Source organism: Streptomyces vulcanius (assembly GCF_042653945.1).
Lineage (GTDB): Bacteria > Actinomycetota > Actinomycetes > Streptomycetales > Streptomycetaceae > Streptomyces > Streptomyces mangrovi.
In genome coordinates, this window is the sequence record NZ_JBHSFK010000010.1 from 227920 (window position 1) to 284457 (window position 56538).

Below are 56538 nucleotides of genomic sequence, written 5' to 3' on the forward strand. Positions count from 1 at the left end.
GAGGACCCTGCCGCTGACGTCGAGCTCGGTCCGCCCGTCGGCCAGGGCCACCCGGTAGTGGTTGCGCAGCAGCGACAGCCGCTTGCGCCGGACGGTGGCCAGCGGCTCACCCTCCCGCTCGATCACCATCGTGTCGCGCAGGGCGAGCATCTTCTGGTGGATGTCGATCAGGACCCGACCCTGGGTGTCCTTCAGCTCGAAGGTGTCCCGCAGCCGGATGGCCTTGCCGTCGACGAGGTACACCCTGTTGCCGTGGTCGTCCTCGATCCAGTAGTCGTCACCGAAGGCGAGGAGTCGGTCGCGTACGAGGAATCTCATGTCCTCACCGGTTCCCCGCCCGCCGGTCCGAAACGCCGTCGATAGGCCGACGGGCTGAGTCCGGTCTCGCGCCGCACACGCGCGCGTAGGTTCGCGGCCGTCCCCAGCCCGCTCCTGGCCGCCACCACGTCCAGCCGCTCCTCGCCCCGCTCGATCAGCAGACAGGCCAGCGCCACGCGCTCACCGTTCAGCCAGGCGAGCGGTGTCGTACCGAGCTGGGCCCGGAACCGCCGGTGGAGGGTGGCGGGGGAGACGGCCGCGCGCGCCGCGAGCCCCGTGACGGTCAGCGGCTCCCCCAGCCGTTCTCCGGCCCACGCCAGCAGCGGCGCCAGCGACTCGTCCGGCACGTCCGGCACCGGCCGCTCCACGAACTGCCGCTGCCCGCCGTCCCGGTGCGCGGCGAACACCAGCCGCCGCGACACCGCGTTCGCGATCTCGGTGCCGTGGTCACGCCGCACGACATACAGCGCGAGGTCGAGCGCGGCGGCGCTGCCGGCGGCGGTCAGGATGTCGCCCTCGTCGACGAAGAGCACGTCGGGTTCGAGCCGTACGCGCGGGTGCAGTTTCTGGAAGGCCTCGGCCCACATCCAGTGCGTGGTGGCACGGCGGCCGTCGAGGATCCCCGCCTCGGCGAGCGCGAAGGCCCCGGTGCAGAGGCTCATGACACGCGCCCCGCGCGCGTGGGTGCGCCGGATCGCGTCGAGGACGTCGTCCCCGCGCGGTACGACATTGTCGGGCCGGCCCGGCACGACGAGCGTGTCGGCACCGTCCACGGCCGCCAGCCCCGGTACCTCGGTCAGGGTGAAGAACCCGTTGTTCATCCGCACGACGGGCGTGGGCGCGCAGAGCGTGACGGTGTACAGCGGCCCCGGCAGCCCGAGCTCGGGCCGAGGCAGCCCGAACAGCTCGGTGGCGACCCCGACCTCGAAGGGATTGGTCCCTTCGTCGACGATGACGGCGACCCGGTGCGGACGCTGCGAGGATTCTTGCGGCATATGCGATTACTAGCACTCGTACGGCGGGTGCACCACGGCCGACGATGAGCGCATGGAACCCATGGAACCCATCGCGCTCTCCGCCGCCCTCGCGTCCTTCACCCAGCAGTGGAGCCCACGCATCGTCACGACCGTCAACGACTACGACGTCCGCGTGGCCAAGGTCGAGGGCGAACACCTCTGGCACGTCCACGACGACACGGACGAGTTCTTCCTGGTGCTGGAGGGAGAGCTGCACATCGCGCTCCGCGAGCCGGCCGGGGAGCGGACGGTGGTCCTGCCCAGGGGCAGCGTCTTCACGGTCCCGCGCGGCACAGAGCACAAGCCGTACGCCCCGGTCCCCACGGAGATCCTCCTCCTCGAACCGTCCGGCACCTCAACGGTCGGCGACCGTCACGAGGCCGTCCCGGCCCATGTGGACGCGACGACGGGTCACGCGTTGGGCTGACCCTTCACGGCCGCGAGCAGGGGGCGTTCCGGTCCGCCTCACCGAGGGCGGGGCGGACCGGCCGCCGTCGGTGCCGGCGGGGGTGGACGACGACGGGTCGGTCGTCCGACGCGGGGTCAGGCGCCGTATCCGTTGCTGTAGCCGTCGCCGCTGCGTCGCGTCCGGTCCTCCTCGATCACTGTCGTGGAGGGCGGCATCAGTACCCGCCGGCGCCGCGCGATGCTGCTGAACGTGGTGACGCCGATCAGGCCGACGATCATGAGGATGACGCCCACCAGGTCGAGGTTCACCCCCTGCATGTCCCAGTCGGTCGCGAACGTGAGGATGGCTCCCACGGCGATGAGGATGATGCATCCGCCCAGGCCCATGGCGTCGCCTCCCTGTCGGTGAGCCGGACGTTCCGGCTACCGCCTGCGGGTACCCCACACTTCCCGAACTAGCCCTGGACTAGCCCTCCAGGAAGGCGACCAACGCGTTGGCGAGCAGGTACGGGTCGGCGTCGCCGCACAGTTCGCGGGCGCTGTGCATGGACAGGATGGCCACGCCGATGTCGACCGTGCGGATGCCGTGCCGGGCCGCGGTGATGGGGCCGATGGTGGTGCCGCAGGGCATGGAGTTGTTGGAGACGAAGGACTGGAAGGGGACGCCCGCCTTCTCACAGGCGGCGGCGAACACCGCGCGGCCCGAACCGTCCGTCGCGTAGCGGTTGTTGACGTTGACCTTGAGGATCGGGCCGCCGTTGACGCGCGGGTGGTGCGTCGGGTCGTGCCGCTCCGCGTAGTTGGGGTGCACGGCGTGGCCGGTGTCGGAGGAGAGACAGACCGTTCCGGCGAAGGCCCGCGCCCGGTCCTCGTACGATCCGCCGCGCGCGAAGACGGAACGTTCCAGCACGCTGCCCAGCAGCGGCCCGTCCGCGCCGGTGTCGGACTGCGAGCCGTTCTCCTCGTGGTCGAAGGCGGCGAGCACCGGGATGTACGGCAGGCCGGCGCCGCTGGTCGCCACGCCCGCGAGGGCCGCCGTCGCGGCGTGCACGGACAGCAGATTGTCCATGCGCGGACCGGCAAGGAGCTCCTGGTCGCGGCCGAGGTAGGCGGACGGTTCGACGGAGTGCGTCATCAGGTCCCAGCCGCTGACCTCCCCGGCGGGCAGCCCGCACTCCTCCTCCAGGAAGGCGATCAGGTCGCCGTCGCGGACATCGGAGCCGAGGCCCCAGATGGGCTGGACGTGCCGCTGCTTGTCGAGCTTGAGCCCGTCGGTGTTGACCGCGCGGTCGAGGTGGATGGCGAGCTGGGGGACTCGCAGCAGCGGGCGGCCGACGTTCACCAGGCGTGTCGAGCCGTCCCGCAGGGTCAGCCGGCCGGCGATGCCCAGGTCGCGGTCGAGCCAGGAGTTGAGCAGCGGCCCGCCGTAGATCTCCACGGCGATCTGGCGCCAGCCGTGCGCGCCGGTGTCGGGCAGCGGCTTGACCCGCAGGTTCGGGGAGTCGGTGTGGGCGCCGACGATCCGGAAGGGGGTGTGGGGTTCGGCGCCCTCGGGGACGTACCAGGCCACGATCGCGCCCCCGCGCAGTACGTACCGGCCACCGGTCGTCCCCTCCCAGGCGTCCGTCTCCGCGACCTGCCGGAAGCCTGCCTTCTCCAGCCGTTCGGCGGCCGTGGCCACCGCGTGGTACGGCGACGGACTCGCCGCCAGGAAGGAGACGAGGTCGTCGGTGTGGCCGCGGTCGAAGCGGGGGGATTGGCTCATGGGGTTCACCTTAACGACGTGCAAGGGCCCGCTTCCCAGCGATGGGAACGGGCCCTTGTGAAGGATCTGAGGACGCCAGGCGGTCGGCTAGAAGGCGGCCTCGTCCAGTTCCATCAGGTCCAGCTCGACGCCCTCGGCGATCTTGCGGGCCAGGGTGACGCCGGGCAGGACGTTGGCGGCGAAGAACTTCGCCGCCGCGATCTTGCCGGTGTAGAAGGGCTTGTCCTTGGCGGAGGCGGTCTCCAGCTTCTCGGCGGCGACCGCGGCACCCTTGAGGAGCAGGTAGCCGACGATCACGTCACCGGAGGTGAGCAGCAGGCGGGTGGTGTTGAGGCCCACCTTGTAGATGTTCTTGACGTCCTGCTCGGTGGCGGCCAGGTCGGTCAGCATCAGGCCGACGATCGCCTCCAGCTCCACGGCCGCCTTCGCGAGGTGCTCGCGGGCGCCCGCCAGCTCCTCGCCGCCGGTGCCGAGCGCGAGGAACTTCTTGATGTCCTCGGCGAGGGAGTTCAGGGCCGCGCCCTGGTTGCGGACGATCTTCCGGAAGAAGTAGTCCTGGCCCTGGATCGCGGTGGTGCCCTCGTACAGGGTGTCGATCTTGGCGTCGCGGATGTACTGCTCGATCGGGTACTCCTGGAGGAAGCCGGAGCCGCCGAAGGTCTGCAGCGACTGCGCGAGCTGCTCGTAGCCCTTCTCGGAGCCGTAGCCCTTGACGATCGGCAGGAGCAGGTCGTTCAGCGCGTGCTCGGTCTTCGCGTCCTCGCCGTTCGTCTCCTTGACGGCGATCGCGTCCTGGATGCTGGCGGTGTACAGCACCAGCGCCCGCATGCCCTCCGCGTACGCCTTCTGCGTGATCAGCGAGCGGCGCACGTCGGGGTGGTGGGTGATGGTGACCTTGGGCGCGGTCTTGTCCATGAAGTTCGCCAGGTCGGGGCCCTGGACGCGCTCCTTGGCGTACTCCAGCGCGTTCAGGTAGCCCGTCGAGAGCGTGGAGATGGCCTTCGTGCCGACCATCATGCGGGCGAACTCGATGATCCGGAACATCTGGCGGATGCCGTCGTGCTTGTCGCCGATCAGCCAGCCCTTGGCGGGGTGCCGGTCGCCGAAGGTCATCTCGCAGGTGTTGGACGCCTTGAGGCCCATCTTGTGCTCGACGTTCGTCGCGTACGCGCCGTTGCGCTCGCCCAGCTCGCCGGTCTCCCAGTCGAACAGGTACTTCGGCACGAGGAAGAGGGAGAGGCCCTTGGTGCCCGGACCGGCGCCCTCCGGCCGCGCGAGGACGTAGTGGAGGATGTTCTCCTCCATGTCGTGCTCACCGGACGTGATGAAGCGCTTGACGCCCTCGATGTGCCAGGAGCCGTCCTCCTGCTGGACCGCCTTGGTGCGGCCGGCGCCCACGTCGGAGCCCGCGTCGGGCTCGGTGAGCACCATGGTCGAGCCCCACCGCTTCTCCACGGCGACCGAGGCGAGCTTCTGCTGCTCCTCGGTGCCCTCCTCGAAGAGGATGCGGGCGAACGCCGGCCCGGAGGAGTACATCCAGATCGCCGGGTTCGCGCCGAGGATCAGCTCCGCGTACGACCAGATCAGCGACGGCGGGGCGGTGGTGCCGCCGATCTCCTCGGGCAGGCCGAGCCGCCAGTACTCCGAGTCCATGAACGCCTTGTAGCTCTTCTTGAAGGACGCGGGGACCGGGGCGGTGTTCGTGGTGGGGTCGAAGACCGGGGGGTTGCGGTCGGCGTCGGTGAAGGACTCGGCCAGCTCGTTCTCGGAGAGGCGGGTCAGCTCCTCGAGGATGCTCTTCGCGGTCTCGGTGTCCATCTCCTCGAACGGGCCGGTGCCGTACAGCTTGTCGCGTCCCAGTACTTCGAAGAGGTTGAACTCGATGTCGCGGAGATTCGACTTGTAGTGCCCCATGGCGATGGCTCCGTAGAGAGAGATCGGCGAGGCACTTTGGATCCTCGCGCCAGTTCACATACCAACTAGTAGCTCCGATGATGCTACCCGTCGGTAATAAGGCGCAACCCCGACTCCCCCCGATCCGGCCATCTGTGACGGTTCACACCGGGACGGTCAGCGTGGCCGTGTACCCCTTCTCGACGCTTCCGTCCACGGCCGCGAGTTGCTGGTCGTAACCGTCGCTGAAGATGTTGTCCGTCTCGAGGGAGAGCTGGGCGAGGTTCGTCACGCTCCGGCTGTAGCCGTCCGTCGCGTACACGGTGTCGCAGACGTCCTTCGGCAGCGCGAGCTGCGAGGTGCTGGTGATGGAGGTGGCCGCGGTGGCGTCCTCCAGGCTGCCGTAGACCTCGAAGTGGATGTGCGGCCAGCGGCCGGTGTAGCACGCCGGGAAGATGCTCTTGAAGGTGACCTGACCCTTGTCGTCCGCCTCCTGGACGCCCCGCAGGTAGTTCTCGTCGGTGACGCCCTCGGAGTACAGGGAGTAGTTGCCCTCCCGGTCGCAGTGCCAGAGGTAGACGGCGGCGCCCGCCTTCGGCGTCCCGCAGCCCGAGGCGGCGTCCACGACCGTGAGCGTGACGGTCAGCGGCACGCCCTCGGCGGTGCCGCCCGCGGAGTCGCCGAAGCTCGAGGTGATGTCGCCGCGCACGACACCGCTCTCCTTCAGCACGTTCACCCCGTTCGAGCCGTCGCCGGGGTAGGGGCCGGCCGTCTCGTTGGGGATGGTCGCGCATTCGGTGGAGGCGGATGAGGCTGTGGAAGCGGATGTGGCGGACGAGGACTTCTCCTCGGTACCGGCGCAGCCCACCAGCGGCACCAGGCTCGCTCCCGCGAACAGCCGGATCATCCGGCGGCGGGCGAGGACGGGAAGATCGTAGGAGAGCCCTCTGTCGTGCTCGTGGTCCTCGTGGTCGTGGTGTGCCATGGCGGTGCCCCTTGCCGTATTGATGTGCTCTTTGCTGTTCCCTGGTGTGCTCTTTGATATCGGGGACGCTATGGGCGTCCGCTGTGGGACGCCAGGGGCTCATCTGTGAAGTGCCCATGGGGAGCGCGGGTCGGTACTCTTGCGCCCATGTACGGCTACGACCAGAACCTGGGTGCCCAGCAGCAGTACGCCGCGCCGCCCCAGCAGCCGATGGGCGGCGGCTACGGGCAGCAGCCGCCCCTGTATCCCGAGCCGTCCCCGCCCTCCCTCGCCGACGCGGTGCGGGCCTTCACCACGGGGCAGCTGGCCGCCGAGGACTTCCAGCAGGTCTTCGCGACCTCCAAGGTCTACTGCCCGCGCGGTGACAACCCCGGCTTCCTGGCCCTGCACAACACCCAGCAGCCGGTGATCCCGATGTTCACCTCCCTCAAGGAGCTGCGCCGGTACGCGGGCAAAGAGTCCAAGTACTTCGTCATCACCGGCGCCGAGGTGATCGACCTGCTGCCCACCGGCTACGGCTTCGTCCTCGACATGGAGGGCGAGCACCGGATGGTGTTCGACGCGAAGGCGGTCGAGCAGATGGTCGACTTCGCGATGCGCCGGATGTACGGCTGACCGCCGCCCTTCTGGGAAATAGGCCGCTTATTGTCACAGGCATGCCATAGGCTGACTCCTGGCAGCCGCGCCCCGCACGAAACCGATCTCCAACGGTCACGTCCGGGTGCCGCGCGGCGCTCTCGATCTCCCGGCGACCCCGGGACTCTTGTGGGGGGTTTATCTCTGTGCGTAAGCGCAGCACGTCTGCCGCGACGACTCTCGCGGTTCTCTTCAGCTCCGTCGCGCTGAGCGTCGCCGGAGCCGGTACCGCCTCGGCCGCGACGGCCACGCTCACCACGCCTGTCGGTCTCGTCGCGGACGGCGCGCTGCAGCGCGTCTTCGTGGCCGACCAGGCCAACGGCCGCATCCTGGCCACCGACTACAACGGCACCCTCGTCGGTCTGAACGTCGGCTTCGGCGACGTCAGCGACCTGGCGGTGTCGGACGACGGCGCCACCCTGTACGCGGCGCTGCCCGCCACCCACGAGATCGTGGCCCTCAACGCGGCCAACCTCCAGGTCAAGGCCCGCTACGACATCGGCACCGGAGCGGAGCCGCACGAGGTCGCGTTCGCGGGCGGCCGGATCTGGTTCTCGTACCGGACCACCGAGTCGGACGGCTTCCACGGCAACCTGGGCTCCGTCGACCCGGCCGCCACCGACCCGGCGACCGCGGTGACCCTGGGGCAGCTCCCGGAGACGGTCTCCCCGTACTACAACTCGGGGCTCCTCGACGCGAACCCGTCCGCCCCCGGCCTGCTGTCCTACGCCGACAGCGGGACCAGCCCGGGCGCGATCAACGTCCTCGACGTCTCCGGCGCCACCCCGCAGGTGGTCGCCAAGACCGACAGCGGACGCTACTCCAGCGACATCGACCTCGTGCCCGGCGGCTCCCAGGTGCTGTGGAACGGCTCCCGGAAGCTGTCGTACGCCGACGGCGGCTTCACCGAGGGCACGCCCCTCACCGAGACCGGCTGGCTCGGCGACGTCTCGCCGAGCGGTCTGATCGCCCAGGCCTACGACCGTCATGTGAACGTCTACAAGGCGGGCGCCGACAAGCCGGTACGCCGCTTCGACGCCGGGAACTCCAGCATGGGCGACGTGGCCTGGGCTCCCGACTCCTCCCGGGTGTTCGCCCTGGCCGGCAACTCGGACAACACCTACACCCTGAAGGCGTTCACGGGCCCGGCGCTCAGCGTGCCGACGCTCACGGTCAACGCGCCCACGTCCGCGGCCCGCGCCAAGAAGCTCACGGTCACCGGGAAGATCACGGCGAACGTCGCGTTCCCGGCCGGCACGAAGCTCGCGGTCACCCGTACCGACCTGGAGAGCCCGAGCGGCAAGAAGCTCGCGGCCGTCACGGTCAAGTCGAACGGCACGTACTCCTTCACGGACACCCCGCCGGCCGGCGGCACGGTGACCTACAAGGTGACCTACGCGGGCGACGCCACGCACACGTCGGCGACCGCCTCCGACAAGGTCGCGGTGTCCCGGGCGGCCACCGCCCTGTCCCTGAACAACAACGGCAAGCTGTACAACTACGGCACCGACGTCAAGTTCACGGCGCACCTGGGGAAGACGTACAAGAACCGCTCGGTCCAGATCTACGCGGACCCCTTCGGCGCCGACAAGCCGAAGAAGCTGATCAAGACGGGCAAGGTCAACTCCGCCGGCAACCTCGCCGCCTGGGTGGACATGACCCGCGACACGACCGTCACCGCGGTCTTCTCGGGCGACGCCCGGTACGCGCCGAAGACCGTGAAGGTCACCGGGTACGCCCGGGTCAAGGTCTCCACCGCCGTCTCCCACCACTACCGGACGGCGAAGATCGGCTCGACGTCCTACTACTGGTTCCACAAGAACACCGACCCGCTGCTCACCACGAGCATGACCTACTACCCGGGTCGCCAGGCGCGCTTCGACCTTCAGGTCTACTACCAGGGTTCGTGGTACTCCGCGGACTCCGAGTACTTCCCGGTCGCTTCGAACGGCAAGTCGCCCGTGACCCTGGAGGCGCCCGGTGAGGCCGGCATCCGGGCCCGGATGCGCTCGGTGTACGTCAACGGCTCGTCCGGCGACAACGTGAACTCGACGACGTACGGCGCGTGGAAGTACCTGTACTTCAGCAACTGATCCACTGGCTGAACCCCCCTCGTGGGGGGACGGTCCGGCCCGGAGGGAATGTCCTCCGGGCCTCCGTCGTTGGGGGTGGCAGAAAGTTCAATGCTCAACTAAAGTGGGATGCACGTCGCCCGCCCGAGGAGGTAACGACCATGCCCGCAGTGACCGTCGAGAACCCGTTGACGCTGCCCCGCGTCGCCGCGCCCGCAGACGCCGTGGCGCGTCCCGTGCTCGGTGTCACGACCGCGCCGAGCGGGTTCGAGGGCGAGGGCTTCCCGGTGCGCCGCGCCTTCGCCGGCATCCACTACCGTCACCTCGACCCGTTCATCATGATGGACCAGATGGGTGAGGTGGAGTACCAGCCCGGGGAGCCGAAGGGCACCCCCTGGCACCCGCACCGCGGCTTCGAGACCGTCACCTACATCATCGACGGCATCTTCGACCACCAGGACAGCCAGGGCGGCGGCGGCACGATCACGAACGGCGACACCCAGTGGATGACGGCCGGTTCCGGTCTGCTCCACATCGAGGCGCCGCCGGAGCACCTCGTCGTGTCCGGCGGTCTCTTCCACGGCCTCCAGCTGTGGGTGAACCTCCCGGCGAAGGACAAGATGATGGCGCCGCGCTACCAGGACATCAGGGGCGGCAGTGTCCAGCTCCTGGCGTCCCCGGACGGCGGCGCGCTGCTCCGGGTCATCGCGGGCGAGCTGGACGGCAACGCGGGCCCCGGCATCACCCACACCCCCATCACGATGATCCACGCGACGCTGGCTCCCGGCGCGGAGCTCACGCTCCCCTGGCGGGAGGACTTCAACGGCCTCGCGTACGTCCTCGCGGGCAAGGGCTCGGTCGGTGCCGAGCAGCGCCCGATCCGCCTCGGCCAGACGGCGGTCTTCGGCGCCGGCTCCTCGCTGACCGTCCGCGCGGACGAGCAGCAGGACTCCAACACGCCGGACATGGAGGTCGTACTCCTCGGCGGACAGCCGATCCGGGAGCCCATGGCCCACTACGGCCCGTTCGTCATGAACACCAAGGACGAGCTCCAGCAGGCGTTCGAGGACTTCCAGAAGGGCCGCCTGGGGACGATCCCGGCGGTGCACGGGATGTCCGAAGGCGGACCGCAGGGCTGACCGCAACGGCATGCGGACGAGCCCTGCCGTCTCCAGGAGACGGCCGGGCTCGTCAAGAGCCACCTGCGTACGCTGCCCGGCTGCGCGGGAACAGATGGTGGGCGGGCCTATCTGGCGAGTTCAGCCAGTTCGTCGAGGCGGGTCAGCTTCCGTGGGTTTCTCACGACGTAGATCCGGGTGACCCGCCCGTTCTCCACCGCGAGGCTCACCGCGGCCGGCTCACCGTCGATCTCGATCCGGCCCGCGGGCGCGCCGTTGAGCCATACGGTCGCCGTCTCGAAGCCGGCCACCACCCGGTTCGCGCGAGCGAGCAACGGCGCCACCAGTTCGGCTCCATGGACCGGAGCCAGAGCGGCGGCCACCAGCCCGCCGCCATCGGCGATCAGGACCACGTCGGGAGCCAGGACCTCCATCAGTTCCTGCAACTGCCCGGTGCGCAAGGCCACCAGGAACCGCGCCACGACGACATGCTGCTCCGCCCGGTTCACCCGCACTCGTGGCTGCCGAGCCGCCACATGTTCGCGGGCCCGCCGCGCGATCTGGCGCACCGCGGCCGTGGACTTTCCGACAGCCTCGGCGATCTCGCGGTACGGCAGCTCGAAAACCTCGCGGAGCACGAACACCGCCCGCTCGACGGGCCCGAGCGTTTCGAGGACGGTCAGCATCGCGATCGAGACGCTCTCCGCGAGTTCGACGTCCTCGGCGACATCGGGGCTGGTCAGCAGCGGCTCCGGCAGCCACTCGCCGACGTACTCCTCGCGGCTGCGCGACAGCGTGCGCAGGCGGTTGAGCGCCTGCCGTGTGACGATCCGGACGAGATACGCCCGCACGTCGCCCACCCGTGACCGGTCGACGTCGGCCCACCTCAGCCAGGACTCCTGTAGCACGTCCTCCGCGTCGGCCGCCGACCCGAGCATCTCGTAGGCGACCGTGAACAGCAGGCTGCGATGGGCGACGAAGGGGTCCTCGGTCATGCCGTCGACGCCACGCCGGAGTTCTCGGAACGCGTGGCCAGCGGAGTCTCGCAGGCATCGGAGAATCCCTGCGACGTGACCCCGTTGGCGTTGTTGTTCCTGGTCGCCATGTTGACGAAGGCGATGTACGCGGTGAGCTCGACCATCGCCGCCGGGCCGAGTCGGTCGAGCAGGCCGGCGTACTGCTCGTCGGTGACGGTCGGAGGCGTGTTCGTCATGGCCTCGGCGTACTCGAGGACGTCCCGCTCCAGCGGGGTGAACACCTCCGACTCCCGCCAGCGTGGCACCTGGCTCGCCTTGGCCAGGTCCAGGTTCGCGTTCTGCGCCTGGAAGTAACCGACATCGAGACACCAGCCGCAGCCGACCTGCGTGGCGACGGCCATGTGAGCGAACGACTTGAGACTCGCGTCGGCCGCATCCCACGTGGCCACCTTGCTGCCGAACTCCAGGTTGGACGTGGCGACTTCGGGGCTGTGCCACCCCACCTCGACGGGCTCGGCCACGGCACCGAGCTCTTTGATCATGTTCTCGCTCAGTTCGGTCGGGAGTTCGGCTCTCGGGACGCGTAACGCCATGGTGTTCTCCTTGTGCGTTCGGCTGGTTGGTCTTCATGAAGACACCGCCCGGATCGCGAATGTGACAACGGCCGCGCTCGGTGCGACGGAGAGCGCGCGACAGACACGCCGAAGGGCCCTGTCCGGTCGCCCGGACAGGGCCCTCCGCGATTCTGTCTGTGATTTGTCTGTCCTATGGCCGGAGGAACACGACCGACCGCAGCAACAGCCGGTCCGTGGCGGGGCGGCCGTGCGGGCGCAGGGTCCAGGAGGCCCCCGTGCAGTCCGGCTCGGTGAACACGATGGCGAACTCGTCGGTGTCGTTGTGCGGCGCGAAGGCGGGCGCGGAGGCGTCCGGGTCGGCGACCTCCGCGAGCGTGACGCACTCACCGCTCGGCGGGTCGTGCAGGGTGACCGAGATCGGCTGCCCGTCCAGCCCGACGACCTTGTATCCGAAGTCGCCGGTGGCGGCGTGGGCGGGGGCGGCGAGGAGGGCGGTGAGGGCGAGGGCGCCGATAACCGAGGTGACAGTGTGCCGAAGGCGCACGAGGATGCTCGTTTCATGAGGAGGAGGGAGCAGGGTCATCGGCTCCCTTGCCGTCGGTTACGGCTCGTATGCGAGTCGTGACGGCGGGAAGGTTTCTCCCTCACCCGATCGGATCAGCAGGGGGAATGGCTGCGATGAGTGCCGCACACGGCAGGAGAAGCCTGGAGGGGCTCGTCCTGGGCGATGCCTTCGGCGACGGCTGGTTCACGCGCTCCGACGAGGACGTGGAGGCGCTGTGGGCCGCGCGGGAGTCACGTCCGGCGCCCTGGCTGTGGACGGACGACTCGGCGATGGCGTTCGTGCTGTTCGCACACCTGACGGAACACGGCGAGGTCCGCCCGGACGCCCTGGCGCGCGAGTTCGCCGCCGAGTACGCGCGCGACCCGAACCGGGGCTACGGCCCCTCGATGCACGGGCTGCTGCTGCGCGTCGCGGAGGGCGAGGACTGGCGCACACTGACGAGAAGCCGGTTCGGCGGCCAGGGCTCCCACGGCAACGGCGCGGCGATGCGGGTCGCTCCGCTGGGGGCGTGGTTCTACGACGACCTCGGCGCCGCCGTCGAGCAGGCGCGCCTTTCCGCGCTGACCACGCACGCGCACCCGGAGGCGGTGGCGGGCGCGGTCGCGGTGGCCGTCGCGGCGGGGCTGGCGGCGGGCGGGGAGACCTTCGACCGCCCCGGTCTCCTACGGGCGACCGCGTCCCACGTCCCCGAGAGCGACGTACGCTCGGGCCTCCTGCGAGCCGCCGGCTTCCCCGCCCGCACCTCGGTGCGGCACGCCGCGTCCGTACTGGGCTCGGGGACGCTGCTCTCGGCGCAGGACACGGTGCCGTTCGCCCTGTGGTCCGCGGCGGGTCACCTGGACGACCTCCCCGAGGCCCTGTGGCAGACGGTCGGGGGGTGGGGCGACCGCGACACGACGTGCGCGATAGCGGGCGGGGTGGTCGCGGCCCGGACGGGGGTGGCGGGCGTCCCGGAGACGTGGCGACGGGCGTGCGAGCCGATACCGGCGGCGCTGCGGTGAGCGCGTGTCAGCGCAGGCGCCGGAGCAACTCGGCGAGGGTGTCGGGGGTGAGGGTGAGTATTCGGGTGGGGTCGTCGCTCTCGCGGAGGAGGAGTTCGGATTCGGCGGAGGCGAGTTCGAGGCAGTCGTCTCCGTCGCCGCCGCCGGAGAACGACGACTTCTGCCACTGGGTCACGCCTTACAGCTCCTTCGCCAGGCGGTGAATGAAGTCACGCGACCGCGCCGGGTCCAGCGAGGCCGACTCCACCTTACGGAAGAGAGTTCGAAACCGGAGCAGTTGGGATGCCGCATCCAGGAAGGGGCCTCCCTGCGGGGCATCCCGTTTGGCGGTGTCCAGTTGAGGCACGGAGCCGCCCGCGTACACCATGGCGGAGTTGGCTCCGGCGAATCCGTCCACGTCGAACGGGATCACCCGGACCGTGACGTTCGGACGCTCCGACTGCCCCAGGATCTCCTCCAGTTGGGCCCGCGCAGTTCGTCGGTCGGCGACCCGCGTACGCAGCACGCCCTCGTGTATGACGGCTTCGTACTCGACTGCCCCGTCCCGTTCGACGACCACCCGGCGGCGCATCCGGTGGGCGACCCTCGACTCCAGGTCGCCAGGGGGTAGTTCCGGTACCACGTAGGCGAAGACGGCCCGCGCGTAATCCTCGGTCTGCAACAGCCCCGGCACGTGCGCGGTGGAGACCACACGTAGGAACCGTGCGTGGTGCTCCAGTTCCGCGAGGTCGAGGAAGCCCGGTGGCAGGACGGCTCGGTACTCTTCCCACCAGCCACGGGTCCGGTCCGTCGCCATTTCGACGAGCGCATCGATCAACTTGGCGTCGGCGCAGGCGTATTGGGTCGCCATTCGCCGTATCCGGGCCTCGCTGACGCCCATCAGGCCCGACTCGATCCTGCTCATCGTCACCGAGATCGTGCCCAGCGCATGAGCGGCTTCCCGGGCCGTCAGTCCTGCGGCCTCGCGCAGCCTGCGCAGTTCGCGGCCCAGCCGTTCCTGTCGCACAGTCGCGTGTTTCCGTGGCACCCGGCCTCCCCGCTTCCACCACTTCGAGTGACCAGAGTACGACAATGAGTTGCGGAAGGCTAAATTTTCCCTCTACCGTCGGTGACGCGAACGGCACCCTGCGAAACCGGTACCGGAAGCGCACCGCCCCGTCATGCCATGTCGGCGGCGACGGAGCCACCGGTGTCCCAACTCCCCCCATCCCGCCAGGAGTCAGTCATGCCCGAATCCGAAGAGGCCCCCACCACCTGGGAGTACATCCTCTACATCCCCAACGACCCCCGAGCCGTCCGCATCTGCCGCCAGACCCTGCGCGCGGTCCTCGCCGGTCACGGGTTCCCCCAACTCACCGAGGCCGCCGAGCTGCTGGCCACCGAGCTGGTGACGAACGCGGTACGGCACACCAAGGGCCCCGCCGCCATGAAGCTCCGCGCGGAACACCGCGCTCTCCGCATCGGCGTGTGGGACAACGACCCCGCACCGCCTCGTCCGTCCCGCTCGACGCCGTGGGACGCGGAGACCGGCCGGGGCCTCGCGCTCGTACGGGACTGCTCGGAGCGGTGGGGCTGGGTGCAGCAGCGGGACCACAGGAACATCGTCGGCGCCGGCAAGTACATCTGGTGCGACCTGACCGGCCCGGCGGCCTGAACGTTCCTTCCTACCTCGAATGAGTGAACGCATCGGAATCGGCCGGACAACCGGACCCTTGATCCATCAGGTTGCGCACATGGTCACACCCACCCACGAGGCATCCCACCGGCTGTTCCAGGACCATCCGGAGGCCCTCTCACTCGTCTTCCAGGCACTGGGAATTCCGCCGCCCTCGAAATCGGACTTCGGTACAGTCTCGCCCGACGCCACGGAGATCCGGCCCCTGGAGCGCCGCGTCGACACGGTGCGCAAGTTCGAGCCGGAGATGGGCGAGAGCTTCCTGATCGCCATCGAGGCGCAGACCAAGAAACACCCGGAGAAGCCGAAAAGCTGGGCGTACTACGTCGCCTACTTGCGGGCGAAGTACGACATGCCGGTGCTGCTGGTGGCGGTCTGCAGAGACCGCCCTACAGCGACCTGGGCGGCCGGGCCCTTCGAATGCGCGGTGGGGCCGTGGACGACCCAGGTGACACACCCGTTCGTCCTGGGCCCGACCACCGTCCCCGAGATCACCGACGAGTCGATGGTCACCCGGAACCCGGCGCTCGCGGCACTCTCGGCCATCGTTCACAGCCAGAGCCGTAGAGCGCCCGCCATACTGGAAGCCGTGGTCCGCGGGCTCCTGCCCTTCGCCCCACTTACCGCGGGGTACTGGCTCGAGGTGTTGGAAGTCGGCCTGGAGAACACTCCGGTCAGGGAGAATTGGAGATCGCTGATGAAGACGCACTTCCCGGGCCATGGGACGCTGTTCGAGGAGACGTACCTGGAGGGCGAGGCCGAGGGCAAGCTCAAAGATCGCGCCGCGCTCGTCCTCCGTCTGCTGGACAAGCGCGGCATCGACATCCCCGAGGAAATCCGAGAGCGCGTCACCTCCTGCGACGACCTCGACACCCTCACCCTCTGGTTCGACCGCGCCCTGACGGCCACCGTGGCGGAGGACCTGTTCACCGAGTCGCCCGAGGACGGGGCCGCTAGCGGGACGTAGCCGCGAGGGCTGTCGGGGGCGAGTCGGTGTCCAGGCCCGTTCGAGCCGCTCGGAGGTGGTCCAGGCCCTCCCTCGCCACCCGTGTCACCTCTTCGTACTCCGCTGCCGTGCGTGCCGAGACGAGGAGGGTCCGGGCCTTGTGGTGGCATTCCGCCGCTCTGGTCAGCGACTGGCCCGTCTCCTTGCCCGCGCCCGACCAACTCCGCGTGTTCGGGGGGACCAGGCCGCCCGTCAGGTGGACGAGGGCGTGATTGGCTTCCGCCTCCGCGTCCAGGTCGGACGGGGGGCGGTGGTGGGAGTAGCGGCGCTGGGCCACCACCCCGACCACCGCGCCGGCGATCAGCAGCACCGAGAGCGTGATCGTGAATCCCATGCCTGCCATGGTCTGGCTCCTCCCTTGCCCGCCGATCTGTGTCGGCTCCCTCCTCTCCTATGAGACGGCAGGCCGCTGTGGGCGCCCATCGGGATTCCTGTGCGGCTCCGGTGAGGTTCCCAAGAAGGGAGGGATTACGTGGCGGAGGGCGAAGGGGACGCCTGCGGCGGGGCGCCCTGGCCGTCGTTGGTCGCGGTCGGGTCCACGCCGACCGTCAGGGAGCCTCGTACGCCCCTGGTGATGTCGCGGTGGTCGTAGCGCAGCTTCAGCAGGCCGCCCGCCGCGCCGCTCTGGTCGTAGATCGTGTCCTCGGTCAGGAGGGTGCGTTCGGCGGTGTTCGAGACGTACGGCTCCACGGTCTCCGTGGCCACGACCGCCTCCTCGTCGAAGAAGAACTGGCCGGTGTGGCAGGTGTGTCCGCCCTCGTAGCCCGCGTCGGTCCACTCCCCGTCCACATGGACCTTGGTGTGGATGTGGATGCAGCGGCCCCGGTACCAGCCGGGGAAGACCGTCTTGAAGGTGACATGGCCGTGGCGGTCCGTGCGCCAGGTGCCGCGCAGGTAGCGGGTGTCGTCGGTGGGCTCCTGGTGGCCGCCTCCGCCACCGGGGGGAGGGCCGGTCGGGGCGCCGGTCGGGGCGTCCGTCGGGGGCTCGCCCGTCGGAGCGGGGCCGCCGCCCCCGCCGCCGCTGCCCATGTCCTCGTAGCCGGAGTACACGCCCACCGCGTCGCAGTGCCAGATGTCCACGGCGGCGTTACGGATCGGCCGGCATGTCTCCGCGTCGATCACCTTGAGCGCGAGGGTCAGCGGGATGCCCGGGCGGTCCTCCGTGACGTCCCGGCGGATCTTGTCGGCGTCGATGTAGTAGGGGCCCTCGACCGATTCGGAGGTGAGGACGTAGCAGTCCTCGGGGAGGGGTTTCCGGCCCGGTTTTCCGGTCGGGTTCCGCTCGCCCGCCGCCGCGTCGACCGCGAGCGCGCCGCCGCCGAGTCCCGCCGCGGCGATCGCACCCGCGCCCACGGCGACCACCCGACGGCGGGTCAGGTCACGGTCCTGTGCCTGTGACTGTGACTGTGCCTGTTCCAGTACCTGTTCCGGTGCCTGTTCCTGTGGCTCGTATGTCATGGACATGTAAAGTAGACAGGGATCCTGTCAACGAGCTGAGGAAACGGCGAGTTCAGGTCAGGTGCCGTCGTTCGTCTCGTCCGGGGAGACGCCCATCGTGATGGACGCGGTCACGCCCTTCGCGATGTTCTTCTTGTTGTACTTCAGCTTGAGCAGACCGCCCGTCGTGCCGCTCTGGTCGTAGATGGTGTCCTCGGTGAGCGTGGTGCGGGTCGTCGTGCTCGTCGAGTACGGCTCCACCTCCGCGGAGAGCAGGACCGACTCCTCGTCGAAGAAGAACTGGCCGGTGTGGCAGGCGTGCCCGCCCTCGTAGCCGGCGTCGGTCCACTCGCCGTCCACATGGACCTTGGTGTGGATGTGGACGGTGCGGCCCTGGTACCAGCCGGGGAAGACGGAGGTGAAGGTGACGCAGCCCTTCTTGTCCGTCTTCCAGGTGCCGCGCAGATAGCGGGTGTCGCTGGTGGGCTCCTCGTGCCCACCGCCACCGCCGCCGGCCGGGGGCTCACCGGTCGGCGGCTCGCCGGTCGGGGTGCCTGTGGGCGCGTCCGTGGGGGCCGTGCCGCCGCCCTGGGAGAAGGACTCGTAGCCCGAGTAGAGGCCGAGGGCATCGCAGTGCCAGACGTCCACGGCCGCGTTCGCGAGCGGCTTGCAGGTCTCGGCGTCTATCACCTTGAGCTGGAGGGTCAGCGGAATGCCCTCGTTGTCCTCGGTGATGTCCTGGCGGAGCTTGTCCGCGTCGATGTAGTACGGCCCCTCGGTGGTCTCCGAGGTGAGCTTGTAACAGGTCTCCGCCGTGCTGGAGGCGGAAGCGGACGCGGCGGCGGTGTCAGCCGCCTCGTCCGCCGACGCGGTCATGGCGAGGGCGCCCGCCCCGCCGACGGCGACCACCGCCGCGCCGCCCGCGACGACCACCTTTCGCCGCGTCATGTTCCTTTTGTGCTGGGGGCCTTCAGGCTTCGTGCTTTCGTTTCCCGTCATGCCCTGGACGCTAGGTAAGGAACCTGTTCTTACCATGGGCAACGACTGTGCGTTCCTGAGAAACCTGAAGTCCCCAGCGGCGGCTGTTACTTCGGCTGCGGCTTCCGCACGTTCAGGTGCAGCTCACGCAGCCGCGACTCCTCCAGCTCCGTCGGCGCGCCCATCATCAGATCCTGGGCGTTGCCGTTGAGCGGGAAGGCGATGGTCTCGCGGATGTTCGGCTCGTCCGCGAGGAGCATCACGATGCGGTCGACACCGGGGGCGATGCCGCCGTGCGGCGGGGCGCCGAAGCGGAACGCGCGCAGCATGCCCGCGAACTTGTCCTCGACGGTCTCACGGTCGTAGCCCGCGATCTCGAACGCCTTGAGCATGATCTCCGGCTCGTGGTTCCGGATCGCGCCGGAGGACAGCTCGACGCCGTTGCAGACGATGTCGTACTGCCAGCCCAGGATGTCCAGCGGGTCCTGGGTCTCCAGGGCCTCCAGACCGCCCTGCGGCATGGAGAACGGGTTGTGCGAGAAGTCGATCGCGCCGGTCTCCTCGTCCTTCTCGTACATCGGGAAGTCGACGATCCAGCAGAAGCGGAAGACACCGTCCTCGAAGTGGCCGGCCCGCTTGGCCGCCTCCACCCGCACGGCGCCCATGATCTTCGAGACCTCGTCGAACTCGCCCGCGCCGAAGAACACCGCGTGACCGGCGGCCAGCGACAGCCGCTTGGTCAGCTCGGCGACGTTCTCCTCGGTGAGGAACTTCGCGATCGGGCCGGAGAGGGAGCCGTCCTCGGTGACCCGCACCCAGGCCAGACCCTTCGCGCCCAGCGAGACGGCGAAGTCACCCAGCTGGTCGAAGAACTTGCGGGGCTGGGCGGAGACGTCCGGCACCGCCAGGGCACGCACGTGCTTGCCCGCGAACGCCTTGAACCCCGAGCCGTCGAAGACATCGGTGATGTCCACCAGCTCCAGCTTGGCCCGCAGGTCCGGCTTGTCGGAGCCGTACTTCAGCATGGCCTCGCGGAACGGGATCCGCGGGAAGGGGGACGTGACGTGACGGCCACCGCCGAACTCCTCGAACAGCTCGGTCATCAGCTTCTCGATCGGCTGGAAGACGTCCTCCTGCTCGACGAAGCTCATCTCCACGTCGAGCTGGTAGAACTCGCCCGGCGAGCGGTCCGCGCGGGCGTCCTCGTCGCGGAAACAGGGCGCGATCTGGAAGTAGCGGTCGAAGCCCGAGATCATCAGCAGCTGCTTGAACTGCTGCGGGGCCTGGGGGAGGGCGTAGAACTTGCCCGGGTTCAGGCGGGAGGGGACGACGAAGTCGCGGGCGCCCTCGGGGGAGGTCGCGGACAGGATCGGCGTCGCCATCTCGTTGAAGCCCAGCGCCGTCATCTTGTGGCGGATCGCCGAGATGACCGACGTACGCAGCATGACGTTGCGGTGCATGCGCTCGCGGCGCAGGTCCAGGAAGCGGTACTCCAGGCGCCGCTCCTCGTTGACCCCGTCCTCGGCGTTGATCGTGAAGGGAAGCGGGGCGGCGGCACCGAGCAGCTCGACCTCACCGACCTCGACCTCGATCTCACCGGTCGGCAGCTCCGGGTTCACGTTCTCCGTGCCACGGGAGACGACCTTGCCGTCGACCCGTACGGTCGACTCCTTGCTGACCTTGTCCAGGGCCTCGTACGCGGGCGTGCCCGGACGGGCCACGAGCTGGGTGATGCCGTAGTGATCGCGCAGATCGATGAAGAGGATGCCGCCCAGGTCGCGCCGATTGTGCAGCCAGCCACTCAGTCGGACGTCGGTGCCGACGTCAGAGGAGCGGAGCTCGCCGCAGGTGTGGGACCTGTACCGATGCATCGTGGTTCATCCAGCCTTCGTGGATCGGGGGGCATGTTTCACGTGAAACAAGCCCCAGCCTACCGGGCACCCCAGATCGCCTCTCCTGGATTGGATCCCGGTGATCAGTGGCATTTTTCGATTCCCTCTTCTTAAAGTGGGGCAATGCGCACTGGCGAGCCCCTGCCCGCCGTGGAGGAGGTTCTCGCCTCCCTCGCGACCGGCGTGTGGCACTGGAGTACTGCTACTGGGCTGGTCACGGTCGACGCCGAAGCCGCCCGGCTGCTCGGGCTGCCCTTCGAGGGGACGGTCCTCACCGAGGCCCAGACCCGGGCCCGGCTGCACCCCGTGGACTGGAACGAGATCACCGGCGTGATCCAGCTCGCCGTCGCCGAGGGCACCCTCGCAGAGGTGCGCATCCGGATCATGGACGAGCGGGGGCGCGTCGTCCGGGTGGTCCGCAGCCGCTCGAAGCCGTCGTTCGACCCGGTGAAACGGGCGTACGAACTGATCGGCACCCTTCAGGAGGTCACCGAGCCCCGCCCGGGCACCCCCGCGGGCCGCAGGGCCGTCACCGGGGACTGGCGCCGCTCGCGGGAGGCGTTCCTGCTGGACGCGGGCCGGGCGCTGGCGGAGGCGCGGTCCACCGAGGAGGTGCTGCGGGTCGCTGCGGGGCTGTCGATGCCGGGCTTCTCCCCCGACGGGCTGGCCGTCTTCGGCGCCGAGGGCGACCGGCTGACGATCATCGGCCACCACGGACAGCAGCCCCGCGACGAGTACCCCTTCACCCATATGTCCGTGGAGACGGACTATCCGGCGGCGGAGGTGGTCCGCACCGGACGCGCGGTGTACCTCACCTCCCCCGAGCGGTACAAGGAGCGCTACCCGCTGACCTGGCCGCTGGCCGAGCAGTTCGGCCGGCAGTCCTGGGCCTTCCTGCCGCTGACGGTGGCCGGCCGCACGATGGGCGCCTGGATGGCCGGCTTCGCCTATCCGGTCGCCTTCACCCCGGACGAGCGGTCCGTGCTCACCACCGTGGCCCGCATGCTCGCCCAGGCCCTCACCCGCGCGGGCGCCGCCGAGACCCAGCGCGAGCTGACCGACGGCCTCCAGCGCTCCATGCTGCCCACGCTCGGCCCCGAGATACCGGGCATGACCCTCGCCGCCCGCTACATACCGACCGGTGGCGGACTCCAGGTCGGCGGCGACTGGTACGACATGATCCCGCTGCCGAACAAGCGGTTCGCGCTGGTCATCGGTGATGTCCAGGGGCATGACGTACGGGCCGCCGGGCTCATGGGCCAGCTCCGGATCGCCGTACGGGCGTATGCCGCCGAGGGCCACCGGCCCGACGCCGTGCTCTCCCGGGCCTCCGGCTTCTTCCACGGCCTGAACAGCGAGAACGGCGAGAGTACCGGCAGCGGCGGGAGCACCGGCAGTACGGACTCCCGGTTCGCGACCTGTCTGTACATCGAGGTCGACCCGGCCACCGGTGTCCTGGAGACGGCCCGGGCCGGGCATCTCGACCCGGCCGTCCGGATGACCGACGGCACGGTCCTGGTCCGCGCCACGGCCGGCGGTCTGCCCCTTGGCATCGACCCCGACGCCGACTACCCCACCACCCGGCTCGCCCTGGAACCCGGCGAGACGCTCGTGCTGTCCACCGACGGACTGCTGGAGACCGGCGGCCACGACCTCGACACCGGCTGGCAGCGGGTGCGGGTGATCCTGGAGGGCCACGAGGGCGGCCTGGAGGAGCTGGCCGACGCGCTCGTCCAGGCCGTGCACGGGCCCTCCTCCCACCACACCACCGGCCCGTTCGCCGACCGGCGCGGCGACGACATCGCCGTCCTGCTGCTCGGCCGCCACGGCGAGGAGAGCCACGGCCCGCTCGCCGCCGCACCCGTACGGACGCCGGTCCGGCGCAGCATGCTGACGGTCGCGCAGGCCGAGCCGGAGCGGGTCGCCGTGGCCCGGCAGCAACTGCGCGAGCTGCTGCACGACTGGCCGTCGGCCGACCAGGTCGACTCGGCGGTCCTCCTCGTCTCCGAGACCCTCACCAACGTCCTCGTGCACACCGACGCCGACGCCCTGATGGTCGCCGAGGTCACCGGTGCCCCCGGTGAGCGCCGTATCCGGATCGAGGTCACCGACACCAGCGACGACCTCCCGCACAAACGCCGCCCCGGTGAACTCGCCTCCTCCGGCCGCGGGCTGCTGCTGATCGAACTCCTCGCGGACAGCTGGGGCGTGGCCCCGCGCGGCGAGGGCAAGAGCATCTGGTTCGAGCTCTACGAGACGGCGGAGCCCTAGCGCGACCAGACCCGTCAGCAGTCGTCAGGCGAGGCCCCGTCCTCCAGCAGCCGCTCGGCGATGTCCGTCGACCAGGCCTGCGCCCAGGCGCGCAGCGCGGCGATGTCCGACTCGGCGAGCCCATGGGCGGTGAACGCCGCGTCGGGATAGTGATCGGTCCCGGTCAGCCGTCCCTGCAACACGGTCGGATCGAGATCGCCGTCCCCGTCGCGGAGGTGACGCCGGCCCAGTTCCTCCAGCTCGGGCAGGCCGAAGCGCTCGGCCGCGGCCCGCGCGTCGACCAGATCGACGGCGAGTCCACGCCCGTACAGGGCCCGCATCTTGGTGCCCACGGCGTCGGGGAGGGCGAGGCAGGGGCCGTACGGCGTCGGGACCGGCGGTGCCCAGAGGTTCTCCCGGTGCAGGGTCAGCGGCACCGCCCCGACCGTGAGATGCGCGGTGAGGGGTGTCGTGCCCTCGACGCCCACCTCGTGCCCCAGGGCGGTCAGCGCGGCCCCGACCTCCCAGGCGAGCCGCCGCAACGGCTCGGGGCTCGCGGTCGCGAGGTCGAGGTTCGCGTGCGGGCGCTCCAGCAGCCCGTGTGCCTGCAACGCGTACCCGCCGGCCAGCGCGAAGGGGGCGCCGGCCGGCGAAGCGAAGACGTCGGCCAGGAGACGGAGAGGGGATGGGGATTCCGAGAGACTCACCCTTCACGCTTCACGCGGCTTCACAAGGCCGGCTTCGTAAGGCCGACTTCATACGGCCGGCTTCATAAGGCCGGAGAAAAATTCTTGGTTCACGGCAACTCTTCACGACCCGGCGGCCACTGACAGGGCGTAACCCCGCTCCTCCCCGTTCCCCGTAAGGATCCACCGTGGCAGCTCCCTCCCATCGCCGGTCCCTCCGCACCCGCCGCACGCTCGTCGTCACCGCCGCGGTCGTGGCGGCCGGGGTCGGTGCCGGTGTCGTCGTGATGAACGCCAACGCCGGGACCGTCGACCTGTACCACCAGACGCTCGCCGCCAAGGACGGCTGGGCCTCCTCCGGCACGGGTACGACCGGTGGCACCAAGGCCGACGCCGCGCACACCTTCACCGTCTCCACCCGCGCCCAGCTCGTGAAGGCGCTGGGTTCGGTGTCCGACACCACGCCCCGGATCATCAAGGTCAAGGGCACCATCGACGCCAACACCGACGACGCCGGCAAGAAGCTGACCTGCGCGAACTACGCCTCGGGCACCGGCTACTCGCTCGCCGCGTACCTGAAGGCGTACGACCCCGCGACCTACGGCCGTTCGAAGCTGCCCTCCGGCACCCAGGAGAAGGCGCGCGCCGCCGCGCAGACCAAGCAGGCGAAGAACATCGTCTTCAAGGTCCCGGCCAACACGACGGTCGTCGGCGTCCCGGGCACCAAGGCGGGCATCTCCGGCGGCATGCTGCAGATCCAGAAGGTGGACAACGTCATCGTCCGCAACCTGACGTTCACCGCCACCGAGGACTGCTTCCCGCAGTGGGACCCGACCGACGGCGACGACGGCAACTGGAACTCCAACTACGACGCCGTCACCCTGCGCGGCGCCACCCATGTCTGGGCCGACCACAACACCTTCAGCGACGCGCCCCACCTCGACGGCGCCAACCCGAAGTACTACGGCCGCGAGTACCAGGTCCACGACGGCGACCTCGACATCACCAAGAGCTCGGACCTGGTGACGGTGTCCCGCAACCAGTTCACCAACCACGACAAGACGATGCTGATCGGCAGCAGCGACAGCGAGCCCAGCGGCAAGCTGCGCGTCTCCCTCCACCACAACATCTGGAAGGGCATCGTCCAGCGCGCCCCGCTGACCCGCGTCGGCCAGGTCCACATCTACAACAACTACTACGACGTCACGACCCTCAACGGCTACGCGACGCAGTACAGCATCAACTCCCGCGCCAAGGCCCAGGTCGTCGCGGAGGACAACTACTGGAAGGTGCCGGCCGGCGGCAAGATCGCCAAGCTGCTCAGCGGCGACGGCACCGGTTCGGTCAAGGGCAGCGGCAACCTCGTCAACGGCACCACGACGGACGTGGTCGCCGCGTACAACGCCGCGTCGTCGAAGAAGATCAAGACGACCGTGAACTGGACGCCGACGCTGACCTCCGGCCTGGAGACCTCGGCGAAGAACCTGCCCACGTCACTGCCGACGACGACGGGCGCGGACGTACTCAAGTAGCCCGCGAGCAGCCCCCGAGACGCGCGAGGGCCGGGAGACCACGAGCCCCCGGCCCTCGCGTTTTTTGCCGTGCCCGCTATTTCGCCACGAACTGGGTGAGGATCGCCTGCACCTCGTAGATGTCCACGCCCTTGGTGAACGTCTTCTGGATCGGCACCGAGGTGCCCGACACCCAGATCTTGAGTTCGGCGTCGAGGTCGAACGTGCCGGCGGTCTCGACCGCGAAGTGCGTGATGCTGCGGTACGGCACGGAGTGGTACTCCACCTTCTTGCCGGTGATCCCCTGCTTGTCGACCAGGATCAGCCGGCGGTCGGTGAACAGGATCGTGTCCCGGATCAGCAGATACGCGGCATGCACCTGCTCGCCCTGCCCCAGCAGCCGCGCGTAGTCCTGCTGCGCCGTCCCGGCGTCGATGGTGTGCGCGTTCCCGAACAGCGCCATGTGAGCCCCCCATGCGATGGATGTCGTAGCGAGGGACGCCGGAGGAGACCGTGGAGGTTGCGTGTCCCCCTTGTACGCTGCGGGCGTGACGTACCCCAGTCCGTTCACACCGGAGGAACTGCGGCTCGTCCGCGAGGCGGGCCGGCCGTGTCCCTGGGAGCGCGGGGAGACGCTGATGCGCGAGGGCTCCCCGGCCGACCAGGTGATCCTCGTCGAGGACGGCCTGGTGAAGATCACGGCCGAGACGGCCAACGGCTACACCAGCGTGCTGGCGATCCGCGGCCCCGGCGAGCTGATCGGGGAGCTGGCCTGCGTCGACGGCGGCCACCGGTCGGCGACCGTGACGGCGCTCAGGGCGGGGCACGGCGTGGCCGTGCCGGCCGAGCGCTTCCGGCAACTGCTCCGCCGTCACGGGGCGTTGGCCCTCACCGTGCTGCGCAGTGTCGCCGACCGCCTCCGCCACTCCGACCGGCTGCGCGGCGAGCACGGCGCCTACCCGGCCGGGATCCGGGTCGCCCGGGTGCTCGCGGACCTGGCGCTGAGCCACGGAGTCCCCGTGCCCGGCCGGCCCGGTGCCGTCACGGTGCTGGTCAACCAGCGGGAACTGGCCGGCGCGGCCGGCGCCTCCCGGGAGTCGGTGGCCCGCACGACGCGCGGCCTGCAACGCGACGGGCAGGTGACCGTGGGCCGCGGACGGATCGTGGTGAAGGACCCGCGCGCACTGCTGGACTGGGCCGGCGAGTGACGGCGGGTCACGCCCCGGCCGCAACCCGCAGCCCGCCGCCCGCAAGCAGAGTGTCAACTGACACTGTAGACACGCCGGTTGTGCGATATCCCTTCCGCCATGGTGAGTTCCCCAGTTCAGTATTCCCTGATCGTCATCCTCGACATCGAGAGCTTCGGACGGCGCACGGACCCGGACCAGACGTGGCTCCGCGAACGGCTGCGCACCGTCGTGGCCCGGGCGCTCGACGCCGCCGGCATCGAGCGGCCGCCGATGGAGGACCGGGGCGACGCCGTCGTCCTGCTCCTGCCCGGGGCCGTCCCCAAGACAGTCCTCCTGGGCGGTTTCGTCCGGGCCCTCGAACATGAACTGAGGGAGCACGCGTACGACCACACCGGGGACCGCACGATGCGACTGCGGGTGGCCCTCCACGCGGGAGAGGTCGGCCGGGACGCCACGGGCTGGGTCGGCGCGGACCTCAACACCGCGTTCCGGATCGCGGACATGGAGCCGCTGCGGCGGGCGCTGGCCGAGGCACCGGGAGCGGTGCTGTCCCTCGCGGTGTCCCACGTCCTGCACCAGGGAGTCGTACGGCACGGTCATCAGGGCCTGGGAACCGAGGAGTTCGCCCCCGCCGTGCTGACGGCGAAGGAGATCACCGGGGAGCCGGTCTGGATCCGCGTCCCCGGCCACCCCCGGCCTCCGGGCCTGCTGCCCCCGGCCCCGCCCGCCGGCCCTCCCCGGAAGCAGGTGGCCACACTCCCGGTCGCGCACGGCGCCCCGCCCGCCGCCGGCAACCTCGGTATCAGCGCGGCCCATGTCTCGGTCGTCGGCGTGGGCGTCAACCACGGCACGGTCGGCCAGTCCTGGACCACGTCGGCCGGCCCCGCCCCCGACGCCGTGGCCGCTCTGCACCACGAACTGGCCGGACTGCGCGCCGAGCTGAAGGAGGCCCGCTCCCTCCGGCAGATCGACGACTTCATCTTCCGGGCCGCCGAGGACGAGCTCGGCACGGCGGAACGGAACGCGGCAGCCCGGGACGACGAGGGGCGCGGCCGGCTCCTGCGCGCCCTGATGAACCTCAGGGGACTCATCGCGGACAGCGCCGCCCTCGCCGGGCTGGTGGCGACCGTCACGCAGCTCATCCAGCAAGTGAGAGGTCAGGCATGACAACAGCGAACCAGGGCATCCAGGCCCTCGACGTGAGCGTCCACGGCGTCGGCGTCAACCACGGCGAGGTCAACCAGTACGTCCTGGACCGGGACGCCTCCCCCGAGCAGAAGTTCCAGCAGGGCGTGCGCAGCCTGGACGCGGGCCTGCGGGCCAGGGCGGAGCTGCTCATCGGGGAGGTGGTCGACAACAGCGACACCCCCACCCCGGAGGCGCTGTACCACCTGGCGCTGTCGCTGCTGAGCCGCCGTGCCCCGGAGGATCTGACGGACGAGGACTGGCACCGGTTGCGCGCCACCCTGGACGCGCTGAGCGACGACCCGGGGGAGTTCGGCACGGCGGGCCGCGTCCTGCACGACCTGGTCCTGGCGTCGGTCAGCCCGGCCCGGCCCACGGGACCGGACGGCCGCCCGGATGTGGCACGGCTGCTGGCGGACCTTCCCGAGGTTCGGGCCGTCCAGGTGAGGAACCACCTGCGCCGCGTCATCGACGGCATAGAACGGGACGCGCGCGACCTCGGCGACGACGAGGTACTGGCCGACCGGATGGCGGGCGACCGGAAGGAGAAAGCACCGTACTTCTTCACCCCGGACCCCGAGCTGCACCCTCCGTTCCCGCCCGAGGAACGGGAGGCCGATCTGGGGACCATCTGCTTCTTCGGCGGTATCGGCGTGCCGGCCGCGGTCGTGATGCTGATCGCGCAGATGCCGGACCGGCTCGACGGCTTCTCCCGGGCGGTCGTCTGGTTCTGCCTCACGACGGGCTGTGTGGCACTGGCGACCGGGATCCCCGAGTGGCTGCGTGCGGGCGCCGAGTCCAGACAGCGCAAGGAACGGAGTGCCGAGCCCGACCACGACGGCGTGCCGGAGCGGGAGCAGGGCCCCGGCTCGGTGCTCCTGCCGGCGACCTGGCGACACGCGGTGCGCCGGACGTCGCCGCAGTGGCATGCCGAACGGGAGCGGCGGGCCAAGGCGAAGCAGGTCGCGAAGAAGGAGGAGTTCCGCAGTACCGTCGAGACCCTGGTGGAGGACCGGTTCGTGGAGCACGAGCCGGCGGACTCCTACGAAGCCGTCGAGTGGCGCCGCCGTACCGAGAAGGTGCGGCGCGACCTGGTCGACGAACTCACCCACCGCCACTGGCGCACCGGCACCCCGGGCGGTCTCGACTGGCTGATACAGCTGCGCGCCCGGGAGTTCGCCGAGCGGCCGTCCGACGAACTGCGCCAGTACGGCGTGGCCAGGATGCGGGAGTTCCGTGCCTGGTGCGGACGCGCCGGGATCGTCCTGCTCGGTGTCGGCATCGCGCAGCTCATCCCGAGCGAGGACTGGGAGCGGGGCCTGCCGGCCTGTCTGCTGCTGGCGGCGTCCGTGGGGTGGTCGGTGTGGGCCGGCATCCACCTCGCCGGGCACCGGCTGCACCGCCACGACATGGAGCAGTACGAGAGGGACCTGGCGGCGCGCAAGCAGTGGAAGGAACACGTCGACGCCAAGCGCCCCGGCGACGAGGAGATGGCCCACTGGTACGACCTGGACCAGCGGTATCTGCGCCGGGAGGTGCTGAGCGAGCACGGGATGGAGCACCGGGACATCCTCTTCAGCTTCTCCCTGACGGAGGCCAGTGCCGGACGGCATGTGCGCGCCAAGGTCAGGAACGGCCCGCCGCGCTACTCGCGCTATGTGCAGACCCTGTACGTCCTCACCTCGAGCGGGGTGTGGGCGAGCTCCTGGACGGTGGACTTCGTCACCGGTGAGCACGAGGGCCGACGGGACACGGTCTTCCGTTACGACGCCATCAGCGCGGTCACCCTGGAGTCGGTCGGCGTCCGCTTCGGCGACTCCCGGCGGGAGATCGTCTCCATCGCCGACGACGGCAGCCTCCAGGACGTGGCGGACGACGACGGACTGGTCCTGCACGAGGCCCTGCGCCTTGACCTGCACAACGGACAGCGGTGGAGCGCGCTCCTTGAGAACTACGACGAGCTGTACGACGCCGACGAGGAGGACCTCGTCCAACTGCGCAGGCTCGCCCTGGAGTCGTCCGGCATCACGGCCGGGTTCCGGATCCTGACCGCCATGGCCACCGAGGGCAGACAGTGGTTCGAGCGGCGCCGCCGGCAGTCCCACCGGGCGTTCACCGGCGACCGCCCGGACGCGCCGCCGACCCTGGTCCTGGCGCGCGAGTAGTACGCACGGCGAGGGGCCCGGGACACGAATCCCGGGCCCCTCCCTGTGCGTGCGTGCCTTACGCGGCCGGCTCGCCGCCGAAGCGCTCCTTGTAGTTCTCCAGGTCCTCGTCCGTGAGCTTGGCGAAGAGGACCGGGGGGACGGTGAAGGGGGTGCCGGCGGGGACGGAGGCGAGGGCGCGGGCCTCGTCGGCCGTGACCCAGGTCGCGGTGTCGTCCTTGAGGGAGAAGGCCTCACGCATGGTCTTCGCCGTGGCCGGGATGAAGGGTTCCGAGACCACCGAGTAGAGGTGGATCAGGTTCATCGCGGTACGGAGGGTGAGGGCGGCGGCGTCCTTGTCGGTCTTGATCTCCAGCCAGGGGGCCTTCTCCTCCAGGTAGGAGTTGCCGGCCGACCACAGCGCGCGCAGGGCGGCGGCGGCCTTGCGGAACTGGAGGGTCTCCATGTGGCCCTCGTACTCGGCCAGCAGCTGGGCGATCTGCTCGCCCAGCCGGGCCTCCGCCGCACCGGGGGCGCTGCCCGCCGGGACCTCGTCCCCGAAGCGCTTCTTCGAGAAGGACAGGACCCGGTTGACGAAGTTGCCCAGGGTGTCGGCGAGGTCCTTGTTGACCGTGGCCGTGAAGTGCTCCCAGGTGAAGGAGGAGTCGTCGGACTCGGGGGCGTTGGCGATCAGGAAGTAGCGCCAGTAGTCGGCGGGCAGGAGCGCCAGGGCCTGGTCCGTGAAGACGCCTCGCTTCTGGCTCGTGGAGAACTTCCCGCCGTAGTACGTCAGCCAGTTGAAGGCCTTGACGTAGTCGACCATCTTCCACGGCTCGCGCACGCCGATTTCCGTGGCCGGGAACATCACGGTGTGGAAGGGGACGTTGTCCTTGGCCATGAACTCGGTGTAGCGGACGTCGGCGGCGGACTCGTACCACCACGACTTCCAGTCCCTGTTCGCCGGGTCCTGGTCCGCCCACTCCTTCGTCGCGCCGATGTACTCGATCGGGGCGTCGAACCAGACGTAGAAGACCTTGCCCTCCGCCGCCAGCTCCGGCCAGGTGTCGGCCGGGACGGGGACGCCCCAGTCCAGGTCACGGGTGATCGCGCGGTCGTGCAGGCCCTCGGTCAGCCACTTGCGGGCGATGGAGGAGGCCAGCTGCGGCCAGTCGTCCTCGTGGCGGGAGACCCACTCCTCGACCTCGTGCTGGAGCTTGGACTGGAGGAGGAAGAGGTGCTTGGTCTCGCGGACCTCCAGGTCGGTGGACCCGGAGATGGCCGACCGCGGGTTGATCAGGTCGGTCGGGTCCAGGACGCGGGTGCAGTTCTCGCACTGGTCGCCGCGGGCCTTGTCGTAGCCGCAGTGGGGGCAGGTGCCCTCGACGTAGCGGTCCGGGAGGAAGCGGCCGTCGGCGGGGGAGTACACCTGCCGGATCGCGCGCTCCTCGATGAAGCCGTTCTCGTCGAGGCGGCGGGCGAAGTGCTGGGTGATCTCGATGTTCTGGGGGCTGGAGCTGCGGCCGAAGAAGTCGAAGGCCAGCGCGAAGCCGTCGTAGACCGCCTTCTGCGCGTCGTGCGCCTGCGCGCAGAAGTCGGCCACGGGGAGGCCCTGCTCCTTCGCGGCCAGCTCGGCGGGGGTGCCGTGCTCGTCCGTCGCGCAGATGTACAGGACGTCGTGGCCGCGCTGGCGGAGGTACCGGGAGTACACGTCCGCCGGGAGCATGGACCCCACCATGTTGCCCAGGTGCTTGATTCCGTTGATGTACGGAAGGGCGCTGGTGATGAGGTGTCGAGCCATGGTGGCTGCTCCCATGTCGCTACGGGTATGAACCTTGAAATCGTAGCCGACATGTGTATGCCGCCCGCCTCCCGTTTTACGGGCTGGGAAGCGGGCGGCACGGCACGGATTTCTTACGGGCGCCAGTTCGCCAGTACGCCCTCGTAGAGCTCGGCGTCCGTGAGCTCGCGGGGGGTGGGGCCCGCGTGGAAGAACGACGCGTTGGCGGTCTTCAGCTTGCGGAGGTAGTCGAACGCCTTGTTGTCGTGCTCACCGAAGGCGACGAAGGAGAAGAAGACGCCCGGACGGTTCTTCCCCGCCTCGGTGAGGGACTGGGTGGCCGGGGTCTTGGCGTCCGGGGCGCCGTCGGTCTGGAAGATCACCAGAGCCGGTGTGTGCGGCTCCGGGGCCTTCTCGTTCTGGCTTACGACGGCCTCGACGGCGGCGTGGTAGCTGGTACGGCCCATACGGCCGAGGCCGGCGTGCAGCTCGTCGATCCTGTTCTCGGGGTCGGTGAGGGTGAGGTCGGCGGTGCCGTCGAGCTCCGTCGAGAAGAACACGACGCGGACCTTGGCCTCGGGGTCCAGGTGGGCCGCCAGGGCGAGGGTCTGGTCGGCGAGAGCCTGGGCGGAGCCGTCCTTGTAGTAGGCCCGCATGGAAGCGGAGCGGTCGAGGACGAGGTACACCTCCGCACGTTTGCCGGTGAGGCCCAGCTTCTCGAGGGCGGCGCCGGCGGTCTGGTAGGCGGTGACCAGATGCGGAGCGTCGGCCCGCACCCGCTCCTCCGCACCCGTACCGCTCTCGTCGCCGCCTGCGGGTGCACCCAGCGGGGCGCTTCCACCGTCGGCGACCGCGGGTTCCGTGGTGGCGGCAGCCGCGATGAGTGCGGGGGCGGCCTCCTCGGCGGGCTGGTCGCTGCCGACGGCAGGCTCCGCCTCGGGCTGCGCGGCTGCGGGGGTGGATTCCGCGGCCTCTGCCTCGGTTGAGGCGGGGGCGTCGGCGTCGGCTTCCGCGTCGTCGAGGTCGGCGACCGGCTCGGTGGCGGTGTCGGCCCCGGCGGTGGCCGTGACGGACTCGGCCTGCGGCTCGGGCTTGGCGTCCGCGTCCGCTGCGGCAGAACCCTCCGGCGACGGCTCCTCGGCGGCTTCTGCGGCCGGCACAGACAGTGCCTCCGGCTCCGCCGACTCCGCCGAGGGCTCCTCGGCGGAGGCCGGCTCGTCAGCCGCGGCTTCCGGGGCCGACGTCTGGTCCGGCTCCTCGGCGTCGACTGCCGGCTCGGTCGCCGGCTCGCCGGTTGCTTCAGCTTCCACCGCAGCCCCGGAGGCCTCGCTCGCTGCCGCTGCCGCTGCCTCCGGCTCCTTCTCCGGAGTCGGCTCGGCGGTCGGCTCCGCCTCAGCCACTCTCCCGTCCGTCGACTCGGCTCCTGCCCCGGCCGCAACCTCGGCCTTCGCCGCAGTCTCGGGCTCAGCCTTCGCCGCCGCCTCGGCCTCAACCTCGGTCTCGGCCTGCGTCGCTGCCTCGGCCTCAACCTCGGGCTCGGCTTCCGGCGCAGTCTCGGTCTCGGCCTGCGTCGCTGCCTCGGTCTCAACCTCGGGCTCGGCTTCCGGCGCAGTCTCGGTCTCGGCCTGCGTCGCTGCCTCGGTCTCAACCTCGGGCTCGGCTTCCGGCGCAGTCTCGGTCTCGGCCTGCGTCGCTGCCTCGGTCTCAACCTCGGGCTCGGCTTCCGCCTCAGCCCCGGTCTCCGCCTGCGTCGCCGCCCCGGCTTCCGGCTCAGCCGCCGCACCGGCGTCAGCCTCGGCCGTCGGCTCGGCCGCCGCACCGGCCTCAACTCCGGCCTCCGGGCCAGCCTCAACCTCGGCCTCAACCCCGGCGTCAGCCTCGGCCTCAACCCCGGCGTCAGCCTCGGCCTCAACCCTGGCCTCAACCCTGGCCTCAACCCCGGCCTCAACCCCGGCGTCAGCCTCGGCCTCAACCCTGGCCTCAATCCCGGCCTCAACCTCGGCCGTCGGCTCAGTCGCCGTACCGGTCTTGAGGTCGGGCTCTGCCCCCGTGTCGGCATCCGTCTCCGTGGAGCGGGTCGGCTTGGGGACCGTTACGTTGTTGAAGGCCGCTGCGACCAAGTCGTGTTCGCTGCCGCTCGCCGAGCGGGGCTCGGGGATCTGGGCAGGCGTCGGTGTTGGTTCCACCGCGGCCTTGGCCGGTGCCGGTACCTGTTCCTGGTTCTGAACCTGGTCCTGTTTGCCTTCCTCCGGTCGGCGCTCCTCGCGGGGAGCGACCTCCTCCCGCGAAGGAGCGGGTTCCTGCGAAGGAACCTGTTCCGCACCCTCTGCCTCGGCGGTAAGCCCCTTGCGTGAGCGGCCGAATGCGTTCCGAAGGCGAGTGAGAATGCCCATGCGCGCAACCCTTCGCGTGATGTCAAGCCCGTCAATCCCTGGCCAGGACGGACACGTAAGGTTAGCGGCCCCACGTGGTGATCTTGGGCAGGGGTGAGTAAGGCGGCAAGCGGTGTGTCAACACCGCCTCCGTGGCCGAAGTCCGCTGCCCCCATCCTCCGCCCAACTCCCTTGTGGCTTCCCGGGATTCACCTCGCGTTCATCCATGCGCCGCGCCTGCGCACGGACACACCCCTAACGTCACGTTCACATCAAGGGCACGCAAGGGGAGAGCAAAGTGCGCAAGCTGCTGCCGATCATCGGGACGCCGTCCGACTCGCACCCGGGAGGGCGATCCTCCCTGACCTGTCGTTACCGGTGTGGTGACGCCTGCTTCCACGAGGTGCCCAACACCAGCGACAACGAATACGTCGGCGACGTCATCGCCGGAGCCATGGGCCGCCGCGCCATGATGCGCGCCGCCGCCGTCGTCACGGTGGCCGCCACGGCCGGCGCCGCCGGTGTCGCGGGGGCGATTCCGGCCGCCGCCGCCACGGAGTCGATATCCGCGTCCTCCTCCAAGAACTCCAAACACGGCCGCGCCGCCCGCGGGCTCCGTTACACCTCCGTCGAGCCGAACACCGCCGACGCCGTGACCATCCCGGACGGCTACCGGCAGAACGTCGTCATCCGCTGGGGCGAGCCGATCCTGCGCGGCGCGCCCGCCTTCGACCCGGAGAACCAGACCGGCGCCTCCCAGGCCGGCCAGTTCGGCTACAACAACGACTTCCTCGCCCTCCTGCCCGTGCCGGGCGAGCACCGCCGCCAACTCCTCGTCGCCAACCACGAGTACACCGACGAGGTGCTGATGTTCCGCGGGTACGACCCCGCCAACCCGACCCGCAACCAGGTCGAGGTCGCCTGGGCCGCCCACGGGCTCGGTGTGGTCGTCGTCGAGGAGGACCGGCGGACCGGCGCCCTGACCGCCGTACCGCGGCACCCGCTCAACCGTCGGGTCACCGCGACCACCGAGTTCAGGCTGACCGGCCCCGCGGCCGGATCCGCGCTGCTCAAGACGTCCGTCGACCCGACCGGCCGCAAGGTCCTCGGCACGCTCAACAACTGCTCGGGCGGCACGACCCCCTGGGGCACCACGCTCCACGGCGAGGAGAACTTCAACCAGTACTTCGCCAACGGGACGCGGACGACCGACAAGCGGTACGGGCTCGGCACCGGCGCCACCGAGCGCAAGTGGGAGAGGTTCGACAAGCGGTTCGACGTCGCCCAGGAGCCCAACGAGTCGCACCGCTTCGGCTACGTCGTCGAACTCGACCCGTACGACCCGACCTCCACGCCCCGCAAGCGCACCGCGCTCGGCCGGGTCAAGCACGAGGGCGCCACCGTGCGGCTCACGGACGACGGCCGTCCCGTCGTCTACACCGGTGACGACGAGCGCTTCGACTACTTCTACAAGTTCGTCGGCAGCAAGAAGATGAAGAAGGGCAGCAGCAGGGCCGCCCGCGAGCACAACCTCACCCTGCTCGACGAGGGGACCCTGTACGTCGCCAAGCTCACCGGCGACTCCCCCGCGATAGAGATCGACGGAAGCGGGAAGCTGCCGGCGGACGGTGAGTTCGACGGCAGTGGCGAGTGGATCCCGCTCGCCACCGCCACCGCGAAGGGCGCCGTCTCGCACGTCGAGGGGATGACGGCCGAGGAGGTCTACGTCTTCACCCGCCTCGCCGGTGACAAGGTCGGCGCGACCAAGATGGACCGGCCCGAGGACATCGAGCCCAACCCGCACAGCGGCAAGGTGTACGTCGCCCTCACCAACAACACCAACCGCGGTGTCGGTACGAACGCCGCCGCCGACGAGGCCAACCCGCGCAACGCCAACAAGCACGGGCACATCCTCGAACTGACCGAGCGCCACAACCGCGCCGACAGCACGAGGTTCGCCTGGTCGCTGTTCCTCGTCGCGGGCGACCCGGAGGACCCGGCGACCTACTTCGCGGGCTTCCCGAAGGACGACGTCAGCCCGATCTCCTGCCCGGACAACGTGGCCTTCGACCCGCACGGCAACCTGTGGATCTCCACCGACGGCGCTCAGCTCGGCTCGCACGACGGCCTGTTCGGCGTGGCCACGAAGGGCTCGCGGCGCGGTGAGCTCAAGCAGTTCCTGACGGTGCCCAAGGGTGCCGAGACCTGCGGCCCGCTCGTCCAGGACCGGCGCGTCCTGGTCGCCGTACAGCATCCGGGTGAGCTCACCGGCGCGACCGTGGAGAACCCGCTGAGCGTGTGGCCCGACGGACCCGGCAAGATCGTCCGCCCGGCGGTCGTGGCGGTGTGGCGCGCGGACGGCTGCGACATCGGCGTCTGACCGGACGGCTATCTGGGTGAGGTGATCGCCCGCGCCGCCGCGACCTCCTGGCGGAGCGGCTCCAGGACGCTGTCCGGCGGGCCGGTCAGTTCCGTGCGGACGGGATAGAGGTTCTCCGTGTCCCGCAACCCGTCCGCCAACTCGCGCAGTTGCAGCGCGACATGGGCGATCTCGCGCACCGACGGCGGTTCGGCTCCGTGGCTGACACGGACCCGGGCCGCCGTCGTCGCGTCCACGATCCGCTCGACCGCGACGACCAGCGGCCACCAGGCCGCCGCCCGCCGGCCCGTCGGCGGCGGTTCGGTCAGCGCCCGCTGGAACTCCGTACGGACGACCGACAGATCGCGGTACAGCCGGCGGCGCATCCGGGCCCGGCCCGCGGTGTCGACGTCCGCGCCGAAGGCCGCGTCCACATAGCGCGAGGCGTCGGCGACCGCGTCGGCCAGCCGGTCGCCGACCCTGGTGTGCCAGCTCTCCGGCCAGAGCAGGTAGCCGGCCACGAGCGCGATTCCGCAGCCGATCAGCGAGTCGACCAGGCGGGGCAGCAGCAGGCCGGTGCCCTGGTGGTTGAGGACGTCCGACAGCAGCAGGATCACCGGGGTGATCGCCGCCGTCTGGTAGCCGTAGCCGCGCGGGGTGAGCGCCGGGATGAGCGGGGCGAGCAGCAGCATCACCGGTACGTCCCACCACCCCCTCGGCACCTGGGAGAGCACGGCCGCCGCCACCACCAGGCCGGCCACCGTGCCCAGCGCCCGCAGCAGCGCCCGGGAGAACACCGAGCCGAAGTCGGGCTTCATGACGAAGGTGATGGTCAGGGCGACCCAGTAGGAGCGCGCCACCGGGACCGTCGAGACCAGGATCTGGGCCAGCCCGATGCACAGGGCGAGGCGCAGGCCGTAGCGCCAGGAGGCGGCGGACAGGGCGACGTCGCGGGCGGCGCCCGAGGCCCGCACCCGCAGCCTCGCCGGACGGCCGAGGCGGTCGTCGTCCACGCCACCGGGGACACCGGGCTCGATGTCGGGCGCGGCCACCACCTCGGCGGCATGCCGCAGCGCGTGGTCCACGGCCCGGCCGGTCTCCGACCCGGGGGAGGGGAGCCGCAGCCCGACCGGCCCGGTGAACCCGGTCTCCACGGCCCGCGCGAGATGCCGTACGGCCTCCGGGACCGCGTCGGGCAGCGGGCGCCCGGCGAGATGCGCGGCGGGGGCCGCCTCCACCACCGGGGTGATGGCGTTCAACTGGGCGATCAGCCGCGTCAGTTCGGCGTTGCGGCCGTGCTGCCGGGCGCGCCGGGCGAGGACGAGGTCGTACGACTGGTTCAGCGACTGGGTGACGGTGTGGCGGGCGTCCTCGTACGCGCCCGGGACCTCGCTGCCGCAGGCGGCGAGCAGATCGGCGACCGTGCGGTAGGTCGCCGCGACGGCGGTGCGTTCCGGCACCCCGGAGCGCAGCGGCCACGCCAGCAGGGCGAGGAGCAGCACCAGCAGCCCCGCGCCGCTCATCAGCACCGGCGCCAGCCACCACTCCCCCGGCATCGGCAGCCCCGCCCCCACCACGGAGTTCAGCAGGAGCAGCAGCCCGGAGACGGAGGCCACGGCCCCGATCGTCGAGATCATCCCGGAGACCAGCGCCACCCCGGTGACGACGGCGACCGCCAGCCACCCCTGCCCGTACACGGCGGAACCGACCGTGATGCCGATGGCGCCGAACAGCTGCGGCACGGCGATGTTCAGGATCCGCATGCGGTAGGCGTCGGCGGTGTCGCCGATCACCCCGGACAGGGCGCCCATCGAGGCGAGCGCGCCGTACGCGGGCTCTCCCGCCGCCAGCCCGATCACCAGCGGAAGCGTCATCGCGACGGCGGCCCGCACGGCGGCGGCCCGGCTGGCGGGGGCCCGCTGGGGCTGAAGGTTCCGGACCAGCCAGTCGGGAGGGCTGAGGCCGATGGGGAACTCGCGGGACATGGCCCCATTATCGGTGGAGCGCGATTATCGGTGGAGTTCGATCTCCACCAGCAGCGCACGGTGATCGGTGTCGTCGAGGTGCAGAAGGCGGGCGCGGCTCGCCGAGAACTCCTCCGAGACGAGCACATGGTCGATCTGCGCGCCGAAGACGGGCGTCGTACGGCTCGGCCAGCTCGGCTCGCGCCCCTCACCCGCGAGCCGGGCGGCGTCCCGCAGCCCGGTGTCGAGGATCCGCCGGAAGACGGCGTGGTCCTGGGAGGCGTTGAAGTCCCCGGCGAGAATGAGCGGCCCGTCGCCGGAGTACCGGTCGGCGAAGTCCCGAAGCCGCCCCGACTCGCGCTTCCACAAGGCCACTTGTCCGGGCAGCGGCGGCTTGGGATGCGCCAGCTGAAGCCGGACGGCCTGCCCGTCGATGTCGGCGACGGCCCCGGGCATACCCATCTGGCCGCGCACACCTTCGGCGGCCGTCAACGGGAACCGGCTGAGGATGACGGACCCGACCGAGGTACCGCCCGGCACGGCCTGCCGGTAGGGATACTCGTCCCCGAGCTCCCGCCGGACCGTCGCCTGACACCCGTACTCGCACTCCTCCACGAACACCACGTCCGGCCGCTCCCGCCGTACGACGGGGACGAGCGCGCCGGTGGCCCACCCGAACTCGACGTTCGCGGTCAGCACCCGCAGCCGCGCGACGACCGGCCCGGCCGGCTCGCCGCCGTCCCCGTACGGCTGGAGGAACCAGGCGAGCAGCGACACCGCCACGACCCCCCACACCACCCCCGCCCACCAGCGCGCGAGCAGGGCGGCCGCCATCCCGATCCCCGCCGGCACGAGCAGCCACGGCAGGAAGGCCAGCGTCTGCGGTACGGGGGTGATCCCGTCGGTCCCGAACGCCCGGCACCCGACGACCACGCTCACCCCGGCCAGCAGCGCCCCCGCACCCCAGACGGCGAGAACCCGCCCGCGCCCCCACCGCCGCCGCCGTCCGTGTCCGTGTCCGTGTCCGTCAGCGGAACTCCCGGACGACCTCGATGCGTCCCACGATGTGCGCGTTGAACTCATCGAGCTCCTCAGCCGGTATCCAGAGCTCCAGGATGGTCTCTCCGCCGGCCTGCCGCACCGGATACCGCTCCAGGAACCCGCTCTCGACCTCGAACCGCGTCACATACCCCACGCCGGAGGCCGGCACGTTCCAGTCCCGCGCGATCCGCACCGCGTAGTCCTCGTTGAGCACGGGATAGAAGATCGGCTGCTCGGGCAGCCGCGGCGGCCAGGCCTTCCACCCGGCCGCCTCCACCAGCGCCAGCTCCTCGGGCCCGGTGGGCCGCCAGAGGGTCGTCGTGTTCTTGGTCATGGGGTGACGGTAGAGCCGGGGACGGCCTGTCGGCCACGGAGTTGAAGGACGTGGTCAGACCCGTACCCGGGTGGGTTCCGGAGGGGGAGCAGGGGTCGGGGCCGGGCGGGCGCGGGGGCGGCGGCGGGTCAGCCAGGTCATCGCCGCGACCGTCAGGCCCAGGGTGAGGAGGAGCCAGGAGGTGGTGCGCAGGGTGGTGGTGAGGGCGTCGTAGACCGCGGCGGCGGCCGGGCGGTGGGACGGGTCGGGGAGGTCGGCCAGGGTGAGCCGGCGGCCGATCGCCACGGCCAGGCCGAGGAACGCGCCGCCGAGCGCGGTGCCCAGGGCCGTCGCGGTGATCGCGCGGCGACGGCAGGCGGCGACCGCGATGCCGGTCACCGCGAAGACGACGGCGGCCAGGGGGAGCCAGAAACCGGCCACGTCGAGCACGTGGTAGCCCTTCCGGAGCGCGGCGAGTTCATGGGGCGGAAGGAGGTCGACCCGGGTGTGCGCGACCGGGACGCGGTCGGCGAACGGCACATGGTCGATCGTCATCTGGTGGCGGAGCGGTGTGGTGACGGTCGCCAGGTCGACGGTGACCGGGTCGTCGTCGTGGCCGGCGCGTTCGTCCTGGAGCGCCCGCATCACGGCCGTGTGGGCGGCCTCGTTGCCGGCGTCCCACGCGGTGCGGTAGGCGCGGGTCGAGGTGAAGGAGCGCACCGCGTCCCGGATGAACAGCGGGTTCACCCCGGCCTCGCGGGCCACGCCGTCCCCCACCGTGTCGGCGACGGCGTCCCGGACGGCGGGGTCGGAGGCGAGCGGCGCCATCGTGGTGACGTAGCGGCCGGTGTCGGTCAGGCCGTACGCCACCCAGGCCGCGAGCGCGCCGAACGGCACGAGGAGGCAGGACAGGGCGATCAGGACGGCCGAGAGGGCGGTCCGCAGGCTTCGGGACACCTCACCAGACAACGGTGTGCGGGCGGCGCGCGCCAGTCAGTGGCGGCCGTACGGGTGGACCGTCGCCACGGCCTGCGCCGTCCTCCGGTGGAGGGTTCCCCCGAACGGGTGTTTCCTGGAAGGGCGGGTGGAACTTCAAGGGCCTCGCCGGGCGGCCGGGAGCGGATACCGGGCGCCCGGCGAGTGGAGGGATGAGGGAACGCGCGGGTCCCGGCGGCCGTGATGACGCCGGGACCCGCGCTGTGCTGTCCGCCGTTGGTCAACCGCTGGTCCGCCGGGCTCAGCGGATGCGGTGGCCCTCCGCGTCCTCGTGCGTGTAGTAGCGGTAGAACAGCGTCACGAACGTGGCCGCCGCGACCGCCAGCGCCATCGCGCAGGAGCGCAGGACGCTCGCGCCGGTCTCGCTGTACATGAAGCCGAAGGCGATGCCCGCGAACGCCGACCACAGTCCGGCGTGCAGTTCGCGCAGCATGTGCGGGGCCAGCGCGTGCAGGCCCATCCACGCGGCGGCGAACACGATCGCGGAGACGAAGCCGAGCAGGACGTTCCAGCCGGTGATGGGGCCGCCGGAGCGGTCGTTGGCCGCCACCCAGTAGCCGTAGACGAGCCCGAGCGCGACGGGTACCGCCCACGCCGTGATCCGGTGGGTCCGCACGCCGAAGATGTCGGGCCTGAGTGTCGTCTGAGCCATGGCCGCGCTCCTCTCTCTCCTCGCCCCGCCTTCCAGAGCACACCTGGGAGGCCGTCGTGGCAAGTCGTGTACGGCGGGCACCCGGATGCGAGCGGTCCTCCCGCGTGCTTCGCTGGGCGCATGACGCACGGCCCCATGACACACGGGTCCGCCAAGCGCGAGCGGACGAAGGTCGTCCTCTTCGGCGCCACCGGCACCGTCGGCAGCCGGATCGCCACGGAGGCGTCCGCGCGCGGGCACCTGGTACTGGCGGTCAGCCGGTCCGGGCAGTCACCGATCCCCGGTGTCGCCGCCGCCGCGGGCGACGCCTCCGACCCGGCCGCGGTGGCCGTGCTGGCACGCGGCGCCGACGCGATCGCCTCGGCGTGCGTACCGCCCCGCGACGCGACGGACCCGCGCGAGCCGTTCCTCGCGCTGAACGAGGGGCTGGTGGCCGGGGCGCGGGAGGCGGGCGTGGGGCGGCTGGTGGTCGTCGGCGGCGCCGGGGGTCTGGAGGTCGCCCCCGGACAGGCCCTCGCCGAGCAGCCCGGCTTCCCCGAGGGCTTCCTGCCGGAGGCCGACGCCCACCGTGACGTCCTCGCCTTCTACCGTTCCGTCGACGACCTGGACTGGACGTACGTCTCCCCGGCGCCGGAGATCGCCCCCGGCGAGCGCACCGGCCGCTTCCGCACCGGCGGCGACGCGCTGCTCACCGACGCGGAGGGGCACAGCCGGATCAGCATCGAGGACTACGCGGTCGCCTTCGTCGACGAACTGGAACGGGACGCCCACCCGCACGCCCGGATGTCCGTCGCCTACTGAGCGGCGGCGAGGGCGGGACGTAAGTCTCGTACGGGGACGATTGCGGTCCTGAGGCTCCCCTTCGCAGTGTCACCGGTTACGGTGCTGACGTATCCGATCGACAGGGGAGGGGACCGACCATGCCCGGAACCGTGCTGCTGCTCGCGGCCTCGCCCGTGGGTAAGGGGTGTCTGGTGGACGCGGCGTCCGTCCTTCCCGTGCTCGCGGCCGTGCCGCCCGCCGTGCTGGCCGGGACCGACACCGCGAACGTCGTGGAACTGGCGGATCCGCTGGAGCCGCAGGCGGTGCTGACCCGGCTGCGGGCCGCCGCGGCGGCGGAGGGTCCGCTGACGGTGTTCGTCACCGGGCAGGTGCAGCTCGACCGGCGGCAGCGGCTGCCGCATCTCGCGCTGGCGCGTACGACGCCGTCGACGATGCGGTACACCGGGTTCCCCTGGCACTGGTTCCGGGAGGAGCTGCGGTTGCGGGTCGCCGGGGCCACGACCGTGTTCGTGGATCTGCACGCGGACGCGGAGGCGTGGGGGTGGCTGCGGGGGCAGGGGCCCGGGCCGGGGCAGGGGCTTGACTGCGGGCCGGCTGTGGGGGTGTACGGGCGGGTGGCGCCGCCTCCTGGGCGGCGGTCGGTGGGGGCGCCGACGTATATGAAGGCGGTCGCGACGATATTGCGGAGCGGGGGGCGTCCCGCCGTCGAGCAGTTGCATCAGATGGCGTTGGCGCGGATCGCGGGGGAGGGGGAGGTGGGGGACGTGGTGTTGTCCGGGCGGACCGGGGTGGATTTCGCCCCCGCCGCCCCTGCCCATTCCCGTCCCCTGGGGGCTGCCGCCCCCAGACCCCCGCAGTCGGCCCTGAACGGGCCTCGTCCTCAAACTCCCCCGGACGGGCTGAATGACGCTCACGTGAGTGTCGATCCGCACACCGCCATCACCACCGCCGTTCAGGCCGGGCGGCACACTGATGCCGATGGGCTGGCGGCTCGGTGGCAGCAGAGCGCCGCCGTTTCGCACGGGGTCGGCTCCGAGGAGGCGTTGCACTGGGCCGAGGTGCGGGCCGATCTCGCGATGTTCGCGGGGGACGCGGAGCGCAGTTGCCGTACGTGGATGTCCGTCGCGGCGGCGCGGCTGGCCGTCGGGCAGCCGGTGGACGCGCCCGCGGTGGAGGCGGCCGTGGACCGGGCGCATCACCAGTGGGGGCGGATCGGCGATCCGGCCCGGGCCCGTGAGCTGGGTCCGGCGCTCGCGGAGCTGCGCGGCCGGGTGCCCGGCAGACGGCAGGGGGCGCTGGACCATGTCCGGCGTCAGCTGCGGCAGTTGCAGACACCGGCCTGACCCGGTCGGAGCCCGCTATCGGCCGTCGGGCTGTTCCTGGGCCGCCGGGGGTGTGGCCGTGGAGGCGGCCGGGACCGCGTTGGCCGCGGTGATCAGGGCCGCTGCGGCCAGGAGGGCCGCGGCGGCGGCCCTGGCGAAGCGGTGTCCGTGGGAGACGGAGGGGTGTCCGGGCACGGCAACCTCACAATGTCGACGTCGGCGGACCACGGCTGACGACACTCATGTATTAAGCAGGCTTAATTCGCCGTTTAACCTAGAGGGTGCGATAGTCCAACGGCAAGAGGTTCAGGGGGAGTTGGGGGTAAGCGAGGCGTGGGAGAACGGGACGAACCGGAAGTCGTCGGGCGACGCGTACAGCGATTGCGCGTCGAACGAGGGCTGACGCAACGGCAATTGGCGGAGCCGACCTACACACCTGCCTACATCTCCACCCTGGAGGCGGGCCGGGTGCGGCCCTCCGACGAGGCGCTCAAACACATCGCCGAACGGCTCGGCGTCGACTTCGACGAACTGGCCACCGGGCGGTCGGCACGGCTCGTCACCGATCTGCGCTTCCGCCTCACGGAGGCCCAGCGCACCCTCGCCACCGGCGACGCGGAGGACGCCGCCCTCCAGTACGCCGCGCTGCTCGCGGAGGCCGAGGAACACGGCCTGGCCGAGGAGCAGTACGCCGCGCTGCTCGGACTCGGGGAGTCCACGATCGAGACCGGCGACCTGGAGGCGGCCCGGCTCCACTTCGAACGGGCGGAGGCGTGTCTCGCCGACGCACCGCTGCCCGCCCGCGTCCCCGCCCTGCGCGGGCGCGCCGTCTCGCACTTCCTCGCCGGTGAACTCCGGTACGCCGTCTACCTGTTGGAGTCCACGCTCGACGAGCTGAACCGGGGCGGGCTGCACGACCCGGACGCGCTGCTGCTCCTGTACGCCTCCGTCATCGGGCCCTACATGGACATGGGCGCCCAGGCCCGCGCCGCCCAGGCCGCGGAGTTCGCGCTCGCCCTCGCGCCCCAGGTCGCCGACCCCGCGCTGATCGCCCGGATGCACCGCTCCGTCGCCCGCACCCTCCTCGCCGAGGGCCGGCTCGCCGAGGCGGACGCCAACCTCGCCAAGGCCGCCGAGCTCTACCGCCAGCTCCAGTTCCGCACTGAACTCGCCAACTGCCACTGGATGCGCGGCTACGTCTACGCCCAGAACGGCCAACTGGAGCGCGCGGAGGAGGAGTTGAAGCAGGCCCAGACCATGCTCGACGCCCGCCGCGCTGTCCTCTACAGCAGTCAGGTCGCCGTCGAGCTGGCCGACGTACTGCACCGCAGGGGCAAGTCCGAGGAGGCGGCCGAGCTGTTGCAGCGCGTCCTCGGGGACCTCTCTCCCGAGCGCGGCGCGATCCACGCCGCCGGGGCGCACCGGCTGCTCGGCATCATCGCCGAGGACGCCCGTGACACGGAGGCCGCCGAGGAGCACTACGTCCGCGCCCTCAGCCTCCTGGAACGCGCGGGCGCCGCCGGCGACCTGGCCGACCTGTGCCGCATGCTGGGCGACCTGCTGCGCCGCACGGGCCGGGTGGAGGCGGCCCTCGACGCCTACCGCACGGGCCTGGGACACCGCACGGCCCCGGGAACCACGACCCTCGGCCCTGCCCCTGCCCAGCCGCCCCTCTAGCCCGTCACAGCACCCTCTGGGTGAAGTGCCGGGTGTCCCACAGCCCACCCCGCTAGCGTGCGGCGCGTGCGGAACGAACGGACAGCGGCGGCCGACGGCCTGAGAGCCGTCGGGATGGTCGTACGGGCCGCCGGGTACGCCGTGCTCGGCGGCGCTGTGCTCGTCGCGGTCGCGGCGATCGTGACCGTCGCCTCCGTACTCGGGCCGACGCTCGCGCTCGACCTGTACACCCCGCCCGTCGCCGCCTGGTGGACGGTGTTCACCGCCGTCGCCGTCCAGGGCGTGCCGTTCCTGCTCCTCGGTACGGTCGTCTCGGCGGCCATCGGCGCGTTCGTGCCGGAGCGGGTGTTCCAGCGGCTGCTGCCGCGCAGCCCGGCGCTCGCGGTGCCCCTCGCGGGCGTCGCCGGGGCCGTGCTGCCGGGGTGCGAGTGCGCGTCGGTGCCGGTGGCCGGGAGCCTGATGCGGCGCGGGGTCGCCCCGGCCGCCGCCCTCGCCTTCCTGCTCTCCGCGCCCGCGATCAACCCGGTCGTGCTGGTCGCCACCTCCATCGCCTTCCCCGGCCGGCCGGAGATGGTCCTCGCCCGGCTGCTCGCCTCCCTCTCCACGGCCGTCGTGATGGGCTGGCTGTGGGCCCGCTTCGGCAGGGACGAGTGGCTGCGGCTGCCGAAGCGGGACGACGGCCACGGCCACGGCGATCACGCCACCGGCGCCCGCGCCTTCCTCACCGGCCTCCAGCACGACTTCCTGCACGCCGGCGGCTTCCTCGTGCTCGGCGCGGCAGCCGCCGCGACCTTCAACATCGCCGTCCCGCGCTCCGTGCTCGACCTCTTCACCGGGTCGGTGTGGGTGGCGGTCCCCCTGCTCGCGGCTCTCGCCGTCGTGCTGTGCGTGTGCAGCGAGGCCGACGCCTTCGTCGCCGCGTCCCTCAGCGCCTTCCCGGCCACCGCGCGCCTCGCCTTCATGGTCGTCGGACCGATGGTCGACCTGAAACTCCTCGCCCTGCAGACGGGCACCTTCGGCCGCGCCTTCGCCGCGCGGTTCGCGTCCGTGACCTGGCTGGTGGCCGTGACGGCCAGTGTGCTCGTGGGGTGGTGGCTGCTGTGAGACGGTACGGCCCGGCCCTCCTGCTCCTCCTCACCGGCGCGGCGGTCCTGCGCATCACCCTCTTCGGCGACCTGTACCTGCGCTACGTACAGGCGGGCCTGCGCCCGTACCTGATCGTGTCCGGGGCGACCTTGATCCTCCTGGCCGCCCTGACCGCCGTACTCACGCAAAGCCGGGACGACGACCACCACCACCGCCACGGCCCCCGAACCGCCTGGCTGCTCACCCTCCCCGCCCTGGCCCTGCTTCTCTTCCCGCCGCCCGCCCTCGGCTCCTACAGCGCGGGCCGCGAGGCCGCCCAGCGGGCCGAGCAGGGGATCGGCGCCTTCCCGGCGCTGCCCTCCGGGGACCCGCTCACGCTCACCGTCGGCGAGTTCAGCTCCCGCGCGATCTACGACAGCGGGCGCTCCCTGAAGGGCCGTACCCTGCGCCTCACCGGCTTCGTCACCCACGGAGACGACGGCACCTGGTACGTCACCCGGCTCCTGGTCACCTGCTGCGCCGCCGACGCCACCACCGGAAAGGCCGAGGTCAGGAACGCCGACGCGCTCCCCGCCGACACCTGGGTCACCGTCACCGGCACCTGGCACCCGAAGGGCGCCCTCGGCTCCGACGCGGCCTGGCCCCCGGTCCTGGACGCCACAGCCGTCAAGCAGATCGACCAGCCCGCCGACCCCTACGAGAAGCCGTAGAGCCTGTCGTCGAAGTGATCTCCCGCTGGGATGCCGCTCCCTTACAGACCGTAGTGCAGGAACGGGGCCCACAAGTCGGGGTGATCCGGGTAACGATCGCGCAGGGCGCGGGTGGCACGGGCAAGGGCGGCGGAGCCCTGGGAGTGACCACCCGCATCATGGAAGAGCTGGGAGAACTCAGCGGCGATCAGGTCACGGACCGGCCAGAGGGTGGCGACCACGCTCCGGAAGCCGGCGAGCTGGAACGCGGCAGCCAGGTGGGTCAGTTCGTCCGGTGCGTCCGGGGTGGGCGTGACCGTGGCACAGGCTGACAGCTGTGCGAACTCGGCGTTCGGCAGGTCCAGGCGGGACAGGTCGTCGATGGTCAGCAGGCCGTCGAACAGACCCAGGCCGCTCAGGTGCGGGCGGACCTCGTCGCGGACATTGTGGCAGGCGAAGTGGACGCGGGCGGCATGTGGCAGAGCGGTCAGGACGCTCTCACGGGTCGCCTCCTCGTTGAACAGCCCTACAGCGTGCGGAAAGAGCTCGGTCAGCGCCTGGCCCTCGGCCTCAGCGCCGGCCAGTTCGGCGCCGTTTTCGGTGCGCCGTACCGCGACAATCAGGTCACCACCCGGCCGCGGTGCGGTGGACCGCACCAGACTGCGGGCCAGCAGGCGAATCGTCGGGGCATACGACGACTCGACCAGGTCGAGCGCGGACCGGCCTTGCGGGGCGGTGGCGGCGTGCAGCGGAAACGCGCTGAGCAGGCCCGTCGGCACCCACCACACGCGGGACGCTTGCACGTTCTCCAGGACCGGACCGACCACTGCGGTCCACAGCCATTCCAGGATCTCGTCGGTCACCCCGGTGTCCGCCGCGGAGAGCAGGCCGTAGGCGTGCGAGCGGACATCCTCCTGGTTCAGCCCGTCAAGCGCCAGCACGCGGACACCGGGTTCCGGGCCGACGATCAGGGCGTGGCCGCCGAATCGGCTCACGTTGATCAGCACGATCGGACCGGGCAGGTTCAGGGCGGTCAGCTCGGCGGTGGCCGGTGGACGCAGGAACTCCTCGTGGCCGGGAACCTCGCGGATGTCGTCGAGCAGGTCGGTCCAGGCGTTCCGGCTCTGGTGGGCGCGGACGGAACGCACGTAGCCCTCCGGGGCGTGGGCACCCTCGGCAGCGTCTGCGGTCAGCGCCTGGCGCAGGCGGTCGAAGCGTTCGGCAAGGTCGGGCCGGGCCTCCCGGAGTTTCGCCAGGTCGGTCCGCAGGTCAAGCTCCAGCGACAGCAGCACCGCACGGGCCTCCTCGGCAGCCTCCAGCGCGCCGACCGGGTCCCCGGCCAGGATGTGCGCGGTCACCGCCTCACTGCCCACTTCGGTGATCTGGGTGAGCTGGGCAGCCCGGTCCACCCGGTCGATCTCCTCCAGCGCAGCGAGGCGCATCAGAGCGACGGCTTCGCGGTAGCAGGTGACGGTCAGGTCGTGGCGCTGGAATTGCAGGGCGAGCCGACCGGCGCTGCGCAGGGCAGTCAGGCTGTCCATCGCGTAGGTGATCGTGGTGCGCGCCAGATGGCACAGCCGGTCCAGCTGTACGTCGGTCGGCTCGGAACGCTGTTCGTAGATATGGGTGAGGCGCCTGAGCAACGGCCCGCGGTGGGCGCCGATCTGCGGAGCCAGGTCGAGTGCCTCCTCCAGCAGACAGGCGGCCTCGGTCAGCTCGGTGTTCTCCCCGGTCAGCAGATAGCGCTCGAGACGTATGTCGGAGAGGTGAGACAGGTGCCCGAACCTCTCGGCCGAATGCTCGTGCCGGATCGTCTCGGCCTCGGCGGCGCGCAGCGCAAGCTCCAGGTCGACTGCGAGGCCGGTACGGCGGAACTCTCGCAGGAACCGCCTGGAATGCTGCTGGGTGACAGGCTCCGCGATCGGCAGGGAAAGGAGGAGTTCCTGTAGCGCGGCGTCCATCGCGGCAGCCAACTCGGCGCCCTCGGGCCCGTCTGCGTACTCTTTGGCGATGGCAGGCAGGGTGACTGCGTTGCGTCCGAGGTCCGGGGTGACCGCACGCCGAAAGAAGCGCAGCCGCAGGCTCCGGGCTCGGATCAACCGCTCCCGCTGCCGGGCGTCGTCCGGCGGGGCGAGCGCCATGGCCTCGTCGGCCAGCCGGGTGGCTGTCTCCAGGTCATCGGTGTCCTGGCCGTTGACGCCGCGGACGAGGTAGGCGTCGCTGAGCCGGCCGAGCCGCTCGGGCAGTTGAGGATCGTCGGCCGGGGTGGCCTCGGTCGCGGAGGTCAGCAGCAGGACCGCGGCGTTCGCCACCGCCGGACTCCGATCCCGGGAGACGTGGCTGATCAGGCCGGCAGCGTACCGGGCCTGCCACTCCGGTTCGGCACGCGGTCCGAGTAACCGGTCCAGCGGGTCGGGCAGGTCGTCCCCGAGCGCCTCCTGTGCCGGCAGCCAGTGCAACAAGGTCTGCGCGAGCTCGTCGAACCGGCCGGAGTCGATGGTCGCGTTGTTCCGCAGGATGTGGAAGTCGCCGAGCACACCACGTGCTTGGGCCAGGGTCGGCAGGGCCGGGTCGCGCGCGGTCAGCCGCTGGGCCAGCAACCACAGATACGCGGCGTCGGTCATCGCCTCGGAGGACAGCACGAAGTCGTGGTCGTCGGTCTGTTCGACCGCACGGAGCCGACGGCGCAGGTTCTCCTGGGCCAACGACTCCAGCATGGGCAGCAGCCCCCGCTCGGGCTCCGGTGAGGTCGGGTCCGGCCAGGCGTCGAGCACTGCCGTCCGGGCCGCGTCGACCGCGGCGCGCAACCTCGCCGGGTCCGGCCGGAGCTGGTATGCGGCTTCGAGGGCCCCTGCCAGGCCGTCAGCCATCGAAATCCGCCCAACCGCCGAGGTGTCCTCTGTCCGGGCGCGCTGGAACAGGGAAATGCACTCATCCAGATCGGCGGCGTCGCCCAGTGCGTCGAACCGGATCCGCAGTGCCGTCGCAAGCAGCGACGTGGACCGCCCGGCTGCGTTGTCACGCAAGAGCCCGATCGCTTCCTGAAGATCCTCGATCCGCCCGGCCTGCTCGTACCGGACGGCGAGGGCCAGACCGAGTTCCTGTCGAGCGGACTGCCGTGCCTCGCCGGCCGCATCAAGGAGAGCGGCTCGCAGGGCACTCACCTGGTCCGCATCCCCGACCTCCGGATTGTCCGGGTGCAGCAACAGCACCTGCGTCAGGCCGGCGACCTGCGCACGGACCGCCGCACGCGACGGGCTCTCCGGCAGCGCGTCGACCGCTGCCGTGCCTTCGGCCACTGCCTGCTGCAGATCCTCCAGGCGGTGGAAGGCCAGGAAACGCCGCCACAACGCGGCGCTGCGATTGGCCAGCAGCGGGGCCGGGTCACCCGCGAGCGACCGGGTGATCGCCAGCGCCTCGTCGGTCAGTGCCAGGGTCCGATCGATGTCGGACATCACCGAGGTCTTCTCGAACCGGCTGGCATGCAGCACGGCGACGTTCTGCAACAGCGTGGCACGCAGCGGGTCCGGCTCGGTCGCCAGGTCCAGGGCGCGCCGGCCGTAGGTGACGGCGGTGTCGAGATCCGCCGCGTTGCCGGTCTCGGTGTACCGGTCGTGCAGGAGCAGGGCCGCCTCCACCAGCGCCGGCGCCGCGTCGGCGGTGAGATCCAGCGGCCACTGCGACAGCGCGAAAAGGCGTAGCCCGGTGTCCCTGTGCCGAGTCAGCGTATGGGCCGCGATGCCGCGGAGTATCCCGCTCGCATGGGCCTCGGTGTTGTCGATCGCGAGTGGCGCCGAGCCCCGAAAATGCTCCTGGATCTCCGGGGGCGGCGCGCTCGGACTGCGCTGCCACAGAACATGGAAGAACTCGAGCGCCCAGTGCTGCTCGATCTCCCGGTCGTCCTGTGGCCCGCTCTCGAATCGCGCCCAGTGCAGCCAGCCAAGCAGGTGAAGAGCCGCGTCGACGAGACTGTCACCGCCGTCCGCGACCTGCTCCCACCACAGTTGTGCGGCCTCGACCAGAGCCTTGTCGTCCAACACGCCCTCAGGGTCGCCGTGCTGCCACCTCGAAATCCGTTGTTCCAGTCGCTCACCGGGCTGCCTAAAGGCGGTCATTGGCGGCATTGTTGCACCGGCATCCGACAGTCGTCTTCAAGACCCGGAAGGCGGCTGCTTCTTACCAGAACTGGCCGGCAAGCTCCTTTGACCCCACCTGTCCGGGCTACATGACGGTTGCCGAGAAGCTATCGTCGCATCGGCTCAATTCGGTTGGGCAGTGTGCGGCGAACGCGGGGGATGAAAGTGTCCACAAGTGCCACGGACGAGGAACGCGAACGGCTCGCGCTGACCTATCTGTGCGAGCGTCTCCCCGACATCCGTGCGGCACTCCCCGGACGTCCGGCGGAGTACCAGACCTTGCTGACAGCGATCGAGACCGCAGCCCGGACCCGGACGCCGATCGCTGAACTGCTCGAACAGCTCACCCAGTTCGATGGGGACGGATCGTATCGCCAGTTGCCGCACGAAATGCCGTTCGGTCCCGGTCACGCCGACGAGGAGATCGCTCGCTGCCCGGACGGCGCCTGCTCGCGACTTGAGCGTCCGCGACCGGCAGGGTTGTCACCGCGCTGCCGGGTGACCGGCGAGCGCATGTCCACGCGGACGACCGGATGACCACCTTCTTCGGCGAACTGGCCAAGAAGCTCGCCGAGCGCTGGGTGTCACTGCTCGCCATCCCCGGACTGCTCTTCCTCACGGTACTGCTCGTCGGCGCCCGTTTGCGCTGGGCGCACGCGGTCGACGTCGGCTATGCACTCGACTCACTGGACAAGCTCGTGGCTGACATCGGCCGATGGCCCTCGGCCCGAAAGACGCTCGGCGTGGCCGGCCTCCTGCTCGCCGCCGCCGCGGTCGGACTCGCGGCCGGCGGTCTGGCAGCCGGGGTTCGTCTGATCTGGCTCGGACGCTGGCCGACGCCCCTGGCACGGTGGCCCAGCACAGTCCGCCGGAACCGCTGGGACGCTCTCGTCGACCAGCGGTTCGAACTGGAGAAAGCTGACGGCCGGACCGACGAAATGCAGTCCGTGATCGACGACTTGGCGGCGCGAGCGAACCGGATCGCCTTGGCCCGCCCGGCCCGTCCCACCTGGATCGGTGACCGGTTCACAGCAGTCGAATCGATCGGCCACGAGCGCTACGGCCTGGATCTGACCTTCGTCTGGCCAGCTTTCTGGCTGGTCGCGCCGGACCATGTCCGTTCCGAGATCGAGGCGGCAGGCGGGCAGTTCGCCGACGCGACCGTCCGAGGGGCATGGGCGAGCCTGTACGGCCTGCTCGCGCTGCTCTGGCCGCCCTCCGGCGCCGTGGCCGTCGTCCTGGGCGTCGCCGCGTGGCGCCGGGGCAGGTCCTCGGCTGCGGCGCAGTCCCGGCTCGCCGAAGTCGCCCTGGACCTCCATGGGCGCGACCTGGCCACCACGCTCGGAGTCAGCAGCGAGGAGACAACGGGGCCTCTCACCCCTGAGGAGGGCGCCGCGATCACCCGTATCTGCCGCAAGGGACGCTGACACAGAACAGCCGCGAACTGACTTCAGGCGCTGCGCACAAGCACAGTGACGCTACGCAGAGGGCATGGGGCGACATGGCCATGCGAACGCGATCTCAGGGCTTCTTCTCGACGTCCTTCACCGAGGTCGGCCCCAACTGCTTGGCGCTGGCGTACTCCGGCATCGTCATGGGCTTGTCGAACAGGAAGAACGACTGGTTCGTGCCGACCGTGAACTCCATGTACGCGCCCGTCGTGGCGTCGAAACCGTAGTAGGCGTTGCAGGTGGAACCCGACGTGTACGTGCCGTCCATGCCGGGCTGCGCGAGGACCGCGATGCCGCTGTCGGAGTGCTCCACCTTCTCCGTCGGAGTGAGCATCTTGCAGCGCGGCACCGGCAGGCCCTTCATGATGAAGTACCCGTACTCGCCGTTGGCGTTCTGGATGTAGACGTACGAGAGTTTGCCCCGCTTCCCCCACGTCTTGATCCACTGGTTGATCGCCTCGCGGGTCGGCGAGTACTCCATGCGGCCCGCCGGCTGCTGGGCCACGAGGTGGTCGTAGTTGTCCTGCTTGGCCTTGTTCTCCTTGTCCTGGCTGGTGTCGCTGGTGCAGGACGTCAGGGCGAGGCCCACAACGAGCGCGACAACGGTGGCCAGGGCCATGCGTACGAACTTCTTCATGCCGTGCTGCCCTCTTCCCGGGATGAGATGGGGATCAGTTGGTGCATGTCGTGCGCTCGGCGGTGGCATCCAGCCGGTACGGCAGATCCTTGTCACGGAAGGGCGCGCGGTGTTCCTGGGCGGCCTTCGAGTTGTAGTCGTTGACCGACTCGATCCGCGTGGCCTTCAGCGCGGTGATCGACTGGTCGATCTGCGTGGTGCGAGTCTCCGAAGCGGACTTCCGCTCCTCCTGGAGCGCCTGGATCGTTCCTTCGGCGTTCTGCACGGCCTCGCACAGATCGAAGAACTCCTCGTACGTGGCCTGACGGAACTCGCCCGAGCCGACGGTGTTCTCGCGCTCCTCCGCCTCACCGCGGAACGGGGCGGTGATCCACCCCGCGCCGCCGAAGGCGAACACCCCGATCACGTACAACACCGCCAGGCCGACGACCCCGCCGACGACCCATGCCCCTAACCGTGCCCCCTCGCGTACCTGCTCCATGGCCATCCCCCTTCACCGGCGGTCCCGTGGCGTGGAACCACCATGTGCGAAGAAGGACACGGCGCCCGGTGAAACGGTTCCGCGGGCACGGGCCACAGATATGGGGGTTTGTTCACGGGGTCTCAGACCTGCACCCGCCCCTGCCTGCGGACATCCGCCAGTCGTCGTACCCCCAGCTGGACGGCCGCCTGGGTCGCCTCGTTCGGTACGTCGCCCACGGCGCCGTTCGTCAGGGCGAAGGCGTCCTGGCCCGCCCGCACGGCGGCCACGTCCAGGGCGAGGACGGTCGGGTCGCCGCCGGGGTTCTTCTCGGCGGTCGCCCAGAGGGTGAGGGTCACCCGCAGTCCCTGTCGGGCGTCCCCCACCTCGGGCAGGGGCAGTTCGGACACCTGGACGTCCTCCACGGTGTCCTCGCCGGCCGTCGCCGTGAACCGGGCGCACGACCGCGGCAGCGACTTCAGCCAGGCCAGCGTGCGGTCCACGTGGGCCGGCCTGCGGTCGGTGAGCTGGTAGCGGAGCTGGGCGGACGTGTCGGGGTCGTCGAGGGCGGTGACCGCGCGGGCGGGGGCGCCGAACAACTCGTCGGTGTACAGGGCGTCGAGCAGCTTCTGGCACCCGGCGACGGACGTCCTCGCCTTCAGCAGCCCGTCCCGCCAGGTCGCCGCGCCCCGGGTCGGGGTCCAGGGGGCGCCGAGGTCGGTGTCGGTGACCAGCGCGGCCTGGGCCTGCGCCTGGGTGAGGACGGGCGAGGCGGTCGGCGCGGGGGGCCTGCCCGTCGACGGCTGGACCGTGGGCTCGGGGGGCACGGCGACCGGCGGGTGTTCGAGGCCGAGGGTGGCGCAGCCCGTGAGACCCACGGAGAGGAGGGCGGAGGCGAGGAGGATGCGACGGGTCATCGGGGAGTGCCTCCTGAGCTGGGGATACGGTCCTCCCCCCACGGCAACACCGCTACCGCGGGGCGACCACCGCGGCGGGCCGTACGGGTTAGCCGCGTACGGAGAACGGGCGCTTCCGGTGCCACGGAAAACGGTTCGCGCGCGGTGTTCCCCCGCCGCTAACCTCACCGGCATGAAGCGCGCCCAGCCGTCTCTCACGACGACGCCGGAGACCGTCCCGGCGCGCTGATCCACGACTGGATGCCAAAGCCCCGGGGCGAGTGCCCCGGGGCTTCCCTCTGGGTGCTCGTCCCTTTTCCGGAGGAGTACCCATGCACGACCACCGCCGCCTCGGCCGCGAACTCGACCTCTTCGACACCGACCCGCTGATGGGCGCCGGCCTGCCCTACTGGCTGCCCGACGGGGCGGTCGTACGGCATGAACTGGAGGAGTACGTACGGGGGGTCGAGCGCGCGGCCGGCTACCGGCACGTGTACTCGCCGGTACTCGGCAAACGCGAGCTGTACGAGATCTCGGGGCACTGGGACCTCTACGGCGACGACATGTTCCCGCCGATGGAGCTGGGCGGGGAGGAAGCTGTTCTGCGGCCGAGTCTCTGTCCGCACCACGCCCTGATCTACCGCTCCCGTTCCCACAGCTACCGCGAACTGCCCCTGCGGGTCGCGGAGGTGGGCGCCATGTACCGCGCCGAGCGGTCGGGGGTGCTGGGCGGTCTCACCCGGGTCCGGTCCATCACCCTCAACGACGCGCACATCTTCTGCACCCCGGAACAGGCCGTCGACGAGGCCCGCGGTGCGCTCGAGCTCATCGGGCGGGCATACGACGACCTCGGCATCCGCGCCTCCCGGTACCGGCTCTCCCTGCCCGGCAGGAGCGGCAAGTACGTGGCCGACCCGGAGCTGTGGCGGCGGGCCACCGCGCTGCTGCGGGAGGTGCTGGAGGGCTCCGGTGCCGCGTACGAGGAGGCGGAGGGCGAGGCCGCGTTCTACGGCCCGAAGATCGACGTGCAGATCGCGGACCCGGCCGGGCGCGAGGCCACCCTCTCCACCGTCCAGATCGACTTCCACCAGCCCGAACGCTTCGGCCTGCACTACGTCGGCGCCGACGGAGCGAAGCACCGGCCGGTGATGGTGCACCGCAGTGTCATCGGGAGCGTGGAGCGGGCCGTGGCCCATCTTCTGGAGGTGCACGGCGGCGCGTTCCCCGTCTGGCTGGCGCCCGTCCAGCTCGCGGTGCTGCCGGTGTCCGAGGCGCAGGAGGCGGTGGCGGTGGAACTGGTGCGGCGGGCCGCGGCGGCCGGGCTGCGGGCCGAGCTCGGCGCGGAGGGCAGCCTGGGGGCCCGCATCCGTGCCGCGCGCCTCGTGCCCTACGTGGCGGTGATCGGGGAGCGGGAGGCCGACGCCGGCCTGGCCGCCGTACGCCTGCGCGACGGGCGGCGGATCGGGGCCCTGCCCGCCGACGACCTGCTGCGGCGCGTCGCGGAGCGGGTGGCGGCGCGGGGAACCGGCCTCTGGGAGTGAGCACGGCCGCCGCATAGGGTCGGAGGGCGACGACGGCTTCAAGGAAGGACCCCACGGTGACCGAGCAGCCCATCCCCGTGATCATCGACTGCGACACGGGTGTCGACGACGCGCTCGCCCTGCTGTTCGCGGTGCGGCATCCGGGGCTCGACCTGCGAGCGGTCACCTGTGTGGCGGGGAACACGGACGTGGACGGGGTCGTACGCAACACGCTCACCGTGCTGGAGGTGGCGGGCGCCCCCGGCATCCCCGTGGCGCGGGGCGCGGAACGGCCGTTGATCGAGGCGGTGCGCGTGGCGGCGCATGTGCACGGGCAGGACGGGATGGGCGATCTGGGGCTGCCGGCGCCGGCCCGCCGGCCGGTGGACGTGGACGCGGTGACGCTGCTGCGGCGCGAGATCCTGGCCTCGCCCCGGCCCGTCACCCTCATCCCCACCGCCCCCCTGACGAACATCGCGCTCCTTCTGCGCACCCACCCGGAGGTGACCCGCAACATCGAGCGGATCGTGTTCATGGGCGGGGCGGTGGCGACCGGGAACGCCACGCCCGTCGCCGAGTTCAACGTCTGGCACGATCCGGAGGCGGCGGCGATCCTGCTGACCGCGGAGGTGCCGATCACCATGTACGGCCTGGACGTGTTCCAGCGGGTCAACGTGCAGGGCGCGGACATACGCCGGCTGCGGGCGAGCGCGGAACCGGGCGCCCGGCTGGCCGGCGCGCTCCTCGCCCACCGGCCCTCCGCACCCGAACCCGACGGCGACGACCCCTCCGGCGGCCTCGGTGACGCGGGCGCGGTCTGCGCGGTCGTCGACCCGGCCGGGCTCACCACCCGGCCGCTCCCCGTCGAGGTCTCCCTCGCCCCCGGGGCCGGCCGCGGCCAGACGATCGTCGACCGCCGGCCGCGCCCCGGCGAGGCCGAGATCCACGGCGGCGCACCCCAGCGGCGGCACCTCGTGGACGTGGGCCTGGACGTGGACGTGGAGCGCTACGTGAAGCTGTACCTGGAGACGGTGGAACGCGACCAGGACAGGTCCTAGATGATCGATTCCAAGGGATCGGTGCCGGTGTTCACGCCCCGGCACTCCTGCTGCCCCTCTCGACCG

At 70.9% G+C, this 56538-nt stretch carries 52 protein-coding genes (2 of these 52 cut by a window edge); 22 read left to right on the forward strand and 30 right to left on the reverse strand.

Annotated features, from left to right (window positions below; all coding sequences use genetic code 11):
- Both ACFPIH_RS17855 and ACFPIH_RS17860 read right to left on the reverse strand, forming a co-directional pair.
- A protein-coding gene (locus tag ACFPIH_RS17855) for an LURP-one-related/scramblase family protein (protein WP_381170883.1) crosses the window boundary here: on the reverse strand, positions 1 to 318 show its 5' portion. It extends 180 nt beyond the left edge of the window; 318 of the gene's 498 nt are visible here — the first part of the coding sequence; its start codon is at positions 316 to 318; the stop codon falls past the left edge of the window.
- Entirely contained in the window at positions 315 to 1313 is a 999-nt protein-coding gene (locus ACFPIH_RS17860) for a helix-turn-helix domain-containing protein (RefSeq protein ID WP_381170881.1), read from the reverse strand. The genes ACFPIH_RS17855 and ACFPIH_RS17860 overlap by 4 nt, the downstream gene beginning before the upstream one ends.
- A 52-nt stretch (positions 1314 to 1365) precedes the next feature.
- Here ACFPIH_RS17860 and ACFPIH_RS17865 point away from each other — a divergent pair, with 52 nt between their 5' ends.
- Positions 1366 to 1761, forward strand: coding sequence for a cupin domain-containing protein (locus ACFPIH_RS17865; RefSeq protein ID WP_381170879.1), 396 nt, complete (start codon positions 1366 to 1368; stop codon positions 1759 to 1761).
- 116 nt (positions 1762 to 1877) lie between these two features.
- Here the strand turns inward: ACFPIH_RS17865 and ACFPIH_RS17870 are convergent, their stop codons facing one another.
- The 4 genes from ACFPIH_RS17870 to ACFPIH_RS17885 all read right to left on the reverse strand — a co-directional run bounded on the left by ACFPIH_RS17870 (position 1878) and on the right by ACFPIH_RS17885 (position 6385).
- Entirely contained in the window at positions 1878 to 2129 is a 252-nt protein-coding gene (locus ACFPIH_RS17870) for a DUF6458 family protein (protein ID WP_381170877.1), read from the reverse strand.
- Positions 2130 to 2208: 79 nt separating this feature from the next.
- Positions 2209 to 3507: a M18 family aminopeptidase gene (locus tag ACFPIH_RS17875; protein ID WP_381170875.1), complete on the reverse strand. Its 1299-nt coding sequence runs from the start codon at positions 3505 to 3507 to the stop codon at positions 2209 to 2211.
- Positions 3508 to 3594: 87 nt separating this feature from the next.
- Complete coding sequence (locus ACFPIH_RS17880) at positions 3595 to 5421, reverse strand: acyl-CoA dehydrogenase (RefSeq protein ID WP_381170873.1); 1827 nt, start codon at positions 5419 to 5421, stop codon at positions 3595 to 3597.
- A 142-nt stretch (positions 5422 to 5563) separates the two neighbouring features.
- A complete protein-coding gene (locus ACFPIH_RS17885) occupies positions 5564 to 6385 on the reverse strand; it encodes an intradiol ring-cleavage dioxygenase (protein WP_381170870.1) in 822 nt (273 codons plus the stop codon).
- 147 nt (positions 6386 to 6532) lie between these two features.
- Here ACFPIH_RS17885 and ACFPIH_RS17890 point away from each other — a divergent pair, with 147 nt between their 5' ends.
- From ACFPIH_RS17890 to ACFPIH_RS17900, 3 genes are all read left to right on the forward strand, one after another.
- Positions 6533 to 7000: an SseB family protein gene (locus tag ACFPIH_RS17890; protein ID WP_381170867.1), complete on the forward strand. Its 468-nt coding sequence runs from the start codon at positions 6533 to 6535 to the stop codon at positions 6998 to 7000.
- A gap of 167 nt (positions 7001 to 7167) precedes the next feature.
- Positions 7168 to 9114 carry a YncE family protein gene (locus tag ACFPIH_RS17895; protein ID WP_381170864.1) on the forward strand — a complete coding sequence of 649 codons (1947 nt, stop codon included), beginning with the start codon at positions 7168 to 7170 and terminating at the stop codon, positions 9112 to 9114.
- A gap of 140 nt (positions 9115 to 9254) precedes the next feature.
- Positions 9255 to 10232, forward strand: a complete 978-nt coding sequence (locus tag ACFPIH_RS17900) for a pirin family protein (RefSeq protein WP_381170862.1) — start codon at positions 9255 to 9257, stop codon at positions 10230 to 10232.
- A 107-nt stretch (positions 10233 to 10339) separates the two neighbouring features.
- Here ACFPIH_RS17900 and ACFPIH_RS17905 read toward each other — a convergent pair whose 3' ends face one another.
- The 3 genes from ACFPIH_RS17905 to ACFPIH_RS17915 form a co-directional block, all read right to left on the reverse strand.
- Entirely contained in the window at positions 10340 to 11206 is an 867-nt protein-coding gene (locus ACFPIH_RS17905; protein ID WP_381170860.1) for an RNA polymerase sigma-70 factor, read from the reverse strand.
- Positions 11203 to 11781, reverse strand: coding sequence for a carboxymuconolactone decarboxylase family protein (locus tag ACFPIH_RS17910; protein ID WP_381170858.1), 579 nt, complete (start codon positions 11779 to 11781; stop codon positions 11203 to 11205). The genes ACFPIH_RS17905 and ACFPIH_RS17910 overlap by 4 nt, the downstream gene beginning before the upstream one ends.
- 172 nt (positions 11782 to 11953) lie before the next feature.
- Complete coding sequence (locus tag ACFPIH_RS17915; RefSeq protein ID WP_381170856.1) at positions 11954 to 12307, reverse strand: hypothetical protein; 354 nt, start codon at positions 12305 to 12307, stop codon at positions 11954 to 11956.
- A gap of 134 nt (positions 12308 to 12441) precedes the next feature.
- Here ACFPIH_RS17915 and ACFPIH_RS17920 point away from each other — a divergent pair, with 134 nt between their 5' ends.
- Positions 12442 to 13329 carry an ADP-ribosylglycohydrolase family protein gene (locus tag ACFPIH_RS17920; RefSeq protein WP_381170854.1) on the forward strand — a complete coding sequence of 296 codons (888 nt, stop codon included), beginning with the start codon at positions 12442 to 12444 and terminating at the stop codon, positions 13327 to 13329.
- Positions 13330 to 13336: 7 nt separating this feature from the next.
- On the opposite strand, the gene ACFPIH_RS17925 is transcribed toward ACFPIH_RS17920, so the two are convergent.
- A complete protein-coding gene (locus tag ACFPIH_RS17925) occupies positions 13337 to 13504 on the reverse strand; it encodes a DUF397 domain-containing protein (RefSeq protein WP_381170852.1) in 168 nt (55 codons plus the stop codon).
- Between the two features lie 3 nt (positions 13505 to 13507).
- Positions 13508 to 14335: a DUF5753 domain-containing protein gene (locus ACFPIH_RS17930; RefSeq protein WP_381170850.1), complete on the reverse strand. Its 828-nt coding sequence runs from the start codon at positions 14333 to 14335 to the stop codon at positions 13508 to 13510.
- 219 nt (positions 14336 to 14554) lie between these two features.
- Here ACFPIH_RS17930 and ACFPIH_RS17935 point away from each other — a divergent pair, with 219 nt between their 5' ends.
- Both ACFPIH_RS17935 and ACFPIH_RS17940 read left to right on the forward strand, forming a co-directional pair.
- Positions 14555 to 14983 carry an ATP-binding protein gene (locus tag ACFPIH_RS17935; protein WP_381170848.1) on the forward strand — a complete coding sequence of 143 codons (429 nt, stop codon included), beginning with the start codon at positions 14555 to 14557 and terminating at the stop codon, positions 14981 to 14983.
- Positions 14984 to 15062: 79 nt separating this feature from the next.
- Positions 15063 to 15971 (forward strand): RpnC/YadD family protein, encoded by a 909-nt coding sequence (locus ACFPIH_RS17940; protein ID WP_381170845.1) that lies wholly within the window; start codon positions 15063 to 15065, stop codon positions 15969 to 15971.
- Here ACFPIH_RS17940 and ACFPIH_RS17945 read toward each other — a convergent pair.
- From ACFPIH_RS17945 to aspS, 4 genes are all read right to left on the reverse strand, one after another.
- Complete coding sequence (locus ACFPIH_RS17945) at positions 15958 to 16353, reverse strand: hypothetical protein (RefSeq protein WP_381170843.1); 396 nt, start codon at positions 16351 to 16353, stop codon at positions 15958 to 15960. The genes ACFPIH_RS17940 and ACFPIH_RS17945 overlap by 14 nt on opposite strands.
- A 125-nt stretch (positions 16354 to 16478) precedes the next feature.
- Positions 16479 to 17468, reverse strand: a complete 990-nt coding sequence (locus ACFPIH_RS17950) for an intradiol ring-cleavage dioxygenase (protein ID WP_381170841.1) — start codon at positions 17466 to 17468, stop codon at positions 16479 to 16481.
- 57 nt (positions 17469 to 17525) lie between these two features.
- On the reverse strand, positions 17526 to 18446 hold the full coding sequence (locus ACFPIH_RS17955) for an intradiol ring-cleavage dioxygenase (RefSeq protein WP_381170839.1): 921 nt from the start codon (positions 18444 to 18446) through the stop codon (positions 17526 to 17528).
- An 86-nt stretch (positions 18447 to 18532) separates the two neighbouring features.
- Entirely contained in the window at positions 18533 to 20296 is a 1764-nt protein-coding gene (gene aspS, locus ACFPIH_RS17960; protein WP_381170837.1) for an aspartate--tRNA ligase, read from the reverse strand.
- A 144-nt stretch (positions 20297 to 20440) separates the two neighbouring features.
- Here aspS and ACFPIH_RS17965 point away from each other — a divergent pair, with 144 nt between their 5' ends.
- Positions 20441 to 22588 (forward strand): ATP-binding SpoIIE family protein phosphatase, encoded by a 2148-nt coding sequence (locus tag ACFPIH_RS17965; RefSeq protein WP_381170835.1) that lies wholly within the window; start codon positions 20441 to 20443, stop codon positions 22586 to 22588.
- 14 nt (positions 22589 to 22602) lie between these two features.
- On the opposite strand, the gene ACFPIH_RS17970 is transcribed toward ACFPIH_RS17965, so the two are convergent.
- Positions 22603 to 23274 carry a hypothetical protein gene (locus tag ACFPIH_RS17970; protein ID WP_381170833.1) on the reverse strand — a complete coding sequence of 224 codons (672 nt, stop codon included), beginning with the start codon at positions 23272 to 23274 and terminating at the stop codon, positions 22603 to 22605.
- 167 nt (positions 23275 to 23441) lie between these two features.
- On the opposite strand from ACFPIH_RS17970, the gene ACFPIH_RS17975 reads away from it, so the two are divergent.
- Entirely contained in the window at positions 23442 to 24785 is a 1344-nt protein-coding gene (locus ACFPIH_RS17975; RefSeq protein ID WP_381170831.1) for a pectate lyase family protein, read from the forward strand.
- Positions 24786 to 24861: 76 nt separating this feature from the next.
- Here ACFPIH_RS17975 and ACFPIH_RS17980 read toward each other — a convergent pair whose 3' ends face one another.
- Positions 24862 to 25227: a PH domain-containing protein gene (locus ACFPIH_RS17980; protein ID WP_381170829.1), complete on the reverse strand. Its 366-nt coding sequence runs from the start codon at positions 25225 to 25227 to the stop codon at positions 24862 to 24864.
- Between the two features lie 85 nt (positions 25228 to 25312).
- Between ACFPIH_RS17980 and ACFPIH_RS17985 the strand changes: the two genes are divergently transcribed.
- The 3 genes from ACFPIH_RS17985 to ACFPIH_RS17995 all read left to right on the forward strand — a co-directional run bounded on the left by ACFPIH_RS17985 (position 25313) and on the right by ACFPIH_RS17995 (position 29304).
- Entirely contained in the window at positions 25313 to 25972 is a 660-nt protein-coding gene (locus tag ACFPIH_RS17985) for a Crp/Fnr family transcriptional regulator (RefSeq protein WP_381170827.1), read from the forward strand.
- 99 nt (positions 25973 to 26071) lie between these two features.
- Positions 26072 to 27121, forward strand: coding sequence for a hypothetical protein (locus ACFPIH_RS17990; RefSeq protein ID WP_381170825.1), 1050 nt, complete (start codon positions 26072 to 26074; stop codon positions 27119 to 27121).
- Complete coding sequence (locus ACFPIH_RS17995) at positions 27118 to 29304, forward strand: hypothetical protein (RefSeq protein ID WP_381170823.1); 2187 nt, start codon at positions 27118 to 27120, stop codon at positions 29302 to 29304. The genes ACFPIH_RS17990 and ACFPIH_RS17995 overlap by 4 nt, the downstream gene beginning before the upstream one ends.
- A gap of 58 nt (positions 29305 to 29362) precedes the next feature.
- On the opposite strand, the gene metG is transcribed toward ACFPIH_RS17995, so the two are convergent.
- The gene (gene metG, locus ACFPIH_RS18000; protein WP_381170821.1) at positions 29363 to 31081 is read right to left on the reverse strand and encodes a methionine--tRNA ligase; all 1719 of its coding nucleotides are present in this window, start codon (positions 31079 to 31081) and stop codon (positions 29363 to 29365) included.
- Positions 31082 to 31194: 113 nt separating this feature from the next.
- Positions 31195 to 33246, reverse strand: coding sequence for a VWA domain-containing protein (locus tag ACFPIH_RS18005; RefSeq protein ID WP_381170819.1), 2052 nt, complete (start codon positions 33244 to 33246; stop codon positions 31195 to 31197).
- Between the two features lie 484 nt (positions 33247 to 33730).
- Here ACFPIH_RS18005 and ACFPIH_RS18010 point away from each other — a divergent pair, with 484 nt between their 5' ends.
- Positions 33731 to 35812 (forward strand): PhoX family protein, encoded by a 2082-nt coding sequence (locus ACFPIH_RS18010; protein WP_381170817.1) that lies wholly within the window; start codon positions 33731 to 33733, stop codon positions 35810 to 35812.
- Between the two features lie 8 nt (positions 35813 to 35820).
- On the opposite strand, the gene ACFPIH_RS18015 is transcribed toward ACFPIH_RS18010, so the two are convergent.
- From ACFPIH_RS18015 to ACFPIH_RS18035, 5 genes are all read right to left on the reverse strand, one after another.
- Positions 35821 to 37776 carry an FUSC family protein gene (locus tag ACFPIH_RS18015; protein WP_381170815.1) on the reverse strand — a complete coding sequence of 652 codons (1956 nt, stop codon included), beginning with the start codon at positions 37774 to 37776 and terminating at the stop codon, positions 35821 to 35823.
- 24 nt (positions 37777 to 37800) lie between these two features.
- Entirely contained in the window at positions 37801 to 38838 is a 1038-nt protein-coding gene (locus ACFPIH_RS18020; protein ID WP_381170813.1) for an endonuclease/exonuclease/phosphatase family protein, read from the reverse strand.
- The gene (locus ACFPIH_RS18025) at positions 38783 to 39130 is read right to left on the reverse strand and encodes a hypothetical protein (RefSeq protein ID WP_381170811.1); all 348 of its coding nucleotides are present in this window, start codon (positions 39128 to 39130) and stop codon (positions 38783 to 38785) included. The genes ACFPIH_RS18020 and ACFPIH_RS18025 overlap by 56 nt, the downstream gene beginning before the upstream one ends.
- Positions 39131 to 39184: 54 nt before the next feature.
- Positions 39185 to 40066 (reverse strand): hypothetical protein, encoded by an 882-nt coding sequence (locus tag ACFPIH_RS18030; protein ID WP_381170809.1) that lies wholly within the window; start codon positions 40064 to 40066, stop codon positions 39185 to 39187.
- 280 nt (positions 40067 to 40346) lie between these two features.
- Positions 40347 to 40757: a hypothetical protein gene (locus ACFPIH_RS18035; RefSeq protein ID WP_381170807.1), complete on the reverse strand. Its 411-nt coding sequence runs from the start codon at positions 40755 to 40757 to the stop codon at positions 40347 to 40349.
- 135 nt (positions 40758 to 40892) lie between these two features.
- On the opposite strand from ACFPIH_RS18035, the gene ACFPIH_RS18040 reads away from it, so the two are divergent.
- Entirely contained in the window at positions 40893 to 41558 is a 666-nt protein-coding gene (locus ACFPIH_RS18040) for an NAD(P)-dependent oxidoreductase (protein ID WP_381170806.1), read from the forward strand.
- A gap of 119 nt (positions 41559 to 41677) precedes the next feature.
- Positions 41678 to 42883, forward strand: a complete 1206-nt coding sequence (locus tag ACFPIH_RS18045; protein WP_381170804.1) for a hypothetical protein — start codon at positions 41678 to 41680, stop codon at positions 42881 to 42883.
- 15 nt (positions 42884 to 42898) lie between these two features.
- Here the strand turns inward: ACFPIH_RS18045 and ACFPIH_RS18050 are convergent, their stop codons facing one another.
- Positions 42899 to 43057: a hypothetical protein gene (locus ACFPIH_RS18050; protein WP_381170802.1), complete on the reverse strand. Its 159-nt coding sequence runs from the start codon at positions 43055 to 43057 to the stop codon at positions 42899 to 42901.
- Between the two features lie 138 nt (positions 43058 to 43195).
- Between ACFPIH_RS18050 and ACFPIH_RS18055 the strand changes: the two genes are divergently transcribed.
- From ACFPIH_RS18055 to ACFPIH_RS18065, 3 genes are all read left to right on the forward strand, one after another.
- Positions 43196 to 44539 carry a helix-turn-helix domain-containing protein gene (locus tag ACFPIH_RS18055; RefSeq protein ID WP_381170800.1) on the forward strand — a complete coding sequence of 448 codons (1344 nt, stop codon included), beginning with the start codon at positions 43196 to 43198 and terminating at the stop codon, positions 44537 to 44539.
- A 114-nt stretch (positions 44540 to 44653) separates the two neighbouring features.
- Positions 44654 to 45643: a permease gene (locus tag ACFPIH_RS18060; protein WP_381171472.1), complete on the forward strand. Its 990-nt coding sequence runs from the start codon at positions 44654 to 44656 to the stop codon at positions 45641 to 45643.
- Positions 45640 to 46335, forward strand: coding sequence for a TIGR03943 family putative permease subunit (locus tag ACFPIH_RS18065; RefSeq protein WP_381171470.1), 696 nt, complete (start codon positions 45640 to 45642; stop codon positions 46333 to 46335). The genes ACFPIH_RS18060 and ACFPIH_RS18065 overlap by 4 nt, the downstream gene beginning before the upstream one ends.
- A 41-nt stretch (positions 46336 to 46376) precedes the next feature.
- On the opposite strand, the gene ACFPIH_RS18070 is transcribed toward ACFPIH_RS18065, so the two are convergent.
- A complete protein-coding gene (locus ACFPIH_RS18070; RefSeq protein ID WP_381170798.1) occupies positions 46377 to 50354 on the reverse strand; it encodes a CHAT domain-containing protein in 3978 nt (1325 codons plus the stop codon).
- Between the two features lie 261 nt (positions 50355 to 50615).
- Between ACFPIH_RS18070 and ACFPIH_RS18075 the strand changes: the two genes are divergently transcribed.
- The gene (locus tag ACFPIH_RS18075; RefSeq protein WP_381170796.1) at positions 50616 to 50987 is read left to right on the forward strand and encodes a hypothetical protein; all 372 of its coding nucleotides are present in this window, start codon (positions 50616 to 50618) and stop codon (positions 50985 to 50987) included.
- A complete protein-coding gene (locus tag ACFPIH_RS18080) occupies positions 50984 to 51877 on the forward strand; it encodes a hypothetical protein (RefSeq protein WP_381170794.1) in 894 nt (297 codons plus the stop codon). Before ACFPIH_RS18075 ends, ACFPIH_RS18080 begins: the two co-directional genes overlap by 4 nt.
- 94 nt (positions 51878 to 51971) lie before the next feature.
- Here ACFPIH_RS18080 and ACFPIH_RS18085 read toward each other — a convergent pair whose 3' ends face one another.
- The 3 genes from ACFPIH_RS18085 to ACFPIH_RS18095 all read right to left on the reverse strand — a co-directional run bounded on the left by ACFPIH_RS18085 (position 51972) and on the right by ACFPIH_RS18095 (position 53915).
- Positions 51972 to 52538 carry a hypothetical protein gene (locus ACFPIH_RS18085; protein ID WP_381170792.1) on the reverse strand — a complete coding sequence of 189 codons (567 nt, stop codon included), beginning with the start codon at positions 52536 to 52538 and terminating at the stop codon, positions 51972 to 51974.
- A 34-nt stretch (positions 52539 to 52572) separates the two neighbouring features.
- Entirely contained in the window at positions 52573 to 53025 is a 453-nt protein-coding gene (locus ACFPIH_RS18090) for a hypothetical protein (protein ID WP_381170790.1), read from the reverse strand.
- A 116-nt stretch (positions 53026 to 53141) separates the two neighbouring features.
- Entirely contained in the window at positions 53142 to 53915 is a 774-nt protein-coding gene (locus ACFPIH_RS18095; protein ID WP_381170787.1) for a hypothetical protein, read from the reverse strand.
- A gap of 311 nt (positions 53916 to 54226) precedes the next feature.
- Between ACFPIH_RS18095 and thrS the strand changes: the two genes are divergently transcribed.
- Both thrS and ACFPIH_RS18105 read left to right on the forward strand, forming a co-directional pair.
- Positions 54227 to 55435, forward strand: coding sequence for a threonine--tRNA ligase (thrS, locus tag ACFPIH_RS18100; protein ID WP_381170785.1), 1209 nt, complete (start codon positions 54227 to 54229; stop codon positions 55433 to 55435).
- A gap of 56 nt (positions 55436 to 55491) precedes the next feature.
- Positions 55492 to 56472 carry a nucleoside hydrolase gene (locus tag ACFPIH_RS18105; protein ID WP_381170783.1) on the forward strand — a complete coding sequence of 327 codons (981 nt, stop codon included), beginning with the start codon at positions 55492 to 55494 and terminating at the stop codon, positions 56470 to 56472.
- Between the two features lie 31 nt (positions 56473 to 56503).
- Here ACFPIH_RS18105 and ACFPIH_RS18110 read toward each other — a convergent pair whose 3' ends face one another.
- Positions 56504 to 56538 carry the 3' end of a GyrI-like domain-containing protein gene (locus ACFPIH_RS18110; RefSeq protein WP_381170781.1) on the reverse strand. The gene runs 337 nt beyond the window's last position, so 35 of the gene's 372 nt are visible here — the last part of the coding sequence; its start codon lies beyond the right edge, outside the window; the stop codon is at positions 56504 to 56506.

Coding starts and splice junctions, on each gene's coding strand:
- ACFPIH_RS17860 (WP_381170881.1), bottom strand. CDS start 1,313: ATGCCGCAAGAATCCTCGCAGCGTCCGCACCGGGTCGCCGTCATCGTC.
- ACFPIH_RS17865 (WP_381170879.1), top strand. CDS start 1,366: ATGGAACCCATGGAACCCATCGCGCTCTCCGCCGCCCTCGCGTCCTTC.
- ACFPIH_RS17870 (WP_381170877.1), bottom strand. CDS start 2,129: ATGGGCCTGGGCGGATGCATCATCCTCATCGCCGTGGGAGCCATCCTC.
- ACFPIH_RS17875 (WP_381170875.1), bottom strand. CDS start 3,507: ATGAGCCAATCCCCCCGCTTCGACCGCGGCCACACCGACGACCTCGTC.
- ACFPIH_RS17880 (WP_381170873.1), bottom strand. CDS start 5,421: ATGGGGCACTACAAGTCGAATCTCCGCGACATCGAGTTCAACCTCTTC.
- ACFPIH_RS17885 (WP_381170870.1), bottom strand. CDS start 6,385: ATGGCACACCACGACCACGAGGACCACGAGCACGACAGAGGGCTCTCC.
- ACFPIH_RS17890 (WP_381170867.1), top strand. CDS start 6,533: ATGTACGGCTACGACCAGAACCTGGGTGCCCAGCAGCAGTACGCCGCG.
- ACFPIH_RS17900 (WP_381170862.1), top strand. CDS start 9,255: ATGCCCGCAGTGACCGTCGAGAACCCGTTGACGCTGCCCCGCGTCGCC.
- ACFPIH_RS17905 (WP_381170860.1), bottom strand. CDS start 11,206: ATGACCGAGGACCCCTTCGTCGCCCATCGCAGCCTGCTGTTCACGGTC.
- ACFPIH_RS17910 (WP_381170858.1), bottom strand. CDS start 11,781: ATGGCGTTACGCGTCCCGAGAGCCGAACTCCCGACCGAACTGAGCGAG.
- ACFPIH_RS17920 (WP_381170854.1), top strand. CDS start 12,442: ATGAGTGCCGCACACGGCAGGAGAAGCCTGGAGGGGCTCGTCCTGGGC.
- ACFPIH_RS17935 (WP_381170848.1), top strand. CDS start 14,555: ATGCCCGAATCCGAAGAGGCCCCCACCACCTGGGAGTACATCCTCTAC.
- ACFPIH_RS17940 (WP_381170845.1), top strand. CDS start 15,063: ATGGTCACACCCACCCACGAGGCATCCCACCGGCTGTTCCAGGACCAT.
- ACFPIH_RS17945 (WP_381170843.1), bottom strand. CDS start 16,353: ATGGCAGGCATGGGATTCACGATCACGCTCTCGGTGCTGCTGATCGCC.
- ACFPIH_RS17950 (WP_381170841.1), bottom strand. CDS start 17,468: ATGACATACGAGCCACAGGAACAGGCACCGGAACAGGTACTGGAACAG.
- ACFPIH_RS17955 (WP_381170839.1), bottom strand. CDS start 18,446: ATGACGGGAAACGAAAGCACGAAGCCTGAAGGCCCCCAGCACAAAAGG.
- aspS (WP_381170837.1), bottom strand. CDS start 20,296: ATGCATCGGTACAGGTCCCACACCTGCGGCGAGCTCCGCTCCTCTGAC.
- ACFPIH_RS17965 (WP_381170835.1), top strand. CDS start 20,441: ATGCGCACTGGCGAGCCCCTGCCCGCCGTGGAGGAGGTTCTCGCCTCC.
- ACFPIH_RS17980 (WP_381170829.1), bottom strand. CDS start 25,227: ATGGCGCTGTTCGGGAACGCGCACACCATCGACGCCGGGACGGCGCAG.
- ACFPIH_RS17990 (WP_381170825.1), top strand. CDS start 26,072: ATGGTGAGTTCCCCAGTTCAGTATTCCCTGATCGTCATCCTCGACATC.
- ACFPIH_RS17995 (WP_381170823.1), top strand. CDS start 27,118: ATGACAACAGCGAACCAGGGCATCCAGGCCCTCGACGTGAGCGTCCAC.
- metG (WP_381170821.1), bottom strand. CDS start 31,081: ATGGCTCGACACCTCATCACCAGCGCCCTTCCGTACATCAACGGAATC.
- ACFPIH_RS18015 (WP_381170815.1), bottom strand. CDS start 37,776: ATGTCCCGCGAGTTCCCCATCGGCCTCAGCCCTCCCGACTGGCTGGTC.
- ACFPIH_RS18020 (WP_381170813.1), bottom strand. CDS start 38,838: ATGAGTTCAACGCGCACATCGTGGGACGCATCGAGGTCGTCCGGGAGT.
- ACFPIH_RS18025 (WP_381170811.1), bottom strand. CDS start 39,130: ATGACCAAGAACACGACGACCCTCTGGCGGCCCACCGGGCCCGAGGAG.
- ACFPIH_RS18035 (WP_381170807.1), bottom strand. CDS start 40,757: ATGGCTCAGACGACACTCAGGCCCGACATCTTCGGCGTGCGGACCCAC.
- ACFPIH_RS18040 (WP_381170806.1), top strand. CDS start 40,893: ATGACACACGGGTCCGCCAAGCGCGAGCGGACGAAGGTCGTCCTCTTC.
- ACFPIH_RS18045 (WP_381170804.1), top strand. CDS start 41,678: ATGCCCGGAACCGTGCTGCTGCTCGCGGCCTCGCCCGTGGGTAAGGGG.
- ACFPIH_RS18060 (WP_381171472.1), top strand. CDS start 44,654: ATGGTCGTACGGGCCGCCGGGTACGCCGTGCTCGGCGGCGCTGTGCTC.
- ACFPIH_RS18080 (WP_381170794.1), top strand. CDS start 50,984: ATGACCACCTTCTTCGGCGAACTGGCCAAGAAGCTCGCCGAGCGCTGG.
- ACFPIH_RS18085 (WP_381170792.1), bottom strand. CDS start 52,538: ATGAAGAAGTTCGTACGCATGGCCCTGGCCACCGTTGTCGCGCTCGTT.
- ACFPIH_RS18090 (WP_381170790.1), bottom strand. CDS start 53,025: ATGGCCATGGAGCAGGTACGCGAGGGGGCACGGTTAGGGGCATGGGTC.
- ACFPIH_RS18095 (WP_381170787.1), bottom strand. CDS start 53,915: ATGACCCGTCGCATCCTCCTCGCCTCCGCCCTCCTCTCCGTGGGTCTC.
- thrS (WP_381170785.1), top strand. CDS start 54,227: ATGCACGACCACCGCCGCCTCGGCCGCGAACTCGACCTCTTCGACACC.